This is a genomic window from Virgibacillus halodenitrificans JCM 12304 (assembly GCF_001310895.1).
GTDB lineage: Bacteria > Bacillota > Bacilli > Bacillales > Amphibacillaceae > Virgibacillus_Q > Virgibacillus_Q halodenitrificans.
Genome location: NZ_BAZS01000003.1, coordinates 115,343 through 173,013, shown reverse-complemented (window position 1 = coordinate 173,013; position 57,671 = coordinate 115,343). Strand labels below are relative to the sequence as shown.

Genomic DNA, 57,671 nt, shown 5'->3' with positions numbered 1-57,671 from the left:
CAAGGAATTCAAAGAATGTCTGTAATTTACCAGCATCTGGATCTTCATGAATACGGTGTATAAACGGTACGTCCATCCAATGGAAATGTTCAGCGACTGTTTCATTTGCCGCTAGCATGAATTCTTCAATTAGACGCTCACCAACAGATCTTTCACGTAAAACTACATCCTCTGGCTTCCCTTTATCGTCAACAAGTACTTTTGCTTCCTTAAAATCAAAGTCAATAGCCCCTCTCCCCATCCTTTTTTCGTTTAGAATGGTTGCAAGTTCTTCCATTGTTTCAAAGAAGGGCACAAGATCTTTATACTTTTCCCTTGTTTCCTCATCTTTTTCCACAAGAATTTTGTTAACATCCTTATATGTCATTCTTTCATTTGTCTTAATAACACTTTGGAAAATCTCATGATTAACAACCTCACCTGAAGAGGTGATTTCCATTTCACATCCTAATGTTAATCGATCAACCTGCGGATTTAATGAGCAAATTCCATTTGACAGACGGTGAGGTATCATTGGTATAACCCTGTCTACGAGATAAACACTTGTCCCTCTCTCAAATGCTTCTTTGTCAATAGGACTATCTTCTTCCACATAATAAGTAACATCGGCAATATACACACCAAGCTTATAATTACCGTTTTCTAGTTTTTTTACAGAGACAGCATCATCCAGGTCCTTTGCATCCGCTCCGTCTATGGTCACAATTACCTCGTCCCGCAGGTCTCTGCGTTCTTTGATTTCATTCTCTGAAATTTCTTCAGGAGTATTTGCTGCCTGCTCGAGTACTTCATCCGGAAAATCGACTTGAATACCGTTCTTATGAATAATAGAGATTATATCAATACCAGGATCGTTTTTGTGACCAAGGATATGAATGATTTCTCCCTCTGCACTCATCCGCCCTTCAGGGTATTTTGTAATACGTGCAATAACTTTATGACCACTAATAGCTCCATTCGTCATGTTTTTCGGAATGAAAATATCATTAGGAATCCGCTTGTCATCTGCAATAACAAAGCCAAAGGAGCGGTTATCTTCGAATGTCCCAACAACCTGAAGAGTTGCACGCTCCAAAATACGGATGACCGTCCCTTCTGGGCGATTGCCGTCTTGATCCTTTTTCTCCAGACGAACTAATACTTTATCATTGTTCATTGCGGAGGCCAAATCAGAATGGTGGATATATACGTCAGTCTGATCTGGATCCTCAGGGATTAAAAACGCAAACCCTTTTGCATGCATTTGGATTCTTCCGCGAATAAGGTTCATTTTTTCTGGTAAACCAAAGCGGTTTTTCCTTGTACGTACAAGCTCACCATTCTCTTCCAACTCATTTAGAGCCTTAATGAGTTCCTTAAATTCCACAGCATCCTCAATATTCAATACTTCTTCTAGTTCATCTACAGCTAACGGTTTTGTTCCATTTTCTTTAAAATAATCACGAATTTTTTCTAACATTTCGTTCACCTTCTTTCTATATAGTGTGTACCCAAAATAAAAATTAATTATTCCTTCCAATCAAGAGTTTCTAAAAATTGATAGATATCTTCAAAAACTTGCTCTTTTTCTTTCCCCATTGTTATCACATGTCCTGATTCTTCATACCATTTAATCGTCTTGTGTTCGGATTCAATATGGTCATAAATATAGTTTGCACTATCTGTATTGATCATCTCATCATTTCTTGCTTGGATGATCATTGCTGGCGTATATACCGTATCTACGTCATTTTTAACTTCTGTGATAAGTGAACCTAATTGTTGAAACATTTCTTCTGAATTATCCATAAGATGTTCAACTTCACTTTTTATATCATCTTCCTCTTTGCCATCCAATTCTTTATATTCTTTAGCAAATGCCTGAAAACCTTTCGTTAGTTGTGTTTCATTGTCAAAAAACATTGGTGAACACATCGTAATAACGGCTTTCGTTTGCGTTGAATATGCAAGCTTAAGACCTAAAACTCCACCAAGAGATAACCCTGCAACGGCAATTTCTTTATATCCCAGCTCTTTTAAGTGGTTAAATCCTGCTTGGACGTCCTCCCACCATTCCTCGGGTTTGGCCTCAATTAACTTTTCAGGAGGCAACCCATGGCCACGGTATATTGGCGCATGACTTGTATATCCCTTCTTCTCTAAATATCGACCAAGCATTCGTACATCAGCAGAATGCCCAGTGAATCCGTGTAATAATAATACGGCACGAGGACCTGCTTCAAACGTAAATGGTTGTGGTGCTTTTACTTTCATTTCTTTCTCCAACTCCTTCTACATTCCCTATTTCTATTCTACCCTTTTTCAACAAAAATAAAGGTCAATTTTATTCTGCGACATACTTATCTGGTAATTTGGTAATTGCATAAAGCTTATCAATATAATTTTATAGAAAATGAAAAACCCTTAACACTTTTGTGATAAGGGTTGGTATTTATTGTAGAATATATGCACTTAAAAAAGCGAGAATAAAGAACAATGCACCAGTAACAATTGTGCCTCGATGCAGGAATAGATCCAATCCCCTTGCTTTCTGCTTACCGAATAATTGCTCAGCACCTCCGGATATCGCTCCGGAAAGCCCTTCACTTTTACCTGATTGTAATAACACAAATACAATCATAACAATTGCATCAATTACTAATAGAACATGTACTAAAGCTTCCATTAAAGCAAAACCTCCCCTATAACGACAAATAGCTATTATAACTTTAGCATAATTACGTTTCATATAGCAAGACTTTTCTTAAATATATAACGTGAACCTATCTGGATAAAGTTGGACAGTTATATTATATCAATTTACTATTATAGTATAACCTATTAAAAGGATGAGAAAAATATGGAACAAACATTTTGGGTTACTATGAAGGATGGAGTCGAAGTTTTTGTGAGAAAGTGGTATAAATCAAACACTCAACCAAGAGCTGCAATTCAACTTTCTCATGGAATGGTAGAGCATATTGGACGGTACCATGACTTTGCTGAATACCTCGTCAATCAAGGCTATGTTGTTTATGGTAATGATCATCGGGGGCATGGATATACAGGAGAAAAACAAGGTAGGATGGGGTATTTTGCAGAAAAAAACGGTTTTGCTAAAACTGCTGATGATCTCTATCAAATAACAGAAATGATTAAAGATGAATTTCCGTCTATACCAGTATTTTTATTCGGTCATAGTATGGGATCCTTTTTAGTAAGATATTATTTGCAAAAGTATAGTGAAATTATTAGTGGTGTCATATTATCAGGGACAGGATATTTCCCTACAGCACAATCAATTGCAGGTAAGCAGTTAGCAAATTTGTTACCACCTAAACAAGAATCTAAATTAATGAATTCACTCGCTTTCGGAACATATAACAAGAAAATCAAGGATCAAAACACCAGCTTTGACTGGCTTTCTGGAGATGAGACTGCAATCCAAAATTATATAGATGATCCCTATACTGGTTTCATTCCTACTGCACGATTTTTTTATGATTTAATGGATGGTTTAATTCATATACATGACCGGAAATTCAATAAATCAATTCGAGCGGATATTCCTATGCTAATTTTAAGTGGTGATGCTGATCCCGTTGGTAATTACTCAAAAGGCATTTGGAAAACAGCGCATTTGTATGAAGCGGCAGGTTTGAAAAATATTGTCACAATGTTATTCACAGATGGGCGACACGAGTTATTAAATGAAAGAAATAAAGAAGTAGTCTATGGCGCAATTTCGAATTGGATAAATCAATGTATGAAATAGTTAATGTAACTTGATTCATACATACTAAAGATATAAACTTAAAAGGTAAGCTAAGAAAGAAAGGTTGGGCTATAATTGGCAAATATACAAGGAATCGCAGCATCTTCTGGTATTGCTATAGCTAAAGCATATCATTTAGAAGTACCAGAATTAACATTTGAGAAAGTAACTATAGACAATCCCAATGAAGAAATAGACCGTCTGGATAAAGCATTGGAGATTTCAAAACAAGAGCTTGAAAAAATAAAAGAGCATGCCCGAAAAGAAATAGGGGAAGAACATGCTGAAATCTTTTCAGCCCATTTGCTGGTACTAGGGGATCCAGAGTTAATTAATCCCATTAAGGATAAAATAACTTCAGATAATGTTATGGCAGAAACAGCTTTAGAGGAAACTGCCAATATGTTTATAGATATGTTTAAAAATATGGATAATGAATACATGCGTGAGCGTGCTGCTGACATACAGGATGTAACAAAGCGTGTGATGGCACATTTACTTGGTGTTACCTTTCCAAATCCAGCTTTGATTGACGAGGAAGTCATTATTATCGCCAATGATCTCACTCCTTCTGATACAGCACAGTTAAATCGTCAATTTGTGAAGGGTTTTGCTACTGACATTGGGGGACGTACCTCCCACTCAGCAATAATGGCCCGTTCATTGGAAATTCCTGCAATTGTAGGAACTAAAGCGATAACCACCTCTGTAAAAAAAGGAGATATGGTGATTGTAGACGGAAATGAAGGGGTTATCCTTGTCAATCCATCAAATGAAGAATTAAGTTACTACCGTAAAAAACAAGAAGAATTTGAACAACAAAAAGAAGAATGGGCAAAATTAAAAGATGAGCCTACCTTCTCCCAGGATTTAGTACAGGTTGAACTAGTAGCAAATATAGGTACTCCTGATGACATTACAGGCGTAATTAATAATGGTGGCGAAGGTGTCGGCTTATACCGCACTGAATTTTTATACATGGGAAAAAATGAATTACCAACAGAAGATGAACAATATGATGCCTACAAATCTGTTTTGGAACAAATGAAAGACAAGCCAGTAGTTGTTCGAACACTCGATGTTGGTGGAGACAAAGAACTTAACTATCTGGATCTTCCAAAGGAACTAAATCCATTCCTTGGCTACCGGGCAATTCGTTTTTGTCTAGAAAATGAACATGTTTTCAGACCTCAATTACGTGCTCTCTTACGTGCAAGTATTTATGGCAACCTGAAAATTATGTTTCCAATGATAGCTACCCTGGAAGAATTCCGTCAGGCAAAAAGTATTTTACTGGAAGAAAAAGATAACCTTAGAAGTGAAGGTGTTGAAGTATCGGATTCTATTGAAGTAGGTATTATGGTGGAAATACCTTCTACCGCTGTGACTGCAAAGCAATTCGCTAAAGAGGTAGACTTCTTCAGTATTGGTACAAATGATTTGATTCAATATACAATGGCTGCAGACAGAATGAATGAGCGTGTATCCTATCTTTATCAGCCATACCACCCAGCAATTCTTAATTTGGTTAACAATGTCATTGAAGCAGCTCATAGTGAAAATAAATGGGCAGGAATGTGTGGAGAAATGGCAGGAGACTCTATAGCAATTCCAATTTTACTTGGTCTTGGTTTAGACGAATTTAGTATGAGTGCTACGTCTATTTTACCTGCGCGTACTCAAATCCGCAGCTTATCCAAAGAAAAGCTAGCTGCTGCGAAAGACAAGATATTGTCTATGAGCACTGCAGATGAAGTTGTTGAATATATTAACTCAATGGAATAAATAAAAGAGCTAAAGAGTGCTCAGCCATGTTGCTGAGCACTCTTTTTCAGTTGATCCGCAAAATGATAAAATACGAGCTAACTTGTGGTGTTTGTAAATGGCTGTTTCAGAAAAACAAAGTACCCTATATCGTCTGTCCGTGAAGAAGCACAGCGTATACTATGCCCTACTGCTGTTTTATCTATTTTGCAGCCGATCGTTTTTCTATAGTTTGCATTTCCCTCCTACTATCAAATTACGCGTGAATGTTTGTCCTTCAATATTTACAATTAAATCTTATTTTACTCTGTAATAAATTTTATTTTCTGTTCAATCGGTGTTCTTCCTTTATTTCTAGGAATGGATTTTGGATAACCTACTTGCAGAACAGCAGCTATTTTCACATTCTCCCCAAGCCCTATATCCCTAGCAAATAATGGGTCATGCATATATGGAGTAATTGTCCAAAGCATTCCCACCTCATATTCCCAAGCAGCTAATTGCGCATTTTGAATAAATGCACAAAACTGCAGCGTACTCTTCTTCATATCGAATCTGGTCTTGCTTTCTATCAAAGTAAATAAGGACATGATGTGGGATATCCATAAGAAAATCCCTCATAGATTCCTTCATTTTTACTGCCTTAGGTTCATTATTAGGTTTTATCATACCGATACGCTCATAGCTTGAAAGAATCGATTGAATAAAGCTGCTTTTCCCTTCATCCTGATATACAATTAATTCCCATGGTTCTGTCATGTAGTGTGTGGGTGCGTAAGATGCATAGGTAAAGATATCTTTTAATATGTCAGAAGGAATGTTTATCTTCTTGAATGTATGGATACTTCTACGATTTTTAAGGGTATGTAAGATAGTCATTGCACTCACCTCTTTTTAGCTAAGCATTATTTCAAGAATATCATAAAATTGCTTTAATATTATAATTAAAAATATCTTCCTGACATGACAGTCATGAAATCACTATAGAACCTTTGGTAATTCAGAACAAATGCAATACGATGCTTTTTAGCTTCGCTCTCTGTATATGGTCTAATATCAGCAATACTCTGGCCACGCTCAACCCCTTTGTAAGAGACTACGATAGTGACTGGGAGTTCCTGATAAGACAGTAAATCATCATGCGCAACAGCCATTAGTGTAAGCACATCATGTAAGGGACTACCCTGAATAGAAGGATCTCTCTTTTTATAAAAATTATAATAATAGTCCAACATTGGTTTCAGTATGGATATTTTTCCTGTTTGATCAATATATTTTATCATTTGAGGAGTAGCAATTGCATGTTGAGTTACATTAAGAGGTATTATTGTTACATTACGAGCATAATTCAGCACAATTGCAGCAGCTACAGGATCACCATGGAAGTTCGCTTCTGAAACAGCAGTAATATTTCCTGGCACCCAAAATGCACCACCCATAATATAATAAGCCTTTACTGTCTTCATCAGTGATTGATATAGAATAAACATCGTCGCAAGAGAGGTGAGCCGACCTATATTTACGATGATTAGCTCTTTTTGATATTTCTCGATGATTTCTACTACGTGATGAAAATTTTCAGTAGTTCCATTATTCATTCCTAATGGAGGTATAATAGGCCCCAGGCCAAATTCTCCATGTATTTCAGTAACAAAAGTTGGTAACTCTCCTGTCATGGGAACAGAAGCACCTGCAATAAATTTAACTCTTTCCAATTCAGATGTATGTGGTAAAAGTTTTCGAACATAGTTTATATTTGCTATAGCGTTTTCCCTGGAGATGTTTCCATAATCCGCCACAACGGCTACAATTTCGATTTCTTCTTTAAAATATCCATATAAGAGAGCAACAGTATCATCAATTCCTATATCGCCAAATACAAGTACTTTTTTTTTCATACATTCCCCCACTTTACAGATTTTAGTATATTATATCGAGTTGACCGCTCGTCTTATACATATTGGCTTATTTTCCCTTTCTACTCCTCTTGCCGATAAAGGGGGACACTGGGTTTTTAGCTTTTTTGATCTTTGGTCAAAATGAAAAGAGGCAGACCGTTGTCTGCCTCTTTTCAATATATACTTATTTATTTAAATTGTAAAAAGCACTTAGACCAGCATATTCTCCCATACCAGCCAATTCATCTTCAATACGAAGTAACTGATTGTATTTAGCTACGCGGTCTGTACGAGATGGTGCTCCAGTTTTAATTTGCCCAGCATTCGTAGCTACAGCGATATCAGCAATAGTTGCATCCTCCGTTTCACCAGAACGGTGAGAAATGATAGCAGTATAACCAGCACGTTTTGCCATTTCAATTGCTTCGAAGGTTTCTGTAAGTGTGCCAATTTGATTTACTTTAACCAGAATAGAATTCCCAACACCTTGCTCGATACCTTGAGCTAGTTTAGCTGTATTTGTTACAAACAAGTCGTCACCTACGAGCTGCACGCGGTCTCCGAGGCGCTCTGTTAATAACTTATGACCTTCCCAGTCATTTTCATCCAATCCATCTTCAATAGAGATAATTGGATATTTGTTAACCATTTCTTCATACCAATCAACCATATCAGATGAAGTCCGAGTAACACCTTCCCCTTTGAGATTATACTTTCCATCCTCATAAATTTCCGAAGCAGCAACATCCATTGCTAATTTAATTTCTTCTCCTGGTTTGTAGCCAGCAGCTTCAATTGCTTCTACGATTGTTTGTAGTGCTTCTTCGTTGGATCCAAGATTTGGAGCGAAGCCACCTTCGTCTCCCACAGCCGTATTATAGCCTTTTTTCTTCAATACATTTTTTAAGGAGTGGAAAATTTCAGCTCCAGTACGTAAAGCTTCCTGGAAGGTTGACGCTGCTACAGGCATAATCATAAACTCCTGAATATCCACATTATTATCTGCATGTTCCCCACCATTCACAATATTCATCATTGGGGTTGGTAATGTTTTCGCATTAAAACCACCTAAATAATTATATAAAGGAATTTCAAGGAAGCTAGCTGCTGCATGTGCTGCAGCCATGGAAACACCTAGAATAGCATTTGCACCAAGCTTTCCTTTATTTTCTGTGCCATCCAATTCAATCATTAGCGCATCAATAATATTTTGACGCGTTACGTCAATTCCAATCAATTCAGGTGCAATTACTTCGTTTACATTCTGAACAGCTTTTAAAACGCCTTTACCTAAATAACGATCCTTATCCCCATCACGTAATTCAACTGCTTCGTATTCCCCAGTAGACGCTCCACTAGGAACAAGAGCTGCTCCAAATGCACCTGACTCGGTAAATACTTCAACTTCAACTGTTGGATTTCCGCGTGAATCTAAAACTTCTCTAGCGTAAACATCGGTAATATATGGCATGAAAATCTCTCCTTTTGTCTTATATGATCAATTTATTTTTTAATTAATGATGTTCCTGTCATTTCATCCGGTTTCTCAATACCTAAAAGATCAAGTAATGTTGGCGATAGATCTGCAAGAATTCCACCATCACGTAACTCAACATCTTCTCTTGTTACAATAACCGGTACTGGATTAACTGTATGAGCTGTCATAGGATCTCCTTCAAGTGTTACAACTTCATCTGAGTTTCCATGGTCAGCAGTAATAATAGCACTACCTCCAAGTGAGTTAATTTTGTCTATGATTTTGCCCAGACATTCATCTACTGATTCGATAGCCTTAATTGTGGGTTCAAGTTTACCTGAATGTCCAACCATATCCGGATTGGCAAAATTTAAAATGATCGCATTTTGTTTACCACCATCCAACTCTTTCAGCAATGCATCAGTTACTTCATATGCACTCATTTCAGGCTTTAGATCGTAAGTAGCTACCTTTGGTGAATTTATAAGAATCCTTTTTTCACCAGGGAACTCTGCTTCTCTTCCACCACTCATAAAGAAAGTGACGTGTGGATATTTTTCTGTTTCAGCAATCCGTAATTGGTTAAGGTTGTTTTGGGATAAAACCTCTCCAACTGTATTATCCAAGTTAACAGGCTCATATGCTACATAGCCATCGACTGTCTCACTGAAATTAGTTAACATAACAAAGTCTAAATTCTTTGGTACATGTTCTCCCCGATCAAAATCATGGAAATCCTCATTCGCAAAGGTGCGAGAAATCTGAATCGCACGATCAGGTCGGAAATTATAAAAGATGATAGAGTCTTCATCTTGAACTTTGCCTACAGGCTCACCATCCTCATCAGTGATAACTGAAGGAATTACGAATTCATCATAAATGCCGTTTTTATATGAGTCGTTGATCACTTCATATGGATCGGAATAGGAAGGTCCTTCACCATAAACCATTGCATCATACGCCTTCTTCACCCGATCCCAACGTTTGTCACGGTCCATGGAATAATATCGACCTGAAATGGTGGCTAATTTGCCAACACCCAATTCTTTCATTTTATCTTCTGTTTGCTTAATATATTTCTCTGCTGTTTGTGGCCCGACGTCTCGTCCATCCAAGAAAGCATGTACATATACTTTTTCTAATTCGCATTCTTTAGCCAATTTCAATAGTGCAAATAAATGATTGATGTGACTGTGAACCCCACCGTCCGATAATAATCCAAATATATGCAAGGCTTTATCATTATCTTTAGCATGATTAATTGATTTTAAAAACGCTTCTTTTTCAAAGAAGTCGCCTTCTTTAATCGATAAGTTGACACGGGTTAAGCTCTGATAAACGATTCTACCAGCACCAATATTCAAGTGACCCACTTCTGAGTTTCCCATCTGACCTTCGGGTAGTCCAACAGCTTCACCACTTGCTGTCAGTTGATTGTGTGGATACTGTTCCCAAAGGCGATCAAGATTAGGCGTATTGGCTTGTTTTACAGCATTTCCACTTACTTCGTCTCGCAAGCCTAGCCCGTCAAGAATAATTAAAGCCGCCAATTTATTTTGCGTCATTTCTTACCAGCCTCCACAAGCTGTAGAAAGGAATCAGCTTCTAAACTAGCTCCACCGACCAAAGCTCCATCAATATCAGATTGGCTAAGTAACTCATCGATATTTGCTGGTTTTACGCTGCCTCCATATTGAATAATAACTTTTTCTGCAATTTCTTCAGATGTAACTTTCTTAATCACATTTCGAATATGTGTACATACTTCATTCGCTTCTTCACTGGAAGCTGTTTTACCAGTACCTATTGCCCAAATAGGCTCATAAGCAATAATTGTCTCAGCAATTTGCTGTTCAGATAAACCTTTTAACGCTTCCTTTACTTGTCCTTCTACGTGATTCATCGTCTCATTAGCTTCACGCTGTTCTAATGTTTCTCCAACACACACGATAGGAATGAGACCATGGTTAAAAGCAGCATGTGTCTTTTTGTTCACTGTTTCGTCGGTTTCAGCGAAATACTCTCGACGCTCTGAATGACCAAGAATAACATGAGTTACTCCCAGGTCCTTTAACATTAGCGGACTAACTTCTCCTGTAAAGGCTCCATTTTCCTCGAAATGCATATTTTGTGCAGCTACCTTAACATTTGACCCTTCAGTTTGTTTAATTAATGTAGACAAAAAAGGGTATGGTGGACAAACAATCATTTCGACTTTATTACTATTTGGCGCTTTTTTTACTACTTCATCCATAAAACCTTTTGCTTCTGACATTACTTTATTCATCTTCCAATTACCTGCGATAACTGTTTTTCTCATTTTCACCTCTCCTTTACATCATTTATTTATTATCAAGTGCTTCTACTCCTGGCAGGGCTCTTCCTTCCATAAATTCTAAAGAAGCCCCTCCCCCTGTAGAAACATGATCCATTGCTTTTGCAAAACCAAATTGCTCCACAGCAGCTGCAGAATCTCCGCCTCCAATTACTGTATAACCTTCAGTTTTTGCAAGGGCCTCAGCCACTTCTCTAGTTCCACCGGCGAAGGCTTCCATTTCAAATACACCCATTGGACCGTTCCAGATAACCAGCTTGGACTCTGCAATTATTTTTCTGTATAATTCTCTCGTTTTTGGTCCAATATCCAGTGCTTCCCAATCAGAAGGGATTTTGTCAATGTCCACTGTTTGGGTGTTTGCACTCTCAGAAAAATCATCAGCCACTATTGCATCCTCGGGTAAAACCAGATTGACACCTTTGTCGCTAGCTTTAGCAATAAAGTCTTTTGCCAAATCTATTTTGTCTTCCTCTAGCAAAGATTTACCAATTTCGAATCCTTTTGCTTTAATAAATGTATAGGCGAGGCCTCCACCAATAATTAAATTATCAACCTTATCAAGTAAATTATTAATTACATTAATTTTGTCTTTTACTTTTGCTCCGCCAATAATTGCTGTAAATGGTCTAGCGGGATTTTCCAGCGCTTTGCCAAGTACTTCAATTTCTTTTTGCATTAAATAGCCTGCTGCTGAAGGCAATTTCTCCGCAACACCTGTTGTAGATGCATGAGCACGGTGGGCAGCTCCAAACGCATCATTAACATATACATCAGCCATATCAGCAAATGCTTGAGACAAACTTGGGTCGTTTTTTTCCTCACCTGGCTCAAAACGAACATTTTCAATTAACACAATATCTCCATCACTTACCTGAGAAATTGCTTCATTAACCTCTTTGCCATAAACGGCATCTGTTTTCACTATTTCTTTACCAATCAAATCGCTTAATCGTTTTGCTACAGGATCAAGTCTTAACCCTTCTACAACTTCACCTTTTGGTCTACCAAGATGACTTGCGAGGATTACAATAGCTCCTTGTTCGGAAAGGTAATTAATTGTAGGTAATGCAGCCTTAATTCTAGTATCATCAGTAACTTCTCCATTTTTCATTGGAACATTAAAATCTACACGACAGAAAACTTTTTTACCCTTTACATTAAATTCCTCTAATGTTTTTTTGTTCATTATTACACCCTCCTAGATCATCTCTATGTATTCGTATTTCATTATAGGTTTTCCCCTAAAATACGTTCATTAACCATTATAATCGATTAAGAGTGTGAACGCTCGTATTGTGTAAATCGGTTCACAGGAAAGCAAAAATGGAAGAGGATCAGCTCCTCCTCCATTATTTTTCACTTATAGTCCTTGCTTTTTTAAGAATGCAGCTAAATCAACACAACGTGAAGAATAGCCCATTTCGTTATCATACCAAGAGATAACTTTCACCATATTGTCTTCAAGAACCATTGTTGATAGACCATCTACAATAGAAGAATGCGTGTTACCAACAATATCTGTTGATACAAGTGGCTCTTCGCTATATTGCATAATTCCTTTTAAATCTCCATTTGCTGCTTCTTTTAATGCTTCGTTAACGTCTTCTGCTGTAACATTTTTATCTAGTTCAGCAACAAGATCCACAAGTGAACCATCTGGTGTTGGAACACGTACAGCCATACCATTTAACTTACCGTTAAGCTCTGGTAAAACTTTTCCAACCGCTTTAGCAGCACCTGTTGTTGTTGGAATAATGTTCTGTGCTGCAGCACGTGCACGGCGATAATCCTTATGTGGTAAATCAAGAATTTGCTGATCATTTGTATAGGAATGGATAGTAGTCATTAAACCACGTTTGATTCCAAATTTATCATGCAAAACCTTTGCATAAGGAGCTAAACAGTTTGTAGTACATGATGCGTTTGAAATGATGTTATGCTTCGCAGGGTCATATTCACTATCATTCACACCCATTACTAGAGTTAAATCTTCATTTTTACCAGGAGCCGAGATAACTACTTTTTTCGCTCCAGCATCGATATGCTTATGGGCATCTTCTCCATTAGTGAATCGGCCTGTGGATTCAATTACTACTTCTACTCCAAGATCACCCCACCCAAGATTTGCAGGGTCACGTTCTGATAAAACTGTTATTTCTTTTCCACCTACAACTAGGTTAGAACCATTTACAGTAATTTCTTCTTCCAATTGCCCGTGAACTGAATCATATTTTAAAAGGTGTGCCAGCATATTAGCATCTGTAAGGTCATTTACTGCCACTACTTCCACTTCATCATTTTTAAGAGACTGACGAAAAACGTTACGTCCAATTCTTCCAAAACCATTAATTCCTACTTTTACTGCCATGATAATTCCTCCTAAGAAATAAATTTTATATAAAAAGGGAAGCTCCCCCTAAATATCTAGAATTTCTTTTGCTGCTGCTTCATCTGTAATTAATAAATTACTTTTTCCTTGTTTAAAATACGACGCGATGGCTTTGCCTTTAGACTTTCCTCCGGCTATCGTAATTACATTTTCCACCGTTTGTAAATCATCCAACTGTATGCCCGCTGTACGTACTTTGTGTACGACATTTCCTTCAGCATCAAAGTAATATCCAAACGCTTCACTGATTGCCTTATTTTTAATGAGCACTGCGGAAACAGCTTCGGTTGTTTTACGGCGATCAGCCATTGTCATTGCATCACCTATCCCATGCAACACAATGTTAGCTCCCTTAATCTGGGCTAATATATCACTTACAGATGGTTCATTAATAATTGAATTATAAGCTGATTCACTTAATGGATCTGGAACATATAGCAGGCGATACTCCCCTTTTGACTTTCCAGCCATTTCTGCAACAATTGTGTTTGCCTGATTTTCTACTTTTTCCCCAATGCCTCCGCGTGCAGGAACGAAGATATAATCTGGATCTTTACGTAAAGGATGCATAACTTGAGCAACTGCAGCCATTGTTGTGCCTCCTGTTACAGCGATCGTACTTTGATTCTTTAAAATCTCTTTTAGATAAGAGACACAAGCTTTACCCATTTCTTGTTTTACCCAGTCATATTGATCACTATTTCCGGGAAGAATAAGGATATTACCTACATTTAATTTATCCTTCAATTGGCTTTCCAAAACATGTAGACCTTTTAACTCACTAATAAAGCCAGCCATGCGCTCTAAAAGTAATTTACCCTCTTTTGAAATAAACATTCCCCTTGAGGTAATCTGGACAAGGCCTTGTTTTTGCAGGAAATCTATTTCACTACGTACACCACGCTCAGTGAGACCTGTGTTCTCGGCTAGGGTACGTCTTCCAACTGGTTGGAATAAATCTACACTGTTTAGGACGGAGTACCTTTGTTCCATAACATCCAGAAGATCAGGCAAAAGTAACTTTTGTAATTCAATAAGTTCTCTCATTAAAAGTCTCCTTCTCTCTGGTCTATTTTTGTCCCGGATGGTTATATTATGTCCCAAAGTGAGTAAAAAAAACAAAATCTTTGATTACAATGTTAATTATAGCATAGATAGATATAGTTACAAATAATATGCAGGGGAAAATCTTATTCCCTTGCATATTTCTTTATTGCTTCTTCAAGAGAATCAATATTAACTTCTTCACAATCCAACGTGATATCATTTATTTTAACAAAAGGGATTAATAATTGATATCGTTCCAGCCACTCATCATTTGTATAAATATCCCGTTCTTCTATTTCAAAAGGGTAATCATGTTGAAGCATATGCAATAATGCCATAGCATCATCACAAAGGGAGCAAACTTCTTTGGTGTAAAAAATGACTTTTAACATTGACATTATACTCCTTCTGTACTTTAATCAGCAAAGTTTTCTTTTCAGTTTATTTTGCCACATTTAAACCTTTCTGTCACTAGAATTGAAATTTTTAGTTAAAGTAGTTTTCTTCGACTTATTTTTTTTAAAACAACATGATTCTTTACTACTAAGATCTTTCTTTTTAATATAATAAAAGTAAAGGTAATGGAAGGGTGAGCGGATAATGATACTAGTTTATACAGATGGAGCTGCAAAAGGAGATCCTGGTACTAGTGGGGCCGGAATATTTATTAAAGCTGGGGACAACCATTTTACGTATTCGATTCCTTTAGGTATATTATCAAACCATGAGGCTGAATTCCATGCAGTGCTTCAAGCTTTAAAGATATGCAGGAAGGAGTTCCCTGCAGCTATTTTATCTTTTCGATCGGATTCCAAACTTGTCGTTGACACAATTGAAAAAGATTATACTAAAAATACTATCTATCGTTCTCTTCTCGAACAAATTAAGGAGGAAGCAAAACACTTTCCCCACTTTTTCATTAAATGGATACCGGAGAAACAAAACGCAAATGCTGACAAATTGGCTAGAAAAGCCCTTTATCTAGAATAAGCTATATTTAATCAATGTTAACTATCCATCAACATTCTTTAAAAGTAATATAAGAGGTTTGAAGATAACTAAATAGCACTATTCTAAAGACGAACATTCTAGAGTCTGGGAGCCCCTTTCCGGAAATACGCTTCGCTAATTTTTTCAAAAAGAAATCCGAACCACGATTCATTAGTAGTACGAATCGGTTCGGATTTTCAATGTATAATTTTTTGTCCTACCCTCTTCTATTTTCTATTCTCTGAAGCCTGTATTTGCTTTCACCTTTACTTCTGCATACCTTTTCATATCTGTTGTTTTTGACAATACTGTTCCAACATATCCTCCAATAAAGCCCAGAGGAACAGATATAATAGCTGGATTAGTTAATGGGAATAGTGGTTCACCGACAAAAATTGCGGCACCTTCCACAGGCGAAAATACGTTTGGACTCATGGAAACAAGAATAAGAGCTGAAATTAACCCGAATGCCATGGCACTAAGTGCTCCCGTTGTATTAAATCGCTTCCAATATATAGTGTAGAGAATAACAGGCAGATTCGCACTTGCTGCCACACAAAATGCCAGTGATACAAGGAAAGCTACGTTCATTGTTTGCGCAAATAATGCAAGCAAAATAGAAAAAACCGAAACCCCTAACGATGCATAACGGGCTGCAAGCATTTGCTGTCTGTCTGAAACCTGTCCCTTTTTAATAATTTGGCCATAAATGTCATGAGCAAATGCTGAAGCTCCCGATAGGACAAGCCCTGCCACTACCGCCAGTATTGTAGCAAATGCTACAGCAGAAACAAAAGACATGAGAAAATCTCCACCGAGAGCCTTTGCCAATAATGGGGCAGCCATATTTCCAGCCGGGTTCGCTTCTGTAATAATTTCGTTCCCCACGAAAGCTGCTGCACCAAAGCCTAAGAATATTGTAAGCACATAGAAGATACCAACAATCCATGTTGCAGTTACTACAGAGCTTCTTGCAGTCTTGGCGTCCTTTACTGTAAAAAAGCGCATGAGAATATGTGGCAGGCCAGCAGTACCTAAAACTAAAGCAAGCATTAAAGATATAGTATCCATTGGATCTGTATATTTTAAACCTGGATTGAGATAATCTCCACCATGGCTTGTAACTGTTTTCATTTCACTAAACATATACAATAAATTAAAGTTAAATTTAGCTAATACCAGAACTGCTATAATCAATGTACCAATCATAAGGAGGACAGCCTTTATAATTTGTACCCAGCTTGTAGCAGTCATACCTCCAAACAGGACATAAATAGTCATCATCACACCAACTATAAGAACAGCAATCCAATAGTCTATTCCGAATAATAATTGTATAAGTGCACCTGCTCCAACTAACTGAGCAATCATATAAAATATAACAATAGTATGGTACTTAAAGCTGCCATCCCTCGTACTTTCTTTGCATCAAATCGAGCATTTATCATATCAGCAAGCGTATATTTACCTAGATTCCTCAATGGTTCTGCAACTAAAAACATAACGACCAGGTAAGCAATTAAAAAACCAATACTATAGAAAAAACCATCGAATCCATAAAGAGCGATAGCACCGGCTATTCCAAGAAAAGAAGCTGCTGACAAATAATCTCCGGAGATTGCCAAGCCATTCTGCTAGCCTGTGAGACCTCCACCTGCTGTATAAAAATCTCCTGTTGTTTGTGTCCGCTTAGCTGCAAAATATGTAATTACTAATGTTGCGATTACAATAATTAAAAAGAGAGTAATAACAGTCAAGTTCACTTCGTATTTCCTCCTTCATTAAGTTGCTCATCAATAATTCTCTCTGACTGCTTATCGAAAGAAGCGGACTTTTTCACATATACAATGCAAAGTACCCAAGTCATGACAAACTGCGCAAAGGCAAATATCCATGCCCAAGAAATCTCTCCTACTGCAAGTGAATTAAGTATGGTTGAATAGGAAGTTAAAACCGGAAGAGCAAAATAAAACACAAGAAAAAAGACTGTTAAAGGAATAATAAATTTTTTCCTTTCCCGAATAAGTTTCTTAAAAGACCTACTTGCAGCAACACGCTCATATACTGTTGAGCTTTGTACATTGTCCTCATTTTTGATACCGCTTTCAAAACTCATTTACATCCTCCTTCATTTGTGAACTAAATCTACTTTATTGCATAATTTTCAATAGTTTAATAATATACAAATAGTATTGAAAATTCAATATAATTTAATTGAAGTTTAAAAATTGAGACGAAAGTCACGTATAAATAAAAAGGCCTGGAACATAATTAAATAGTTAATTGTAAAGACCAACATTTAAAAAGGTGGGTCCTGCTCGTAAAAAAAGAAATCCGAACCAAGATTCAATAGTATTACGAATTGGTTCGGATTTTCATTGTATAAAAGATTAGTGTCACAGCCTCTTTTAATTTAAGCTATAACACAGACAATTGTTAGTTTAATATATTCCAAGAGAAGCAAATAAAATGGCAATTACAACCGCAATAACCGGAATTAGCACGGCAACTACAAATATATCTTTATAGCTGTCTTTGTGAGACATACCCGTTATTGTAAGCAAAGTTAATACAGCACCATTATGTGGAAGCGCATCCAATCCACCGGAAGAAAGAGAAGCTATTCTGTGAAATGCTTCAGGTGAAATCCCACTATTCATAGCTATCTCGTAATATTTTGAACCAAGTGCTTCCAATGCGATACCCATACCGCCGGATGCTGAACCTGTTGCTCCCGCTAGTATATTAACTGCAACCGCCTCTGATATAAGAGGGTTTCCTTTTATCCCCATTAAGATTTCTGTTAATTTTTCAAACCCGGGGACCACTTTTACTACTGTACCAAAGCCTACTGCTGCACTTGTATTAACAATTGCAGTCACAGATCCGATCGCCCCGCCATTAATTGCTGTAACAAACTTTTTAAATTTGTTTATATTTAATATCATGATTAATAGAATACCTGTTATTAAAGCAGTAATTATATCAAACTTAAACACATTTAATGTCACCAATACAGCTACTAACGGTAATATAGATAGCAAAAAAGCTGGAGCCCCAGTCTCTTTTTCCAGTACATTTTTATCTTCTGGTTCCGTGAAGGTTTCTCCATTTCTTGTTAATGTATTCTCCCTCCAGCGAAGATAAAAGTATCCACCACCAGCCATAATAACAGCGCCAATGATACCCATAACAGGAGCCGCCATGGGACCCGTTTTGAAATAATCCATAGGTATTAAGTTTTGAATTTGCGGAGTTCCAGGTATTGCTGTCATTGTAAAGGTAAAGGCGCCTAAAGCTACAGTAGGAGGGATTAGCCTTCTGCTAATGTTAGCTTCACGGAATAAAGATAGTGCTAATGGGTATACCGCAAAAACGACTACGAATAGACTAACTCCTCCATAGGTGAGTACAGCTGCAGAAGCCAGAACACCAAGAATAGCTCGTTTTGTGCCGATAATCTTGGTTAATGCAACTGCAACTGATCTGGCCATACCTGTATCCTCCATTAATTTACCAAATATAGCCCCTAGCATAAAAACAGGAAACCATGCCTTTGCAAAGGACACAAATCCTCCCATATATGTGTCTTTATATGCTTCAAGTATATCTAGCCCCCCAGTTAATGCTACGACACCAGCAGCTATCGGCGCTACCCAAATGATAGACCACCCTAAGTATGCTAATACCATTAAAACAAGTAAACCAAGTAAAATACCAAACATATATAAACCCCTCCCCTGAATCCTGTTTTAATTTACTTGAACAACCATCGCTATCCCTTGCCCTCCGCCAATACAGAGCGAAGCTACCCCATAGGTCAGATCTCGTCTTTTAAGTTCCTTACATAGCGAATAAAGCACTCTCGTACCACTAGCCCCAATAGGATGCCCCAAAGCAATAGCTCCTCCATTAACATTCACTTTACTTCGATCAAGCTCCAACTCTTTTTCCACTGCAAGATATTGAGAAGCAAATGCCTCATTAACCTCTATAAGATCCATATCCTCTATGGTCAAGTTTGCTCTTTTCAACGCTTGCTGTATTGCTGGAACTGGCCCTATCCCCATAATGGATGGATCAACACCAGCTATTCCCCAGGAAATAATTTTAGCCAAGGGTTTATGGTTTTTATTGGAAACATAATCCCCAGTAGCTATGATAAGCGCTCCTGCTCCATCATTAATTCCACTGGCATTTCCGCCTGTAACCGTTCCTTCTTTTTTAAAAGCTGATTTAAGCTTGGCAAGTTTCTCTGTTGTAGTGTCGTCACGAATATGCTCATCCGTATCAAGCTTTGTAGTTCCTTTTCTGGAAGTTATTTCAACTGGTACAATTTCCTCCATAAACTTCCCATCATCACGGGCTTTTGCAGCACGTTGATGACTAAGAGCTGCATATTCATCCTGTTCTTCCCTGCTAATCTTGTACTTGTCAGCAAGATTTTCAGCAGTAACACCCATGCCTGATCCGATATATTCGTCTGTCAATGAAGCCCAAAGCATATCATCAACTTGCGGAGCACTTAGTTTTGTACCAAATCTGGTCCCTCTAAGTGCATATGGAGCTAAACTCATACTTTCAACGCCACCAGCTAACGCTACGTTAGCTTCACCGAGCATTAGTGATTGTGCTGCTGACACGACAGATTGCAGACCTGACCCACATAATCGATTTACCGTTAATGCAGGCTTTTCTACAGGTATACCGCTTTTTAAGGCTACATGCCTCGTTAGATATGGCGCATTTTTAGCAGAATGAATGACATTACCCATTACTGTTAAATCTACTTCCTCTGGATTTACGTTACTCCTTTTAAATGCTTCCATGCTTGCTGTTACAGCCAAATCTGTTGGATCTACATCTTTGAGTATTCCACCGAATGTACCAAAAGGAGTTCGCGCACCTTCTAAAATATATATTTCGTTCATTTTATCCCTCTTTTCTTACTTATTGAGCTGTATAACCACCATCGATTACCACTGCTTGGCCTGTCACACCTTTTGCTTTATCACTAGCTAAGAACATAACATAGTCAGATATTTCTTTTACCTCCAACAGGCGCTTTTGGGGAACTAGTGGATAAATGACCTCTTCTAGTACTTTTTCTAATGAAATATTCCTATTCTCAGCCAACCTTCCAACTGGTTGCGCACCAACGGGGTGTCTACATAGCCAGGACAGATAGCATTCACCGTAACTCCATCTGCAGCACCTTCAAGCGCCGCTACTTTTGTTAATCCAATCAATCCATGTTTTGCACTATTGTAAGCAGCTTTTCCTGCAAAACCGATAAGACCATTAATAGAGGCCATATTAATAATCCGACCATACCCTTGTTTTTTCATAATGGGAAATGCATGTTTAATTGCTGTAAATGGAGCGACCAGCATTATCTTAGTCATTAATTCAAATTTCTCTGTTGGAAAATCTTCAATAGAATCAACATGCTGCAAACCTGCATTATTAACAAGTACATCCAACCTTCCATACTTCTTTGTGGTTTGCTCAATCGCTGACTGAATTTCTTTTTCATTAGTTACATCACATGCTATACCAATACAAGAGTAACCTTCACTCTTTAGCCTATCAGCCACTTCCTCCACTTTTTCTTTATTAATGTCAGAAAATACAACTTTAGCGCCTTCCTTTGCAAAACCAACACCGATTTCATAGCCGATCCCACTAGCAGCACCTGTAATGAAAACAACTTTATTTTCCACCATTCTTCAGTACCTCCTTTTAATATGAAGCCAGTATGACATGTTCACCGATTTGCAGTTTTGCCTCTGTTGAAGCAACTATATCCTCAACAGTCCAACCATCAGCCACTTCCACAAGATGCAGGCCATCTTCTTTTACATCTATCACTGCACGATCAGTTATGATTCGATCCACCACCTGTTTACCAGTTAGTGGTAACTTACATTGATTAAGAATTTTTGGCTCTCCGTGTTTATTTACATGATCCATAATAACAACTATTTTCTTAGCACCATGAACAATATCCATGGCCCCGCCCATTCCTTTAATCATCTTTCCAGGGATCATCCAATTTGCCAAATCACCTGTTTCAGATACTTCCATTCCTCCAAGGATAGCCAAGTCTAAATGTTCGCCGCGTATCATGGCAAAAGATTCAGCATTGCTAAAATAAGAAGCTCCGGTAGCGGCTGTTACAGTTTCCTTTCCCGCATTGATTAAGTCAGGATCAACCTCATCTTGCAATGGAGATTTCCCGATTCCCAGCAGTCCATTTTCAGATTGAAGGACCATTTCCTTATTAGGCTGGATATAATTTGCTACCATTGTCGGCATACCAATACCCAAGTTGACGTAAAAACCATTCTTAATTTCCCTTTCAGCCCTACGTGCAATTCTTTCTCGAGTTGCTGCTTTATCGATTTGTTTTAACATTATCGTTACCCTCCTATTCGTTTTATGCTTCTTGCCTTAATGTCAAACGTTCTATTTTCTTTTCTTGTTTACCTTCGATTAGTCCTTGGACATAGATCCCCGGGGTATGAACATGATCCGGATCAATACTTCCTGCTTCAACTAGCTCTTCAACTTCAGCTATTGTTACTTTAGCTGCAGCTGCCATCATTGGATTGAAGTTACGTGCTGTTTTATTAAAAACAAGGTTTCCATGTGTATCTCCCTTAGTTGCTCTAACTAAGCTAAAATCGGCCTTTAAAGCAGTTTCCATCACATACTCTTTTCCATCAAATATGCGTACTTCCTTGCCATCTGCAATTGGTGTTCCTACTCCCGCCGGTGTATAAAAAGCAGGTATGCCAGCTCCACCAGCTCGTATTCTTTCTGCAAGCGTCCCTTGTGGATTTAGTTCCACTTCTAATTCTCCTGCTAATACTTGGCGTTCAAACTCTTTATTCTCCCCAACATAAGACCCAATCATTTTGTCTATTTGCTTATTTTTTAAGAGTAATCCAAGTCCCCAATCATCTACACCACAATTGTTAGAGATGACCGTGAGGTGTTTTACATTACTTTCCACAAGAGCGAGGATTAAGTTTTCAGGTATACCAACAAGCCCGAATCCTCCTACCATAATTGTGGATCCGTCATTAATATTTTGTATTGCTTCACTAAATGATGTATAAATTGTTTTCATTTTCTTCCACTCCTCTCACAATTAAATATGCAATAATCATGCCAACTTTTTCAAAGGAAAAAGCGCTTAGCAATGAGTATAGTACAATAATTAAAATAAGCTCTTTTCCGGAAATTCGGAAAAAGAGCTTTGCGTTACTCTTATTTTTATTCTCAGAAGCATTGACAGACTATTCTAATTATCAAGAAATCATATTCCATTATCTCGGAAATGTATTCCGGAATCTCGGAATGTTATAAGTTATATTTTTTAAGTTTATCATAAAAACTAGACTTACCTATCTTTAAACGTTTTGCAGCTTCTATTTTATCACCATTTGATTGATGTAATGCTGTTGTTAATGCTTGTTTTTCTGCCTGATCCAATGTTTCTTTCAAGCTTCCTGTTGGGATTCCTAACGCTATATCTTTTTTTAAATGATCCGGTAAATCTTCCATCGTAATTGTTTCACTCGTTGACAAATGTACAGCTGACTCAATTACATTTTCCAATTCACGAATATTACCAGGCCAAGAATAATTAGTGAGAAATTCAAGTACCTGTGGGTCAAAATACAGTACTCGCTTTCCAGAACGATTTGTCACTTTAGTTAAAATATATTTTGCTAAAACTCGTATATCATCCGCCCGTTCATTTAATGAAGGAATATGGAGCTGTATTACATTAATTCGATAGAACAAATCTTCACGGAAACGCCCTTCTTGAATTAATTTTTCCAATGATTGATTTGTTGCAGCTACAACTCTTACATCGATCTTCTGTGTTTGTACTGACCCAATCGCCTCTACTTCTCCCTCTTGCAATACACGTAAAATTTTCACTTGAGCATTCAATGGCATATCTCCAATTTCATCTAAGAAGATCGTGCCTCCATCAGCAAGTTGGAATTTACCCAATTTGCCACCTTTTTTTGCACCTGTGAAAGCACCTTCTGTATAACCAAACAACTCTGATTCCAGTAAATGCTCGGGAATGGCAGCACAATTGACTTTAATAAAAGGTTTCTGATTCCGCTCACTCAGATGGTGAATACTGTGAGCAAATAATTCCTTACCTGTTCCACTTTCTCCCCTCAGTAAAATAGTAACATCACCCGGAGCCACCTTTTTAACCTGATTTTTAATTTTACTTAATTGTGGAGAACTCCCTACAATATCATGCAATGAATAGGTAACTCCATATCTGTCATTTAATTGACTTCTATAATGTTCCACTTCAAGCATAAGGTCCTTAATATGGCTATTCATCTTCATCCATTCTTTTGTATCACGAAAAAGGACCGTTCCAACAGCCCCAACAATTTCTCCATTAGCATAAACAGGAATTCTGTTTGCTATCATGTGATTTCCGCGTATATATTGAAGATCTGCTATTTCCTCAATCCCGGTTCCTGCCACAATATGCATACGTGTGTTCTCGATAACTTCTTCCACATGTTTGCCAATAATCTCATCTCGGTTTACCTCAATAAAATCACAATACGTTTTATTCATATATGTAATAAGTCCTTTAGCATCGACAATTACAAAACAATGGTAAGCATTTTCTAAAACTGTTTCGAAAATCTCATCCTTATATTTACTGTTAAAGTGTAGCATACAGTTGATTCTCCCTTTAGACCATCCGTCCACTTTTATTTCTTATCTCTTTAGCCTTCAAATGTCCACTTTTAAAACTCGAACTATTTATTCTGATTGCCAGCTCAATAGATTTAAACCTTTTCTTAATGAATGAATGTCAACCTGTCCAGGTGCCGAAGCCTGGTTACCTGCTGCAAAAGTGGCAGCTGAACTAAATAGTTCCCCAGAAAACCTGCTGATCATTCCTAATTGACCCATAGCCATAGTGATCATTGGCTGTTGAACTCCATTTTCTCTTGCAGACAAAGTGATATGCATCAAATTCAACACATCTCTACTACTCTGTGGCATAACAGCAATCTTTAATATATCTGCTCCTAATTTTTCCATTTGATAAAGTCGAAAGCTGAGTTCTTCGTTAGAAGGGGTTTTTGTAAAATCGTGATTTGATATAACCACCTTTGTATTGTGTCTTTGTGCTTTTTCTATGAATTCCTTTATTATGTCTTTTTTATCATAAAATAATTCCACATCAATTAGTTCAATCTGCCCTGTTTTAGCTATTGCTTCCAGCAAAGTCCAATAAAAGGAGTGGTTTATTTTGCAGTCTCCCCCCTCTTTTATGGTTCGAAAGGTAAATAAGATAGGAATGTCTATTAAAACTTTTTTCAAACTCTCTAAGAGGGATATTACAGCATCGATTTGTTCAACTCCTTCATACTTGTCTACTCTCCATTCAACTATATCTGGTTGCAATCCAACTATACTTTCTGCCTCATCTAGCAGTACTTTATCCGTTTTCCCTACCATTGGCACTATAATCTTTGGCTGGCCTTCTCCTATTTTTACGTTTCCTATTTGTACTAATTTCATAATCGCCCTCTCCATTTCTATCAGGAAATCAATTTACTGATAGTTTACCATTTTCCATACGCTTTTTTACAAAAAAATTAATTTGCCTTATACTTATTTTAATTAATCAGACAGTAAAGGAGAAACTATGGAGAAGAATACTAGTATTATTTTAATTGGATTTATGGGCAGTGGAAAAACAACTATCGGGCAAGAACTTGCAAATCTTATGAACCGCGAATTCATTGATCTAGATAAGGAAATTGAAAGAAAATATAACTTGAAAACGACAGAGATTTTTGAAAAGTATGGAGAAGTGGTATTTCGTCAAGAAGAAAAAAGAATGGTCATTCACTTTGTGGAACAGAAAAATAAAGTTATTTCTTTAGGAGGAGGAGCCTTTCTGCAAAATGAAGTTAGGGATGCTTGCCTTGAGAACGGAATCGTTATTTATTTAGAAATTGGATGGGAAGCATGGTTGCAAAGGTTGGATGAACTAACTTCTGACAGGCCTTTACTACAAGGGAAAAGTATAGATGAAATTAAACAGTTATTTGATACCCGTCAAGAAATTTATGAAAGAAATCACATTAGAATTAAAACGGATCACCAGACAGTAACCGAGACTGCGATCCAAATTAAAAAGGAAACAGAGGAGATAGCTTTACAATAATAGCTGAAGACGATGATAGACATTAAGTGCCGGTTTCCTTGTCACAATGTCCGTCATAGAGGCGTTGATAGACATTAAGCTCCAGTTTCTTTGCCGCAATGTCCGTCATAGAGGCGTTGATAGACATTGAGCTACCTTTTCATCCCCCTAATGTCTGTCAACATATTGATAGCCTACAATAAGCGACTCTTTTATAAGTAATGATACACAAAAGTACGTAAACAAAAAAATCAGGCTTCACCTTAATCTTAAGGGGCCTGATTTTATTTAGCGCGCCCAGAGGGATTCGAACCCCCGACACTTGGTACCGGAAACCAAAGCTCTATCCAACTGAGCTATGGGCGCATAGGACTATATTTATTTGACACAATGGATATTATAACGCTTCCTGGATTGTTATACAAGTGTTTTAACAAAAAAGATGTTTATTTTATATTTATCTGGGAAAGCTTGAAAGTAGTTTTAAGGAGAAAAATGTAGAGCGTTTTTGTTTGACCTTCACTGACCTATTGGTTATGATAAACATAGAACGTATTGATAAAGGAGGAAATAAATTTATGAACCTAATTCCTACAGTTATTGAACAAACAAACCGCGGGGAACGCGCATATGACATTTATTCACGTTTATTGAAAGATCGTATTATCATGCTTGGAAGTGCCATTGATGATAACGTGGCTAACTCCATTGTTGCCCAATTACTTTTCTTGGAAGCAGAAGATCCAGATAAGGACATCTCCTTATATATCAACTCTCCAGGTGGTTCTATCACAGCTGGTATGGCAATTTTTGATACAATGCAATTTATTAAACCAAATGTTTCTACCATCTGTACAGGTATGGCTGCATCCATGGGTGCCTTTTTACTTGCTGCTGGCGAGAAGGGTAAACGCTATGCATTACCAAATAGTGAAGTTATGATTCACCAGCCTTTAGGTGGAACTCAAGGACAAGCAACAGATATCGAGATCCATGCTAAACGCATTATTCAGATGCGCGAAAAAATTAATGAGATTTTATCAGAACGCACTGGCCAGCCAATTGAAGTAATTGAACGGGACACAGATCGCGATAACTTCATGACAGCTGAAAAATCAGTTGATTATGGTCTGATTGACAAAATTTTAACAAGAAATACCGATAAATAAAAAATTACTGCCACCGGGAGGCCAAACCCTGGTGGCAGTTTTTTATATATTTGAAACAAATGAGCTTAAATGATGTATTGCCTCTTCTTCATCAATACCGTCTGCAATCAATGTAATGTTCTCCCCATTTGTAATCGCCAGACTCATTAAACCCATAATACTTTTTGCATTCACTTTTTTCCCATCTTTCTCAAGAAACAGATTCGCCGAATAACGGTTTGCTTCTTGTACAAACTGTGCTGCTGGTCTTGCTTGTAAACCTGTTTCCAATTCAACATTGACGGATTTTTCCACCAAAATACTCATCCTCCCCATTTTTCACGTAAGCGCTATCACAGTATATTATTAGATAATCGGCAGTAGAGCTATATCTTCTGCGACCTAATCGCCAAATATCATTCTTCTATAAATTATCCGTATTATATCATGAATGGTAAACAAAATAAACACAATTTCACTTTTACATTATTGCTTCCCCGCGCTTAATCTTTTCCGCAAATTCATCTATTTTTTTTAGTCTATGGTTTACACCTGATTTTGAAATTTTACCACTTGAGACTAACTCTCCCAGCTCTTTCAGAGATACATCTTGATGCTGGACACGTAGAACAGCAATTTCCCGGAGTTTTTCTGGTAATTGATCAAGCCCAACCGTTTTATCAATTAGGTTGATATTCTCAATTTGTCGAAACGCTGCACCAATTGTTTTATTTAAATTTGCAGTTTCACAATTCACTAATCTATTCACTGAATTTCTCATGTCACGAACAATCCGAACATCCTCAAATTTAAACAATGCATTATGTGCACCAATAATACTTAAAAACTCGGTGATTTTTTCGGCTTCTTTCATATACACAATAAACCCATTCTTTCTCTCCAGCTTACGTGCATGTAACCCAAAACCGTTTAGCAAATCACATAATGCGTCATTATGTTCTTGGTAGTAATTTGCTATTTCTAAGTGATAGGAAGAGGTTTCAGGGTTATTAATCGAGCCACCTGCAAGAAACACTCCTCGTAAATATGCACGTCTGCAACATGGCTCTTTCAAATACTTTGGTGATATGGTACGGATAAATGTGTGAGTGCCTTGCAAAATGTCTAAATCAGCTAATAAACTACTTACATCTTCCTTTAATCTCACAATATATACATTATTTTTTTTTAGCTTCATTTTTTTTCGAACAAGTAACTCTACTGGAATCGTATAAATCGACTTAATCAAAGAATATATTCTTCTCGCAATTGCGGCATTTTCTGTTTGTATGTCCAGAACGTAACGTTGTTTGGATAAAGAAATTGCTCCGTTCATGCGGATTAAAGCTGAGAGCTCTGCATGCCTGCAGCATTCCTCCACTTCAATTGCTGTTAACTCTTTTTTTATTTCTGATGCAAAAGACATAAGATCCCCCCTTAACAAATCCCTGTATATTATTTATCTATAATGGAATACAGGAGTTTAGCGACTTTATCATTATCATGCCGCAAAGTTGATTGGGAATGATCAATAATATCCCCTTCAATAATTTGCAAACCCATTTCCAATAATCGTTCTATATCATATACAACCGGTTCTGCATTTTCCTCCGCATATACTGCCCGGACCGCTTTCTTTATCGGCTCATTATGTACCACAATAGAATCGATAGTGCCTTTGCCAATATGGTCAAAAATTGCCTGTACATGATCAGATGCCGTATATCCGGTAGTCTCTCCAGCTTGGGTCATAACATTACATACATACACTACTTTTGCTTTTGCATGTTGTATAGCATCAGCCACACCCGGCATAATAATTGTAGGCATAATACTTGTATACAAGCTCCCGGGCGCTATTACAATTAAATCAGCCCTTTCCAACGCACGAATAGCATTAGGTAAAGGTTCTACAGGTTGAGGGCTAAGAAACACCCTTTCAATATATTTATTAGACAATGGTATATTTGATTCACCCGAAATGACAGTCCCGTCTGTCATCCTTGCATGTAAAGACATATTGTCATTAGATATTGGGTATATTTTACCTTTTACATTTAATACTCTGGAGATTTCTTTAATCCCTTTATTAAAATTTCCAGTTATTGTTGCCATAGCCGCAAGCAATAAATTACCAAGCGAATGACCTGATAAGCCATTCCCTACATTAAAACGGTGTTGGAATAATTCCAGTAACATCGGTTCAGCGTCAGACAAGGCAGCAATGACATTACGAATATCACCTGGAGCCGGGATTGCCATCTCATTTCTTATTCTCCCTGTACTTCCACCATCATCAGCAACAGTAACAAGTGAGGTCAGTTGAATGGGCAGATTTTTCAAACCTCTGAGTAGTACAGGCATGCCTGTACCTCCCCCAACTACGACTACTTGAGGCTGCTTATTTTCTGTCATATTAACGTCCCTTTCTTTTGTCAATGTCACGGTGGCTGACATGCGTAATATAATTTGATGAGAGTTCCTTAGCAAAAAATTCAGTAAGCGCTACAGAACGATGTTGTCCACCAGTACATCCTATTGCTACAACTAGTTGGGATTTACCCTCTTTTTTATATTGTGGGAGCATGAATTGTAACAGATCTAAAACCTTCTCTTTGAATTTCTGTGTATCCGACCATTTAAATACATAAGATGATACATCTTTATCCAACCCAGTTAGTGGTCGCATTTGCTCAACATAATGTGGGTTCGGGAGGAATCGAACATCAAAAACTAAATCAGCATCAATAGGCAATCCATATTTAAAACCAAATGAAACGCAATGGACTGAGAAGGTTTCTTGCTTTTCCTCCGTATAATTTTCTAAGATTATTTCTCTTAATTCTTTTGGCTTCAAATTTGTTGTATCTATAATACGTTGTGCTCTCCCTCTTAGCTCATCAAGCATTTTCCGTTCCTGTTTAATTCCATTTAAAGGAAGGCCCTCTACTGCCAAAGGGTGAGCCCTTCGTGTTTCCTTGTATCTACTTACCAGTTTCTCATTTTTTGCATCAAGAAATAGAATTTGCTCCTCTAACCAATCTTCCTTCGCAAGGCCATCCAATGCTTCAAAGAGAGAGTCAAAAAACTCACGGCCCCGTAAATCCATTACCAGAGCAACTTTTCTTATATTATTAGTTGAGTCCTTCATTAACTCCAAAAATTTAGGTAAAAGCGTTGGAGGCAAATTGTCCACGCAATAATAACCCAAATCCTCAAAACTTTGAACAGCAACTGTCTTTCCCGCACCGGACATTCCAGTAATAATAACTAATTTAGTTTCTTGTTCTCCGTTTCTCATCTATATCTCCCCTTTAGATATGTTGCAATTAATTAACTATGGGATCCAACCGTAAATTAATCAGTTCATAATCCTCTGTATAGGAAAACGAACCATATAACATGGAGGACGAATTTAAAACATGTTGAAAGATTTTACGATCTCCTTCTGCCATAGGCAGATATTTTACTTTTTCTGTAGGAACCCATTCCAATTCACCTTCTCTACAGAATTCTATTAAGTTTCCTTCATATTTCTCACATACAAAAGTAAACATCATCCATTCCTGAACCACTTTTTCAACTGTATGAATAGTAAATGTGAAACTTCCCATTAATTCAGGATCTATAAGAGTAAGTGCAGTCTCTTCTTGATATTCACGGACTACAGATTCTTTGATTGACTCACCAAGCTCCATTTTCCCACCAGGTATGGCGTACCAGCCGCGTCTCGGCTTTTTCATTAATAATATATGGTTATTTTTTATTAATATACAGTTCGTTACACGTTGCATTTCATTCACCTCAAACCTTCTGGAGGACTTTAATACGCTACTACCATTATACTAGGAAAAATAAAATCAACAAGAACTAGTTACTTCCCAACATATAACAACACATACCTTTCCGCATATAAGTGGAAAAAATCATCTAAAGTTGTTCATAAAGTTATACGATTTGAGCTTAGTTATTTACGGTAAAGTCGACCAAAACGACATGTTCAGACAAGTCTTCTGCACAAAAAAAGACACAGGTGACTAACACCTGTGCAAGAAACTAATTTATCTATTAAAAGGGGGTCAATTAGTTATTTATATTGTACCCCATAAATATTGCGAGCGTATTACAGCAGCGTTAAAAACCAATTACGATTACGTAAAGCCTTTATTTAGCGCTTGCCTTTAATTCTTCTGAAAGGTCCTCAACATATTTTATAGCACTCTCAGCTGCAATACTACCATCGCCAGTTGCTGTCACAATTTGTCGAAGCGTTTTTTCACGAATATCTCCTGCTGCAAATATTCCTGGAATCGATGTAGACATATGTTCATCTGTAGGAATATATCCTTCATCGTTTGTGATATTTAAAGATTTAAACGGTTCGCTTAATGGGACCATACCGATATAGATAAATGTTCCATCAATAGCGTGATCATACACTTCACCGGTCTTATTATTTTTTAGGGTAGCACTACCAACTTTTCCGTCTTTCTCGTTGATTTGCTCAACCACAGTATCCCAGATGAAATCCATTTTATCGTTATCAAAGGCACGATCTTGCAGGATTTTTTGTGCGCGTAATTCGTCACGGCGGTGAACTACTGTTACCTTTTCAGCAAACCTTGTCAAATAAATACCTTCTTCTACGGCAGAGTCACCTCCACCAATTACGATTAAATTTTTATTTTTAAAGAAGGCTCCGTCACATACAGCACAATAGGAAACCCCTCTACCACTTAACTCCTCTTCACCAGGTATTCCTAATTTTTTATATTGGGCTCCTGTTGTTATGATAAGTGATCTGGTTTTATATTCTTTTTTCCCTGCTATGAGCGTTTTATAATCACCATGATCAATTACTTCTTTAATATCTCCATATGCATATTCGGCACCAAACTTCTTCGCATGCTCAAACATTTTATTAGAGAGATCCGGGCCTAGGATATGCTCATATCCTGGATAGTTCTCCACATCTTCCGTATTGGCCATTTGACCACCTGGTATTCCTCGCTCGATCATTAATGTGTCCAAGTTTGCTCTGGAAGCATAGACTGCCGCAGTCATTCCGGCAGGACCTGCGCCCGCAATGATTACATCATAAATACGTTCTTCGGACATTTTAAATCGCCCCTTTTTCTTCTAGTAATTATAGCCATATTCAGCTTATAAGAATTAGTTCTTCTCGTCTAATATTATGCTCATTGATCCAGCCAAGGCTGTTTTTCTTTGGATAATGAAGGATGCCTTTTACAGCCCTCTTCCCATAAGGCAATGGCTTTATCAGTCTCTCCTACATGATAAGCTGTATAACTAAACCAGCGGAAATAAGAAGGGTGGCCTTTCACAAGACGCTTTGTTAACTGATGAAAACGTTCATAAGCCTCCTGCAAATTATCTGTTCTCGCCATAGTAACAGCAATTCTTAACTTTTGTTGAGCATGAATCGGATAGACATTTCTCAATGTCTCAACACAGGTTCTATATTCTTTTACCTTGCCCAGTTGATAATAAAATAATGCAAGATTTGTATGTGAATATAGAGCGTTTGGTTCTTCTTTTAGAATATCAAGTTCTTTTTGAATGGCCTCATCTTCTTGCCCTGAAAAGAATAATGCATGTGTATAATCATGTTTAGCCATTTTGTGCTCAGGAAATAATGTCATCATTTCTTCAATTAACGGGAGGGCTTTTTCCCACTCCATATACTCCATGTGGTGAAAAACTGTTTCCTGATAAATCAGAATCTCATCTTCATCTTCCAATTCCCACTCATCATCATCTTCATCGAAATCAATTAATTCCAGCAAGCTATGCGCTTCTTCGTGAAAGTCGCCATCTGGTTCTTTTTCCAGATAGTAATTAACATACTTTTTCGCATCATTAAGCAGGCCTAAATGGGCATAATTATTTGCAATTAAATAATAACAATCCACATAGTCCGTCGTTTGTAACACCTGTGTTAAAAGCTGATTAGCAGCATGGTATGCTCCAATTTCTGTATATATAATTGACATTTGGCAAGCGTATAACGGATCCTCAGGCTTTTCTTCCATTGCCTTTCGCAACCACTTTATCGCAATATCAAATTTTCTTTTTTGAAATGCTTCTACACCTTTTGTGAAATAAAAATCACCTTCCGGAATAAAAGGGATAACATTATTAGATTTATCTTGGCTTTTTTCTTTTGCTTGTTGCATGTGGATACCCCTAACCTTAACTATCCTTAACTTCTTATCACGGAACAAAGTATATCATATTTACTAAGGAATAGATATACACCTCAATGTAAAAAGAGGCTGGGCCAAATGAAATTTTATAAAGTTAAAATCCGAACCGATTCATACTAATAATGAATTATGGTTCGGATTTATTTTTTGTAACGAATTAGCGGAGGAAAAACACGCAGACTCCTGGGACTGCGGTTACTCGTCCCACCGAAAACCATTGTGGGAGAAAAAGCCTAGCTAAGACCCCGGAGTGCATAGCAGGAGGAGGCTTAGCAGCGCCCACGGAAAGCGAAGTGTTTTTCCGGAGCGGGGTTCCCACATTTTAAATAGTTCGTCTTTAGAATAGCGTTGTTTAGTTATGTCCCAGCCCCTTTTTGATTTATTTTACAGGGACGACTGCATCTCTTAGCAGTTGTTCAAGTTCATCAATATACTCTTGCTTTTCTTCTCCAGACCACTTAAGCTGTTTTTCCATAAATTTAATAACATTCTCTTTATGCTCTCTAACCCAATTAATATCAAAGAAGAGTGCTCCCGTACGTCGGACAAAGAAATCAACAGGCTTATACGTGGATTCAAATTCCATTGCATATTTAAGTTCTGCAAAAACTTCAGGAGCAATACCCTCTTTTTCTGCTCTATCGCTTTCGTTTTGGTAAAAATCCAAAATGACATCAAAATTCGCACCATATTTCTGAATTAATTCCAATGCTAAGCTTTCTTCCATTCCAGCAGCTACTGCTAATTCAGCTTTCTTCTTTTTAAAATTTTGGAATCCTTTTGATCCACCGACTTCACCACCAGAAATAGGTAAATGCTCTGTCTCTGATTTGGAATAAAGAATGCCTTCTTCATTTTTAAATTGCTCTACTACTTTATCCACAGCTTCCTGAGCCATTTTCCGATATCCAGTTAACTTTCCTCCAGCCATGGATATTAATCCTGAATCAGAAACAAATATTTCATCTTTTCTTGATATCTCACTTGGATTATCAGTGCCCTCTTCGGCAATAAGTGGGCGTAAACCTGCCCAGCTGGACTCAACATGCTCTGCGGTAATTTCCAATGTAGGGAACATATAATTAATCGCATTAATTATATAATCTCGATCTTCTTCCGTCATCGTTGGATGGGCAATGTCCCCTTTGTAAGTTGTATCTGTTGTACCCACATATGTGACTCGATTTCTTGGAATAGCAAAAATCATTCGACCATCTGGGGCATCAAAATAAATTGCCTGTTGCAACGGAAAGATTTCTTTCGGAAAAACCAAGTGAACCCCTTTTGTTAAATGTAAAGCTTTCCCTTTCTTGGAACCGTCTTTTTCTCTTAGTTCATCTACCCACGGCCCTCCAGCATTAATAACTTTCTTAGCATATATACGGTGTGTTTCTTTAGTAATTTGATCCTCAACCACCACTCCAGTAACCTTGGATTGGTCATTATAAATAAAATCAATCACCTTAGCATAATTAATTGCGTGTACTCCTTTTTGAACTGCTTTCTTTAACACTTCTATTGTTAATCGAGCATCATCTGTTTTGTATTCTACATAATATCCTGCTCCTCTTAAACCATCTTGTTTAATAAGGGGTTCTCTGTTAATCGCTTCTTCAGGCTTAAACATCGTTCGTCTTTCACCTTTTTTCACACCAGCTAAAAAGTCATACACTCGTAAACCAACATTTGTAGTAAAAGGTCCAAAAGTACCTCCTTTATGGAATGGCAGCATCATCCATTCTGGTGTAGTTACATGTGGTCCATTTTCATAAACAATCGCTCTTTCTTTGCCTACTTCGGCAACCATCTTTACCTCAAATTGTTTAAGGTAACGTAGTCCGCCATGAACTAATTTAGTCGACCTGCTTGAGGTTCCTGCTGCAAAATCTTGCATTTCAACAAGCCCGGTTTTTAGGCCACGCGTTACAGCATCTAATGAAATTCCTGCTCCAGTAATACCTCCTCCCACTACAAGCAAATCCAATTTGTTATCTTGTAGTTGCTTATATGTTTCATCACGTTCATAGCTTGAAAAGTTTTTCATTACAATAACCTCCCTGATAATTGAAATCATCTATACATATCCATACCCTTTCTTAAGGACAAACATGTAAGATTTACCGACACTATTACAAAAAAAGAAAAAACCGCAAAATACACTAATAACATATTAGTGATTTGCGGTTTCTCCAATTCTCCGGCCGTATATTAACTTATTTTTATTATATCATATAGATGTTTAAACGTATACTCTTTTATTTAAATGTCTGAGCTGCCTTAACAGCAGTTTGCCATCCCGTATACAAATTTTCTCTCGTATCATCTGACAGATGTGGAGTAAATGTCTTATCTACTTTCCACTGCTTGGCAATTTCCTCTTTGCTTTTCCAAAATCCAACAGCTAATCCTGCTAAATATGCAGCTCCTAGCGCAGTAGTCTCATTTACAACCGGCCTCTCAACCTCTACATCCAACATATCGCTCTGAAATTGCATGAGGAAGTCATTCTTTACGGCTCCACCATCAACCCTGAATTTTTTAACATCAATTCCCGAATCTTTTATCATAATGTCAACTACATCTCGCGTTTGGTATGCCAATGATTCCAATGTCGCCCGTACAAAATGTTCCTTTTTTGTACCACGTGTTAAACCAAATACAGCACCTCTCACTTCACTATCCCAGTAAGGAGTACCAAGCCCAACAAAAGCAGGTACAACATAAACCCCTTCTGTCGAAGATACCGATTTTGCCAATGGTTCACTTTCAGGAGAGCTATTAATAATTTTCAAACCATCTCGCAACCATTGAATTGCTGAACCTGCTACGAATATACTCCCTTCAAGGGCATATTCTACCTTTCCATCAACACCCCATGCAAGTGTTGTCAGTAAACCATTTTCTGACTGGACACCTTCTTCACCTGTATTCATTAGCATAAAACAACCAGTACCATACGTATTCTTTGCCATTCCTTTTTCAAAACAAGCTTGGCCGAAGAGTGCCGCCTGCTGATCTCCAGCCATACCAGCAATAGGGACTTCCTGGCCAAAGAAATGATAATTTACCGTGTTTCCATATACTTCTGATGAAGCTTTAACTTCCGGAAGCATACTAGAAGGAATTTCTAATACATCCAGTAGTTCTTCATCCCACTTTAAATCGTAAATATTATACATTAACGTTCTCGACGCGTTTGAATAATCAGTAACATGCACTTTACCACCTGTCAGTTTATAGACAAGCCATGTATCCATTGTTCCGAATAAAAGCTCACCGTTCTCTGCCTTTTCTCTTGCACCTTCCACGTGATCAAGTATCCATTTCACTTTTGTACCAGAGAAATAGGGATCAAGTAACAATCCTGTTTTATTACGAAAGATATCATTATAACCTGATTCACGTAGTTGATTACATATTTCTTGTGTTTGTCTTGATTGCCAAACAATTGCTTTATGGATTGGCTTTCCTGTCTGTTTATCCCAAACTACGGTTGTTTCTCGTTGGTTTGTAATACCAATTCCTGCAATTTGTTCAGGATTTACATCACTTTTACGTAATGCTTCTGAAATACAAGATAATATAGAAGTCCAAATTTCATTCGCATCATGCTCTACCCAACCTGGTTTAGGAAAAAATTGTTCAAATTCTTTCTGGCCTGTTTCTACTATTTCTCCTTTATGGTTAAAGATAATTGCACGAGAACTCGTTGTTCCCTGATCCAATGCCAACATATATTTTTCCATTATTTTACTCCTCCTTATTATTACTAACAAAGATTTATTTGCTTACAAATTTACATCGTAGCAGTTTTTAGCTCTTTCGATAAAGCTATTCCAAATAAAACAATAATAAAACAACTAAATATCCAAAAAGTTAAAGTAGGTGTAGCTTCAAATAATGCTTAATAAAACAGCCCTCCATATATACCTCCTATTGCAGGCCCTATAACCGGAACCCAGGAATATCGCCAATTTGAATCCCTTTTTCCTGGTATCGGTAAAAACCAATGTGCAATCCGCGGCCCCAAATCTCTGGCAGGATTTATACGGAGCTACTAGTTAGTTATTCCACATTATCTTTCCTACTTAACCTGTATATCCAAAAATTTCTTTTTTTAACTTTCTGTGTTGTTAACGAACGCTCTTAAAAAAAGATAAAATACTACCAAGTTACTTCGTAGTTTATCTTTTTTGAGAATCATTGGGTAGTTACCACATATTAGGACAAAAAAACTGACAGAAAGGGTCATAAAGGCCCCCCTCCTGTCAGTTCTTTGTATATCTACCATAATTCACGATTTGAAGTAGATACTGCATGAGCCCCTGCCTTCAATGCTGCTGAAACATCTTCCTCTGTTTTTATCAGCCCACCGGCTATTACAGGAACTTTAGTTTGTTCATAAATTTCTTTAATAATAGATGGCATCCTTCCTGGTAATACCTCTACACTATCAGGCTGAATACGTTTAATTAGTTCCAGACTATGGTCCAATGCAAGACTATCTAATAAAAAAATCCGTTGAATCGATAGAAGGTTATGTTTCTTTGCTAGCTTTATAATATTAGCCCTGGTTGATAAAATCCCATCTGGTTTAACTTCTCTTACTAGATATTCCATACCAAATTCATCCGCTTTTAACCCTTGGATTAAATCAAAATGCACCAATGCTTTTTTATTTGCACGTTTTGTGTAAGTAACAAGACTCTTCAACTGGGCAAGTCTTGTTTCCAAGAAAACAAGTGAATCATAAGAGGTGTCGAGCGCCTTATCAAAATCTTTCATTTTACGAATTGCCGGAATAATCCCAGAAGGTATATCCATTATTATCACCTATTCAGAGAAGTTATTTTCTTCACGTTTTTCCATTTCCTTTTTCGTATAAATCACTTGCATCGGGTTCCCCCCAACAAAAGTTCCCGGGGCGACATCCTTGTGAACAAGTGTGCCTGCTGAAACAACAGCTCTATCACCTATCGTAACACCAGGTAATATAGTTGTATTTGCACCAATCAGTACATTATCACCAATTATGACATTGCCAATACGATATTCTTTAATAAGATATTCGTGCGCAAGAATAGTGGTGTTATAACCAATTATACTATTATTTCCCACACTTATTTTTTCAGGAAACATAACATCTGGTACCACCATCAATGCAAATGCTGTTTGTTTGCCCACCTTCATTCGTAAAAAAATACGGTACAAGCTATTTTTCAAGCTTAGAAAAGGTGTATACCGAGCCAATTGAATGATAATAAAATTTTTAACAACCTTCCAAAAGGACACGGTTTTATATATTTGCCACAAGGAGTTGGCATGTTCTACCGGAAAACGCTCTGTTTTACGCATGTACTACACTCCTGTTATTTTCAGTAAATCCCGCATGTCCTCCAGCATATAAGTCGGTTTATATGCTAAGAGACTATCTCTACCTTTATGCGCCCAGGAAACACCTGCAGTTTGCACTCCTGCATTTTTACCAGCCACTATATCATGATAGTTATCTCCAACCATTAATGTAGAGGCGCCATCTGCATCCAATTCCTTCATTGCCTTTATTACTGGCTCTGGATGAGGTTTTGCATGTTGGACATCGTCATAAGTAATAATGGTATTAAATAAAGGTTCCAGACCTGTCAGAGTGAGACCCATATGCACACTCTTAGCCATTTTTGTAGAAACAATGCCAACCTTTTTCCCACTATTTTTCAACTTCTGTATGGTTTCTACTGCGTACGGAAAAGCCTTTACATAACGATCGTGCTCAGCTAGATTATGTTCACGATAGGTCTTAACCAGTACATCAGCCCTTTCTGGATCTATGTTATGAAATGTATCGAGTAATGGGGGGCCGTTAAATCCCATGATTTCCTCTTTGGTAAAGGATAAATTATGTTTTTTGAACGTGTGTTCAAAAGAGGCGGTTATAAGTTCATTTGTATCAATTAAGGTGCCGTCAAGGTCAAAGAGTATTATATCTATGTTCATTAGTTGCTTCCTTCCTGTTCTTTGAATAATCTACGCGTTTCCATATATAAGCAATAGCCAATGTTAAAAGAATAGCTGTGGTTAGGCGTATGAGCAATAATGGCCAAACGGGAATCCCTAAAGGTATAAAAATTAGAGTATCCTCCACTACCGCATGACAGGAGACTAAAAAGATCAGTGCCAGTAGCATATCTTTTTTGGATACATTGTCCTCTTCCACGGCCTGAATCATTAACCCTGCTCCATAGGCTAGACCAATTGTTAATCCCGCAACCATTGTCATAGAAGTGTTCTTTTCCATTCCAAGCAATCTTGTAAACGGTGCGAATTTATTTGAAAGAATGCTCAGCCATCCTTTTTCCCTTAAAAATTGCATAATAACCATTAATGGTATAACAATACAAGCCAACTGAACAATAGCTATAATAGCTGTTTGAAGACCTTGCAGTATAATAGCTCCCCAGCCAATCGGGTCGGCAATGTCAGAGGAAATAAGTCCATATTGTGCCATCTCTGTTCCGCCATTCCATACTATATTAATAACAATCGCCGCTATTAAAGCCAACGTAACACGGATACCGACAATTAACCACCAGCTCACTCCAACCCTGGAAGCGACTGCTGATTCAATAAATAAATTATGAGAAAATGACAACATGACTGCCATGATAAAAACTTCTTTCACGGAAAAATCGAAAGAAACAATTGCAGCTATTCCAGCATATAAATTCAGGGCATTTCCTAACACCAAGGGAACGGCTGCCTCACCTGACAGCCCAATTAGTCGCATCAACGGGGACAATTTTTCCATAACCCAAGGTAAAACAGGAGTATACTGTAAAATAGTCACTAACAAAGTGATAGGAAAAATTACTTTTCCTAATGTCCATGAAGTTTTCATTCCTTCTTTTAATCCACGTGACATAATCCCAGTCATCCGCATTTCCCTCTTCTCTTCCTATTTTTTCTTTTTATTCTTCTTTTTATTATCAATTTTCTTCTTTGCAGATACTTTTTCTTCTGCATATCTGATTTTAGGCCCTTTAACATGGCGATATACAAGAATAATTATTGCTGTAACAATACCAATAACAGATATAAGCTGCGCCTGCCTTAAGTCGCCAACAGCGTATAAACTATCAGTTCGCATTCCCTCGATAAAATAACGACCTACAGAGTATGCAATCACATAGCTTAAGAATACGTCTCCGCGTAACGGGTTATACCTGCGTAAGATAAGTAAGAAGGCAAATACAAGTAAATTCCAAATAGATTCATATAAAAAAGTAGGATGGTACATAACTCCTTCAATACACATTTGGTTCATTATAAAATCAGGTAAATATTGATGAAAACTATTATACGTTTCCTCTGAAATAGCACCACCATGTGCTTCCTGATTCATAAAGTTTCCCCAACGTCCAATTGCCTGCCCTAAGATCAAACTTGGCGCAATGATATCTGCTAATTGCCAAAAGGAAATTTTCTTTATTCTTGTAAATACAATTGCCGTCAAAACACCACCAATAACAGCACCATGTATTGCAATGCCACCTTCCCATATGGCAAAAATGTCTGTCCATGGTCCATCCGCGTAATTTTCCCATTCAAATATTACATAATAAATTCTGGCAAGCAAAATAGCGATCGGAATGGCGAAAACAACAAAATCCACAATGAGATCTTTTTTCATTCCCAAGCGATCTGATTCTTTTGTTGCCAGATACAATCCCAGAAAAGCGCCTGTGGCAATAATCACCCCATACCAATAAATTGGTAAGGCCCAATTTCTAAAAATACCCGGTCTAACGCCGGTGCTTGACAACTCATATGACTCCTCCTATTCTGCTCCTTCTGACTCCTGTTCAATCATCATGGTTAGTCGCTCTGAAAACTCCTCAGCTGCATTTACTCCCATTCTTTTCAAACGGAAGTTCATTGCTGCAACCTCTATAATTACTGCAAGGTTCCTACCTGGTCGAACAGGTATGGTTGCTTTCGGTAACTCAACATCCATTATCTTCATTTTATCTTCATCTAATCCAAGTCTGTCATATTGCTTTTTCTGATCCCATATTTCCAGATTGATAATGAAGGAAATTTTTTTATGACTTCTAACAGAACCTGCTCCGAATAATGTCATTACATTAATAATTCCTAGTCCGCGAATTTCTAGAAGATGCTCAATTAATGGTGGAGGATTTCCAATCAAACTATCATAATCCTCCTGCCTGATTTCTACGCTATCATCCGCTACCAGGCGGTGTCCTCGCTTCACTAATTCCAAAGCAGTTTCACTTTTCCCTACGCCACTTTGACCTGTAATCAGGACACCAACCCCATATATATCAACAAGCACCCCATGGATCGCTGTCGATGGAGCAAATTTAGCTTCCAGATAATTAGTTAAACGGCTAATGACCCTTGTCGTTTTCCGTGGTGAATGTAAAATAGGTACTCCAGATTCATTTGCTGCATTTATCAATATTTCTGGTATTTCCATTCCTCTGGAGACAACGATTCCAGGAGTGATATCTGTACATAAACGGCTGGCGCGATCTCTTTTTTCCTCATCTGTCAGATCTAGAAAATAAGCCATTTCTGTTCTGCCGATTAATTGTAAACGTTCTTGGGGGTAATATTTAAAATAACCGGTCATTTCAATTCCCGGACGTGAAATGTCACTTGTTATAATTTCTCTATGTATTCCATCTTCCCCTGCTACAAGAGTTAAAGTAAAATTTTTAAGTAAATCCTTGGTACGAACTATCGACATGTACTGCATCCTCCTCGAATTGGTGTAAGAAGTTTCACTTTATTGTAGCATATACGAAAAAAAAATCGTAGGCGAATAGCTACGAAGCATTTTCTGTTAACGGATGGAGTCTTTCACCAAATTATTTAGCACTAAGTTAATAATGGAAATGATAATAGAAGCAAGTATAGCTATACCAAATCCATCAATTACGAAGGATGAATCCATTAATGCTTGTGTAATCATTAGCGTAACTGCATTGATAACAAATAAAAATAAACCAAGTGTTAATATTGTAATAGGTAATGTAAATAAAATGAGCAACGGCTTAATTAAGATATTTAAAATAGCTAGAATGAAACTGGCCAAAAGCGCTGTTCCGAATCCTTCCAGCTGAAAAGAATCAAATAGTTGAGCTACAACTAATAAAGCTACTGCATTCAAAATAAGTGATATCAGCCAACGAAGCACCATTTAATGTATCTCCCTTTCATTTGGTATTATAAAGATAGCAATCAAGTACACAAATGCAAAGGTGAAGGCACTAAAAAATAGTAAAATAATAAAAATTAATCGTAGGATAGTTACATCAACATTGAAGTATTCTGCAATACCGCCTAGAATACCTGCGACCATACGTTGATTAGATGAACGATATAATTTTTTCATAAAATGCTCCCTCCTTCTATATATTCAGGTTTCCTCATGTAAATATAATTTAAACATTATAATTGTATTTACAATCTACACTGAAATAGTCTTTTAAATGCTTTTTTCTAAATAAAGTTAAATATTAAAGCAGAAGAAGAGAGCGATTCTTCACTTATATCTTCATTTTAGAAGTCTATTACTTTTCAAAGTCCCAAATATAAAATTGTTCATACCCAAGCCTTTTTTCAGCTTTTTCTTTTAAATCCTTATCTAAGTTTTCATAATCTGTTAGTTGACCAAGTATTCCACTAGCCTGTGAGGTATGGCACAATATGGCTTCCATTTTCTTGTCCAGGTATGGGCGAATATCATTAATTACATGAGGTTTTCCTAAATCCTCCACGTACGTATTCGTTATAGCTTGCGCCCACACTGTCGGTCGAACTTCAGGCTCCATTAAACTTACTGCCTCGATAGCTGCCGCGCCCATGGCATTATGATCAGGGTGAACAGCGTGTGGAGGATAATGCGTAATTACAAGCGAAGGCTTGATTTCTTCAAGTCTTGCTTTTAAATCATCTGCTATCTGGCTACGATTCTCATATTCAATTGTCTTATCACGATAGCCAAGCATTTGTACTTGAATGTCCAGCGCCTTGCAGGCATTAAGTAATTCTTGTTTTCTGATCTCTGGTAATGTCTCACGATTTGCAAATGTGGGGGAGCCCATATTTCTACCCATTTCACCTAATGTGCCACATAAGTAGGTAACTGGTACCCCCTGCTCTCTAAATTTTGCAATTGTTCCAGCGGCGCCAAACGATTCATCATCAGGATGTGGGTATATAACTACAACATGTTTTTCCATTCTTATCACCTTTATTCTAAAAATTTACCATAATAATTAAATGTTTTTCCATTTTTTAATAGCTAAATGGAGTTTCACTAATTTGAAGTGCTACCATTAAACGGCCTTCGCGATCATGACCGGCCATTAGCATCTTACTCTCTTCCTGCATCACCCAATCAGTTAGCCCTTCAGCATAAATCCACCCTTTTTCCATTTTCAAGCCAACCCGATAGGCATTTCCGCTTCCAACGATCTTTGCTTGATGAAATGTTACTTCTGCATTTCTAACATATGCTCCTACATTGTATGCTTTATCGTCAAAATGACTTGCATATGCCCCATTTGTCGTTTCCACATGTACATATACTGCTTTATTAGTAAAACGATCTAATTGTTCTTGTACTTTTTCCATTTCAATTGATTTCATTATTCTGTTCCTCCCAAAAACACTTCTTTGTTTAGCTTATCCAAATGATAGGAATGCGTCAAAACATACGTTTGAAAATATCGCAAAAGAAAGTTCAATAGTAGTATACTTGCTGGAGTATATTCCTAATCTAATACATTAAAGGAATGAGACGAGCGTGAGAGCAATCGGCAGTAGAACAAGCTAATCCGCTGAAAACAGTCCTACATAGTTAATTCGTAGTTTACCAATTTTGTGTACTATCGAACCCCAATAAAAAATTCTTAAAGATACGGTAACAAAAAATAGGTAATAAGCTTTGTCCAGCTTATTACCTTTACAGTTTACTTTGCACTTATTTTTTCTTTGTTTGAAATCAGATTATTCATTCGCTGCTGGTCTCTTTCTAACACCGGTTTTAAATATCGGCCAGTATAAGATATTTCTTTTTTAGCAATCTCTTCCGGTGTACCTGTTGCAATAATCTGTCCTCCACGTGCTCCGCCTTCTGGTCCTAAGTCAATAATATGATCTGCAGTTTTGATAACATCAAGATTATGTTCAATAATCAACACTGTATCACCATTATCCACTAAACGCTGAAGGACTGCTAACAACCGTTTAATATCATCAACATGTAAACCAGTTGTCGGTTCGTCTAAAATATAAAAGGATTTTCCATTGGAACGGCGGTGTAATTCACTTGCGAGTTTCACCCGTTGCGCTTCTCCACCTGACAATGTTGTTGCCGGCTGTCCTAGTTTGATATACCCTAAACCAACATCATAAATAGTTTGCAATTTACGTTTAATTTTAGGGATATTAGCAAAAAACTCCAAAGCTTCTTCAATGGTCAGTCCTAATACATCAGAGATATTCTTTCCTTTATATTTAACCTCCAAGGTTTCCCGGTTGTAACGTTTTCCATGACAAACCTCACAAGGGACATATACATCTGGTAAGAAGTGCATTTCAATTTTAATTATTCCATCGCCACGACAGGCTTCACATCTTCCACCTTTAACATTGAAGCTGAAACGACCTTTTTTATAGCCTCGTACCTTTGCTTCATTAGTTTGAGCAAAAACATCACGGATATCATCAAAAACACCTGTATAAGTTGCTGGATTGGAACGAGGAGTCCTTCCAATCGGTGATTGGTCAATATCGATAACCTTCTCGATATGCTCGATCCCTTTTACCGTTTTATGCTTTCCTGGCTTATGTTTGCACGATACAATTCCTTGGCTAATGATTTGTATAAAATTTCATTTACTAAAGTACTTTTCCCCGAACCAGAAACGCCGGTAACTACGGTCATTAGACCAATTGGAAATTTAGCATTAACCTTCTTTAAATTATTCTCTTCAGCTCTAACTACTTCAATATGACGTTTATCACTTTTTCTTCTTTGAGATGGTAATTGAATAAATTTGTCTCCAGATAAATATTGTCCTGTTAGAGAACGCTCATCTTTCATTACTTCTGTTGGTGTGCCGCTCGCTACTATTTGGCCTCCATGCTCCCCAGCACCTGGACCAATATCTATTAACCAATCGGCAGCCAGCATGGTATCTTCATCGTGCTCCACAACAATTAACGTGTTATCCAGATCCCTCATGCGCTTTAATGTTTCGATAAGCCGATCGTTATCCCGTTGATGCAGTCCGATGGATGGTTCATCCAATACGTAAAGAACCCCTGTCAGAGCAGACCCAATCTGAGTAGCCAGGCGTATACGCTGAGCTTCTCCGCCCGAGAGTGTACCAGCTGCACGAGATAAAGTGAGATAATCCAAGCCGACATTATTTAAAAATTCCAGCCGGTTACATATTTCCTTGAGGATCATTTGAGCAATTTTTTCTTCCTTTTCACTTAGCTCTAAATGCTCAAAAAAGTCCTGTGCCTCTACTATGGAGAAATCAGTGACTTTGCTAATATGCAGCCCATTTACCAGTACCGCTAAAGCTTCTTCCTTTAAACGGTATCCCTTACATGCAGGACAATGTTTTTGGGCCATATACTTTTCTAAGGTTTCACGAATGAAATCAGATGATGTTTCACGATACCGTCTAGCTACATTTGCTAGCACACCTTCAAAAGCGACACGATTATCTCTAACTTTACCGAAATCATTTACGTAATGGAAATGGATTTTTTCATTCCCACTTCCATACAGAATTTTATCCATTTCTTCTTTCGGAAGATCCTTTACTGGTGTATCCATATTTATATTAAAATGATTGCAAACACTTTGCAGTAACTGAGGATAATACTGAGAACTAATTGGTTCCCAAGGTGCAATTGCATGCTCGTTCAACGTCTTATCCCAATCAGGAATGACGAGATCCAGATCTACTTCCAGGTTTGTCCCCAATCCGTCACATGTAGGGCATGCTCCAAATGGACTGTTGAATGAAAATAACCTTGGTTCCAACTCATCAATCGAGAATCCACATATGGGACAGGCATGATTTTCACTAAACATTAATTCCTCTTCACCAATTACGTCAACAATGATCTTGCCTTCTCCCAAAGTAAGTGCTGTCTCAATAGAGTCACTCAATCGCCCAGTAATTCCCTCTTTTACTACAATACGGTCCACTACAACTTCAATAGAGTGCTTTTTGTTTTTCTCTAATTTAATTTCTTCTGATACTTCTCGCATTTCTTTGTCTACTCTTATTCTCACGTAGCCTTCCTGACGCAACTTCTCAAATACTTTTACATGCTCACCTTTTCGGCCGGAAACAACTGGAGCAAGTATTTGCAGCTTAGTTCTTTCAGGGTATTCCAAAATGCGATCAACCATTTGCTGGACCGTTTGAGAAGAAATTTCAATTCCATGCTTTGGACAAGTGGGATGGCCTACCCTGGCATATAGAAGTCTTAAATAATCATAGATTTCTGTGACTGTTCCTACTGTTGACCTTGGATTCTTACTCGTTGTCTTCTGGTCGATAGAAATAGCAGGAGATAGTCCCTCTATGGCATCTACATCCGGCTTATCCATCTGGCCTAAAAATTGCCGTGCATAAGCAGAAAGAGACTCGACATAGCGCCGCTGCCCTTCTGCATAAATTGTATCAAAAGCGAGTGAAGATTTTCCAGATCCTGACAAGCCTGTAAGTACGACCAGATTATTTTTAGGAATGGTGACATCAACATTCTTTAAATTATGTGCCCTTGCGCCTTGAATTTGTATACTTTTACTAGGCATTTATAAATCAACCTCCCACTTTAAGCTCTAGAATAATATCACGAAGTTCAGCTGCTTTTTCGAAGTCAAGACCTTTGGCAGCCTCCTTCATTTCTTTTTCCATTTGTTCAATTGCTTTTGTTTTTTCTTTTCCGGAGAGGTTAGCAAGACTCTTCTTATTATCTCCGTATTCTTCCTGCTCTTCTGCAGCTACAGTTGCACGTATGACATCACGCACATCTTTTTTAATTGTCGTTGGGGTTATTCCGTGTTGTTCATTATAAGCCATTTGCTTTTCACGCGTCGGTTGGTTTCATCCATCGCCACTTGCATGGAATTTGTAATGCGGTCTGCATACATAATTACTTCCCCATTTTCATTACGTGCAGCGCGTCCCATTGTTTGGATAAGGGATCTTTCTGAACGAAGAAAGCCCTCTTTATCTGCATCTAGAATTGCCACTAGCGAAACCTCCGGTATATCCAACCCTTCCCTTAGAAGGTTAATACCAATTAATACGTCATATTTTCCAACTCGCAAATCTCTAATTATCTCAATCCGCTCAAGCGTTTTTATTTCCGAATGCAGATATGCAACCTTCATTCCTATTTCTTTTAAGTAATCAGTTAAATCCTCTGACATCTTTTTAGTCAGTGTAGTAACAAGTACTCTTTCTTTCCGTTCCACGCGTTTATTTATTTCACCAATGAGGTCGTCGATTTGCCCATTAATCGGACGCACTTCGATTTTAGGATCAAGTAATCCTGTAGGTCTTATAATTTGTTCTGTCATTTCAGGTGAATGTTCCATTTCATAGGGCCCGGGAGTTGCTGAGACGTAAACGAGCTGATTCGTTGCTTTCTCAAACTCCTCGAATTTTAACGGTCGATTATCTAATGCTGAGGGCAAACGAAATCCATGGTCTACAAGAACTTGTTTTCTAGCCCTGTCCCCATTATACATTCCACGGATTTGGGGAAGAGTAACATGAGATTCATCCACCACTACAAGAAAATCATCCGGGAAGAAGTCTAAAAGGGTATATGGTGTATCCCCTTCATTACGGAATGTTAAATGACGGGAATAGTTTTCAATACCTGAACAAAAACCCATTTCATTCATCATTTCAATATCATAATTTGTACGTTGTTCCAGACGCTGTGCTTCAAGTAATTTATTTTCCGAACGGAGTTCTTTCAGTCGTTCTTCCAACTCTTTTTCGATATTTATAATAGCTTTCTTAAGCTTTTCTTCACGTGTAACAAAGTGGGAAGCAGGAAAAATTGCAATATGCTCCCTGTCACCAATAATTTCGCCTGTCAATGCATCTACTTCACGAATACGGTCGATCTCGTCGCCGAAAAATTCAATTCGAATACAATGTTCTTCCCGTGAGGCTGGGATGACTTCTACTGAATCTCCACGCACACGAAAAGTACCACGTTGAAAGTTAATATCATTCCTTGCATATTGTATATCTACAAGATCACGTAAGAGTGCATCTCGATCCTTTTCCATCCCCATCCGGAGTGAAAGCACCTGGCTTTTATATTCTTCAGGGGAACCCAAACCGTATATGCAAGAAACACTTGCTACAATTAAAACATCATTTCTTTCAAATAATGAAGATGTAGCAGAATGTCGGAGTTTATCAATCTCGTCGTTTATACTCGCGTCTTTTTCTATAAAAGTATCAGTAGATGGTACGTAAGCTTCCGGTTGATAATAGTCATAATAGCTGACAAAATATTCAACCGCGTTATTTGGAAAAAACTCTTTAAATTCACTATATAACTGTCCAGCTAAAGTTTTATTATGCGCAATGACCAATGTTGGCCGATTTATTTCTTTTACCACGTTAGACATCGTGAACGTCTTCCCTGTTCCAGTTGCTCCAAGTAACGTCTGATGACGCTGACCAGCCAGAATTTTATCAACGATTTCCTGAATTGCTTTAGGCTGGTCGCCACGCGGTTCGTAGTTCGCTATTAATTCAAACGTATTATTCACTAGTCTTGCCCCCGATCTGAATCATCTATAAATAGTTTATCATACGTACAAATAATTTTAACATATTAACGAACAAATATTCGATAAAAAATGCTTTAACCCTTCTCTTCTAAAGACATTATACCCTTATAAGCCTACTTAAAATCATACCAGTAATATTTCACCATAAAAAAACACCAGCCTTTTCGCCGATGTTTTCCTTGATAATATTAAATAAACTAGAGCCTATTATTCACCTTTAGTTACTTTTATTAACCCAACTGCCCCCTTAGTAGCATGATTAAATTGATGTGTTACAAATGGATATTCTCCTTCTTCTTTTACAGTAAATTCTACAACTGCGCCTCCGCTTGCAGGTAGCATAACTGTCTGCATCCCCTTATAATGGTTGGCCGGGTTACCATCAATATAAACATCATCAAACATCGTCCCAACTACGTGAAAGCTACTAACTTCGTTTGGTCCAACGTTATTTATATAGATACGTACTTTATCTCCAGCATTTGCTAATAATGGTTCATCCTTCACCGCACTAACGGTTCCATTCGTATTTGGTTGCCCTTCATGTAATGCTTTTGTGGAAAATACAACTTGGGAAGGGACATCGTTTGTCATATCCTCAAGGTCGTTGTATTTATACCATTCGTTCTGAATAACAACATACTCTTTATCCACTTCGTTGTCAGTTGGATAACCGTCATTTGGTTTTACAATAATCACACCATGCATTCCATTTGCAATATGTTGGAGAACAGGTGCAGTACCACAATGATACATAAACACACCTGGATTAGATGCTTTGTAAGAAAACGTACCATCTTCATTTGGAGCTACATCAGCAAAGTTTTTATCCGGAGCAGTATGAACAGCGTGAAAATCCATACTATGAGGAATTGCTGGATCCTTATTTTCTAATGTAAAGTGAATGGTATCCCCTTCATTTACTACAACTAGCGGTCCAGGTGCCTCTCCGTTAAACGTCCAGGCCTTGTAATTATAATTTTTATCAATTTCAATATCAGTAATTTGCGCTGTCATCGTAACAAATACATCTTTTCCATCTCGTTCAAATTCCACAGGTACAGGTTCTTGATTTAATTCTTTGTGTGGAGCTATGATGTCCTGTAGATTTTCCGTAGCACTCGTTTGTTTCACAGAGCTCTTAAGCTCCTTAGACACTTCATGTTGAACTTCGTTTGTTCCATTACCACAAGCAGATAACATTAAAGCACTCACCATTAATACAGCAGTTAACGTATACTTAGCTTTTTTCAACATATTAATCACCTCTAGTTAAGATTGAAGATAACCTTAGGCCATCCAACATATATGTGTTAGTTATCTGCTCTGCGTGAATAACCCTATCTTCACTCTTAGTTTATGATTTATATACCTGCCCACCTGTGATTTGCATCACTTTTCATTTGTGTGTATATGAACAATATATGTCTGACATAAAGACAGTAAATACTGTATAAATAGGAAAAATACTATAAGTACGCGGAATCATTGTGAATATTTCACAAAAGAAGAGAGTAAACAGGCTAAGTTGAAAATTAAAAAGGTAATTCCATGATCAATCATGGAATTACCTTTAGTAAGTAATAAGTTAATTACTTAGTAGCCTCTTCTTTCTGTAAGGGTCTGCGGCAAATACCACACCTAATTCATGGTGGTCCCCTTCGTATAACGCGCCTTGTACAAAACGATTTTCTCCATTAAAATCTATGATTTCCAATTTAAAAAAGGCACCACTCTTTTGGAGTGAATAATAAAACTCTTCAATGCCACTGACTCTGAATCCATTCACTTTGGTTATAACTTCACCAGGTAAAATTTCAAGACGTTCCGCTGGAGTTTCAGGTATAATTGCTAATACTTTTAGCCCTGCCTTACTGCGTTGGAAGAAAGATGGAGATAACCGATCAGCAGTTCTGAATCTATAGTTGATTAACTCTCTTCCAAGGATTGATAAAACTACTGCTGCCAGAGTGAACCAAGATTGAAATACACTTCCAACAGCCAAGACAAGGATAAAAACTCCCAATAGGATAACTTGTTTAGCCAGACGGCGTGCTGCATTTGCAGGAGCATTACCTAAAACAGCTTGTTCAAATCCGATTAGTAAAGGAAAAAGCACTAGGCTATAAGTGGTTTCACCAATAGAAAAATATGGCCAATACGGTGCAAAAGGTGTAATTAATCCCGAGGAACTAATGTAAAAAAAGGAATTATGCTTAACTTTTTTAAACGGTGGAGACCAATCCAACCACCTCTGGAACCTTTTATTAGCTCAGGATAGGATTCCTGCTTCCTCGTTTTCCATATCAAAGCCCCTTCTGCAATTAATCCTATTCCCAACAAAATAACGATAACACTAAAACTTATATCTGAAAATGGTTGAGTTCCCTTCCTAGAAATGGGAGAAACAATAAAATCACATAGGTTAACCCAATGGTGTAACTAGGTGAAAGTAACGTAAATTTGCCAGTGATACTTAAAAGTATAATTACAATACTAATGATAAACATTACTTCGTAAGACAATACCATTCCTGTTCCTAAAAAGATCACAGAAAAAATTACACCAAGTAATAAAGAGAAAAACAATGTATTCTTCCATTCAGAAAAAACATCAAAGATTTTAATACCAAAATTTTTTCTTTCTTGTTTAATTCGCCTGTAACCTGCCAGTACCACTAGGAACAGACTCCAATACAGTAATGGTTGGAGAAACAGTTTAGCTAAACCTTTCCCTAGTTCAATTGCCCACAAGTTCATTGCTTCATCACCTTCTCTGTTAAACTATCTACTAGTATTATTCGATAGTTATCGACTTTTTTCCTGCAATTTTTGAGTTAAAAAGCCGCGGTTTCAGCCGCGGCTTTATGCTTATTTATATAAAGCTTTCAGTGCAGTATCTAACTGAACGTCGTCTTCTCCATTACGTATTTTCTCTACAATCTTTGTCTCCAGTAATCCAGCTGTTTTTTTATCAACTTCCCCAGTCACTTTTATATCGTTCTTCTGTTGGAATTCCTTCACAGCTTTAACTGTCTCTTTACTGAAATAGCCATCTTCTCTCCCCGGCTCGTAATCTAAACCAGAAAGCATTTTTTGGATATTCCCGATTTTCTCATCAGATTGATCAAATCCAAATGGGTCATCAATTTGAATAGGATTAGAATAATAATAATCAGGTTGTTTCTTCTCAATCGTTGGTTCTACTCCCTTTTCATTAATCCAATTACCTTTTGGAGAAAGCCATTTGTAGAAAGTAAGCTTAATCGTACTTCCATCTCCTAATGGAACTGCTTGTTGTACTGTCCCTTTACCAAAACTTGTTTGCCCTACTACGTCATAACCTGCTTCCTTCATTGCAACAGCCAATATTTCTGAAGCAGATGCACTTCCTTCATCTACAAGTACAGTTATTGGATACTCTTTCTTTTCTTTTAGCTGGGAATAATAAGGTGTTTTATCACCATTTTGATCTTCAATCTGCAAGTATGGCATATCTTCAGGTATAAATAGTTTTAGCATATCTTCGACAACATTAAGTAAGCCTCCTGGATTTCCTCTTACATCGATAACCAAGCCTTCAATTCCCTTTTTTTCAAGGCTATCCAGTTGTTTTGTAAACTCCTCAGCAGTGTGTTCAGAGAAGTTAGTAACTTCCAGAATTCCAGTTTTTTTGCCATTAATTGTTTTTAAGTCATTATAGACTGTTTCAACTGGAATGGTATCACGTACAATAGTAACGTCAAACGGTTCTGAAGCTGCAGCGCGTTTAACTTCTAAGACAACCTCTGAACCTTTTTCTCCTCTTATTTTTGCGACAGCCTCATTTAAATCCAAACCTTCCAAGCTTTTCCCATCTACAGATAGTACTTGGTCATTTGGCCGGAGCCCCGCCTTTTCAGCAGGAGAATCCTTAATCGGGGCAACGATGGTCACTTTACCTTCAACCATGCTTACTTCTGCTCCAATTCCTTCAAACTCTGCTTCGATTTGTTCATTGAAATCCTTCATGGACTCTGCATCCATGTAAGAACTAAAAGGATCCTCAAGGGTTGTTAACATTCCTTGAATAGCACCTTCAATCAACTGTTTATCATCAACATCCTTCAAATAATTCTGTTTGATTAAGGTATATGCTTGTACAACTTTCTGCATATCTTTCGGAGTTGTTGCTGCTTGTTCATCTGCTTTTTCTGTGGCTCCTTTATTCGCACTTTGCTCAATGGTTGACTCACCTTGATTTGCAAGCTTAACGCCAGTATAGGCTCCGGCGAACCCTAGAAACAATGCTGCAAGCAGCAAGAGAACTATTTTCATTTTTCCATATTTCATATTTCCACCTCAATCATTATGTTGAATGCACATGCACAATAAAAAGCATATCACTTTCCCTTACCTATGACTATGTTTATTACTAAGTTTATGTAATTATATCATAATCTTTCCTAAGAAAAAGAGACACCACAATATTGTGATGTCCTTTTTAATAAGCAACTTAATTTAAGTAGTTTAATGGATTGACAGAATTGCTCTTAGAAGCATTCCAACCACCTTTATGAACTTCAAAATGAAGGTGTGGACCTGTAGAACCACCTGTATTACCAGTAGCGCCAATAGTTTGTCCTTGGCTTACTACAGCACCTGCAGAAGTTGAGATTCTGCTAAGGTGTGCATATAACGTAGTGTAGTTCGTTCCATTAATACTATGTGAAATCATAATTGTATTTCCATATCCATTCATCCATCCTGCGCGGATAACTACACCTGAAGCAGCTGCTTTTAAGGTAGTTCCAGTACCAGCACCTATATCCATACCAGCGTGGAGCTTTTTCGTTCCGTAAATTGGGTGAATACGATATCCATAATCAGAAGTTTTGGGACCAGCAGCCGGCCAGATGAAAATACCTCCGCCACTGTTAGAGCTTGAACTAGCACTTGCACTGCTTCCTGAATTGGAATTAGAGCTTGAGCTCGAACTGGATTGTGAGCTGTTTGATTTACTTTTAGCTTCAGCAGCAGCCTTTCTTTCTCTCTCTTTTCTAGCTGCTTCTTCTTTAGCAAGCTGTTCCAATTTTCCTTTTTCTGATTCTGCCAGACGTTTCGCCTTTTCAACAGCAGATGCTTGAGCAGCAAGGATTTCCTGCTCATCTTCAATACTTACTTTATACTCTTCCAAATCAGAATGTTCTTCTTCCAACTTAGCCATCAATGATTCTCTTTCTTTCATTTGGCTATTTAAGTCACCTTTTAAAGCTACAAGCTCTTTCTTTTGATCAACAAGAGATGCTTTTTTAGCTTCTACTTCTTTTTTGCTGTTTTCTACCTCAGCTTTATTCTTTTCTAAGGAAAGCTTATCTGCTTCTTGTTCTTCCATAATAGATTTATCCTGATCCATTATGGCATTAACCGCAGAAGATCTGCTAATGAAATCGCCAAAACTTTGTGAACCTAAAATAACTTCTATGTATTTCATGTTCCCACCATTTTGTTGGATGGCACGCAGGCGATCCTTAAGTAGTTCATTACGCTTTTTAATTCGCTCTTTTAATACTTTTATTTCTTCTTTTAATTCTACTATTCTATTTTTTAATTCATCAATTCTATTATTGGTTTCAGTTATTTCGTTTTCCTTTGTAGAAATTTTATTCTTTGTGTTATTTAATTTCTCGTCAATGTTTTGTATTTCTTTCTCAACAGAACTCTGTTCATTCAAATTTTCATTTATTTTAGATTGCGTATTTTCTTTATCACTGGAAAGGCTACCTTGTTTATCATTCAGCTCCTGTTTTTCTTTTTCCAAGTCATTAATCTTATCATTTAATCCATTTATGGACTCAGCCGATACTGAAGTTACCGTTCCAATACTTAGAGATAATACTAAAACCGTGGTCATTCCGAACGAAAAGATCTTCTTCATTACCCGTGTTCCCCTTCCCTATGTTTAAAAATATTTTATCTTTGATGCTAGCAACAACTGTTGTTATTAAACTTTTAAAAACTTGCGGACACTCATTACGCTCCCCCATACACCGATCAATGCACCAATACCTAATATGATAAGGGATAACTGCCATGCAAATGGGTTAAATGGCAATAATTCAACAAAACTATAATTAATTCGTTCACTAATATTATTTTCTAAATAATAATAGCCACCTAAAATAGCAGCAATCGGAACTACAGATCCTAGAATTCCAAGTAAGAGACCTTCAATAAAAAATGGCCATCTGATAAAGCCGTTTGTTGCTCCTACCAATTTCATAATGCCAATTTCTCTGCTTCGTGCCATAATAGTAATTTTAATTGTATTGGATATCAGGAATATTGCTGTAAAAACTAATCCAACAATAAGAACAACACCTATCGTTCTTGCGTATTTATTGAATTCAAAGAGTCGTTCAACTACCCCTTGTCCATAATTCACTTCCTGAACCCCTTGCAAATCAGAAATTTTATCAGCTACTTTTATTGTGTCTTGTGGATCTTTTGTTTTGATAATGTAAACATGATTTAAAGGATTGTCCTGTTCAAATAACTGCCATGACTTTCCTTCTTCCCCCATGCTGTCAACTAATTCTGACAACTGCTCATCTTTAGAAGAAAAAACAACTGAATCCACACCATTTATCTGTTTTATTTCATCCCCGATAGTTGTTATTTGATCCTCTTCAAGAGTCAGCTCTAATAAAGCATTTATTTCCACATCTTCTTCTATGTTATCTGCCATCTGGTTTAAGTTAAGCATAAGAGCTAGAAAGGCACCGACCAAAATAAGTGTGGTGGTTACTGCACCTACGGAAGCTACCGTCATCCATCCATTTCTTGCTATATTTTTAAACCCTTCCCGAAGATGTCGTCTCACTGTTCTAAATTTCATAGCCGTATTCACCTCGGTGCTCATCTCTCACAATAAGTCCATCCTCTATTGCAATGACTCGTTTTTTAATCGTATTAACAATTTCTTTACTATGTGTTGCCATTATTATGGTTGTTCCACTGGAGTTAATCTCTTCCAGTATTTTCATGATTTCCCATGAAGTTTCAGGATCAAGGTTTCCAGTCGGTTCATCTGCAATAACAATTTTAGGTTTGTTGACGATGGCACGGGCAATGGACACGCGCTGTTGCTCACCTCCGGACAGTTCATCTGGGATAAACCGTGCCTTGTTTTTCAAACCGACGAGCTCTAGTACATCCATTACTAGTTTGCGGATATTTCGCGGAGATTCTTCAATTACTTCCAATGCAAAAGCAATATTTTCATATACTGATAGTTTAGGTAAAAGCTTAAAATCTTGAAAGACAACACCAATATCTCTTCTAAGAAAAGGCACTTTCTTTTCCTTTAAGCTACTCATATCTAAATCGTTAATCATAATTGTTCCATTTGTTGCTTTAGCTTCACGATACATTAATCTAATAAATGTTGATTTACCCGCACCACTCGGGCCGACTATGTAAACAAATTCACCTTGCTCTATTTCAACATTAATACCATTTAATGCTGTAACCCCATTTGGGTATGTTTTATGAACATCTTTCATTAATATCATATAAAATCACCTTTATGTTTATTGTCATTCCATTCTATTCACTGAAAAAAATTGCTCCACTTTTTGGAAGCAATCAAAAGATTTCTTATTCATTATAACATCTTTCGCCAGTTTTTTTAGACATAAAATTATTACATTTGTGTTTCAAAGGTTGGCTAATTTGAAATATAATAGGTTTTTTTGTAAGAAAAAAGGGGTAATTGTTACTGGTAATATAAACTTGTAAAATTATTAAGCGGAGAATAGGAACTAACTTGAAGTGTGATGATTTGCTACCAAAAATAAAAGTCCGGCTTTCCATAAGCCAGACTTTTGTTTGTTAAAATTATTTCTTTTCAGCTAACCAGCTAGACAAAAGGTCAACGTCATCACCAGATACTAATCCAGCTGGCATACTACCTTTACCATTTTTAATAATATCAGCAATTTCATCTGCAGAATATTTAGAACCAACCTGAGTTAGATCAGGGCCTGCTCCACCGGAAAGATCTGCACCATGACATGAAGCACAATTGCTTTCAAATACTTCCTCAGCCGCTGCTGAATCTACAGAACCACCCTCGGAAGATTCCTCTGTTGCATTGTCACCAGAGTCTTGTTGCTCGTCTGTACCACCTTCGTCACCGCCGCCACATGCAGCCAGTACGATAGCAGTACCAAATAGAACTGTTAGTAACCATTTTTTCATAACTTAAATCCCCCTAACGCAAATTTTAGATTAATGACTATCATAATTTATTATAACCATTTTCCAGGGAATTAAAACCCCTTTCATAACGCATCGATAACGTTATCATCACTGTAATATAGGCAAATCAATGACATTGCCAGTTTGTGTCAATTCAGTGAAATAATTCTTCACAGTAATAAGTGTGATATATTTCATAGTTTGTGCACAAGAAATTTTATTATGCATTAATTTTAGAGCGCAAAAATGCATCGATAAATGGATCGATATCTCCATCCATAACACCTTGAGTAT

At 37.4% G+C, this 57,671-nt stretch carries 51 protein-coding genes, 1 tRNA gene and 7 pseudogenes (2 of these 59 running past the window's edge); 5 read left to right on the top strand and 54 right to left on the bottom strand.

All coding sequences use genetic code 11. The annotated features are described in order from the left end of the window. The 3 genes and pseudogenes from rnr to secG all read right to left on the bottom strand — a co-directional run. Window positions 1-1,459 (bottom strand): annotated as a pseudogene (gene rnr, locus JCM12304_RS03340) (ribonuclease R) (it extends 703 nt beyond the left edge of the window). Between the two features lie 47 nt (window positions 1,460-1,506). Beyond that, the gene (locus tag JCM12304_RS03335) at window positions 1,507-2,253 is read right to left on the bottom strand and encodes an alpha/beta hydrolase (RefSeq protein WP_060678539.1); all 747 of its coding nucleotides are present in this window, start codon (window positions 2,251-2,253) and stop codon (window positions 1,507-1,509) included. A gap of 178 nt (window positions 2,254-2,431) precedes the next feature. Beyond that, window positions 2,432-2,665: a preprotein translocase subunit SecG gene (gene secG / locus JCM12304_RS03330; RefSeq protein ID WP_019377623.1), complete on the bottom strand. Its 234-nt coding sequence runs from the start codon at window positions 2,663-2,665 to the stop codon at window positions 2,432-2,434. Window positions 2,666-2,839: 174 nt separating this feature from the next. Between secG and JCM12304_RS03325 the strand changes: the two genes are divergently transcribed. Together JCM12304_RS03325 and ptsP are read left to right on the top strand one after the other, a co-directional pair. After that, window positions 2,840-3,754, top strand: coding sequence for an alpha/beta hydrolase (locus JCM12304_RS03325; RefSeq protein WP_060678538.1), 915 nt, complete (start codon window positions 2,840-2,842; stop codon window positions 3,752-3,754). Between the two features lie 75 nt (window positions 3,755-3,829). Next, the gene (ptsP, locus tag JCM12304_RS03320) at window positions 3,830-5,539 is read left to right on the top strand and encodes a phosphoenolpyruvate--protein phosphotransferase (protein ID WP_060678537.1); all 1,710 of its coding nucleotides are present in this window, start codon (window positions 3,830-3,832) and stop codon (window positions 5,537-5,539) included. Between the two features lie 281 nt (window positions 5,540-5,820). Here the strand turns inward: ptsP and JCM12304_RS19885 are convergent, their stop codons facing one another. The 10 genes from JCM12304_RS19885 to JCM12304_RS03275 form a co-directional block, all read right to left on the bottom strand. Then, complete coding sequence (locus tag JCM12304_RS19885; protein WP_256200751.1) at window positions 5,821-5,991, bottom strand: hypothetical protein; 171 nt, start codon at window positions 5,989-5,991, stop codon at window positions 5,821-5,823. 7 nt (window positions 5,992-5,998) lie between these two features. Continuing rightward, the gene (locus JCM12304_RS03315) at window positions 5,999-6,397 is read right to left on the bottom strand and encodes a nitroreductase family protein (protein WP_256200750.1); all 399 of its coding nucleotides are present in this window, start codon (window positions 6,395-6,397) and stop codon (window positions 5,999-6,001) included. 65 nt (window positions 6,398-6,462) lie between these two features. Further along, the gene (locus JCM12304_RS03310) at window positions 6,463-7,416 is read right to left on the bottom strand and encodes a nucleoside hydrolase (RefSeq protein ID WP_060678536.1); all 954 of its coding nucleotides are present in this window, start codon (window positions 7,414-7,416) and stop codon (window positions 6,463-6,465) included. Between the two features lie 184 nt (window positions 7,417-7,600). After that, window positions 7,601-8,887: a phosphopyruvate hydratase gene (gene eno, locus JCM12304_RS03305; RefSeq protein ID WP_060678535.1), complete on the bottom strand. Its 1,287-nt coding sequence runs from the start codon at window positions 8,885-8,887 to the stop codon at window positions 7,601-7,603. Between the two features lie 32 nt (window positions 8,888-8,919). Beyond that, window positions 8,920-10,458 (bottom strand): 2,3-bisphosphoglycerate-independent phosphoglycerate mutase, encoded by a 1,539-nt coding sequence (gpmI, locus tag JCM12304_RS03300; RefSeq protein ID WP_060678534.1) that lies wholly within the window; start codon window positions 10,456-10,458, stop codon window positions 8,920-8,922. After that, window positions 10,455-11,213 carry a triose-phosphate isomerase gene (gene tpiA / locus JCM12304_RS03295; protein ID WP_060678533.1) on the bottom strand — a complete coding sequence of 253 codons (759 nt, stop codon included), beginning with the start codon at window positions 11,211-11,213 and terminating at the stop codon, window positions 10,455-10,457. The genes gpmI and tpiA overlap by 4 nt, the downstream gene beginning before the upstream one ends. A 22-nt stretch (window positions 11,214-11,235) precedes the next feature. Beyond that, complete coding sequence (locus JCM12304_RS03290; protein WP_060678532.1) at window positions 11,236-12,417, bottom strand: phosphoglycerate kinase; 1,182 nt, start codon at window positions 12,415-12,417, stop codon at window positions 11,236-11,238. 174 nt (window positions 12,418-12,591) lie between these two features. Beyond that, window positions 12,592-13,599, bottom strand: a complete 1,008-nt coding sequence (gap, locus tag JCM12304_RS03285) for a type I glyceraldehyde-3-phosphate dehydrogenase (RefSeq protein ID WP_060678531.1) — start codon at window positions 13,597-13,599, stop codon at window positions 12,592-12,594. A 48-nt stretch (window positions 13,600-13,647) separates the two neighbouring features. Next, on the bottom strand, window positions 13,648-14,667 hold the full coding sequence (locus tag JCM12304_RS03280; protein WP_060678530.1) for a sugar-binding transcriptional regulator: 1,020 nt from the start codon (window positions 14,665-14,667) through the stop codon (window positions 13,648-13,650). A gap of 143 nt (window positions 14,668-14,810) precedes the next feature. Then, window positions 14,811-15,059, bottom strand: a complete 249-nt coding sequence (locus tag JCM12304_RS03275; protein WP_019377634.1) for a glutaredoxin family protein — start codon at window positions 15,057-15,059, stop codon at window positions 14,811-14,813. A 208-nt stretch (window positions 15,060-15,267) separates the two neighbouring features. On the opposite strand from JCM12304_RS03275, the gene JCM12304_RS03270 reads away from it, so the two are divergent. After that, window positions 15,268-15,657, top strand: coding sequence for a reverse transcriptase-like protein (locus tag JCM12304_RS03270; protein WP_060678529.1), 390 nt, complete (start codon window positions 15,268-15,270; stop codon window positions 15,655-15,657). 234 nt (window positions 15,658-15,891) lie between these two features. On the opposite strand, the pseudogene JCM12304_RS03265 reads toward JCM12304_RS03270, so the two are convergent. The 9 genes and pseudogenes from JCM12304_RS03265 to aroD all read right to left on the bottom strand — a co-directional run bounded on the left by JCM12304_RS03265 (window position 15,892) and on the right by aroD (window position 25,245). Further along, a pseudogene (locus JCM12304_RS03265) lies at window positions 15,892-17,420 on the bottom strand (solute symporter family protein). Then, window positions 17,417-17,773 (bottom strand): DUF485 domain-containing protein, encoded by a 357-nt coding sequence (locus JCM12304_RS03260; protein ID WP_060678528.1) that lies wholly within the window; start codon window positions 17,771-17,773, stop codon window positions 17,417-17,419. Before JCM12304_RS03260 ends, JCM12304_RS03265 begins: the two are co-directional and overlap by 4 nt. Window positions 17,774-18,098: 325 nt before the next feature. Then, window positions 18,099-19,382, bottom strand: a complete 1,284-nt coding sequence (locus JCM12304_RS03255; RefSeq protein WP_019377638.1) for a GntP family permease — start codon at window positions 19,380-19,382, stop codon at window positions 18,099-18,101. A 27-nt stretch (window positions 19,383-19,409) separates the two neighbouring features. Next, window positions 19,410-20,588 (bottom strand): thiolase family protein, encoded by a 1,179-nt coding sequence (locus JCM12304_RS03250; RefSeq protein ID WP_060678527.1) that lies wholly within the window; start codon window positions 20,586-20,588, stop codon window positions 19,410-19,412. A 19-nt stretch (window positions 20,589-20,607) separates the two neighbouring features. After that, window positions 20,608-21,383, bottom strand: a pseudogene (locus JCM12304_RS03245) (3-hydroxybutyrate dehydrogenase). Between the two features lie 16 nt (window positions 21,384-21,399). Further along, window positions 21,400-22,074: a 3-oxoacid CoA-transferase subunit B gene (locus tag JCM12304_RS03240; protein ID WP_060678526.1), complete on the bottom strand. Its 675-nt coding sequence runs from the start codon at window positions 22,072-22,074 to the stop codon at window positions 21,400-21,402. A gap of 22 nt (window positions 22,075-22,096) precedes the next feature. Continuing rightward, window positions 22,097-22,792, bottom strand: coding sequence for a CoA transferase subunit A (locus JCM12304_RS03235; protein WP_019377642.1), 696 nt, complete (start codon window positions 22,790-22,792; stop codon window positions 22,097-22,099). Between the two features lie 233 nt (window positions 22,793-23,025). After that, on the bottom strand, window positions 23,026-24,390 hold the full coding sequence (locus JCM12304_RS03230) for a sigma-54 interaction domain-containing protein (protein WP_060678525.1): 1,365 nt from the start codon (window positions 24,388-24,390) through the stop codon (window positions 23,026-23,028). A gap of 87 nt (window positions 24,391-24,477) precedes the next feature. Beyond that, a complete protein-coding gene (aroD, locus tag JCM12304_RS03225; protein WP_060678524.1) occupies window positions 24,478-25,245 on the bottom strand; it encodes a type I 3-dehydroquinate dehydratase in 768 nt (255 codons plus the stop codon). A 127-nt stretch (window positions 25,246-25,372) separates the two neighbouring features. On the opposite strand from aroD, the gene JCM12304_RS03220 reads away from it, so the two are divergent. Beyond that, window positions 25,373-25,897, top strand: coding sequence for a shikimate kinase (locus tag JCM12304_RS03220; protein WP_060678523.1), 525 nt, complete (start codon window positions 25,373-25,375; stop codon window positions 25,895-25,897). Between the two features lie 271 nt (window positions 25,898-26,168). Here JCM12304_RS03220 and JCM12304_RS03215 read toward each other — a convergent pair. Further along, window positions 26,169-26,242 (bottom strand) — tRNA-Arg (locus JCM12304_RS03215). Window positions 26,243-26,454: 212 nt separating this feature from the next. Here JCM12304_RS03215 and clpP point away from each other — a divergent pair. Further along, the gene (clpP, locus tag JCM12304_RS03210) at window positions 26,455-27,045 is read left to right on the top strand and encodes an ATP-dependent Clp endopeptidase proteolytic subunit ClpP (RefSeq protein WP_019377714.1); all 591 of its coding nucleotides are present in this window, start codon (window positions 26,455-26,457) and stop codon (window positions 27,043-27,045) included. Window positions 27,046-27,087: 42 nt separating this feature from the next. Here clpP and JCM12304_RS03205 read toward each other — a convergent pair whose 3' ends face one another. From JCM12304_RS03205 to prfB, 31 genes and pseudogenes are all read right to left on the bottom strand, one after another. After that, window positions 27,088-27,342, bottom strand: coding sequence for an HPr family phosphocarrier protein (locus JCM12304_RS03205; protein WP_019377715.1), 255 nt, complete (start codon window positions 27,340-27,342; stop codon window positions 27,088-27,090). 163 nt (window positions 27,343-27,505) lie between these two features. After that, window positions 27,506-28,450, bottom strand: a complete 945-nt coding sequence (gene whiA / locus JCM12304_RS03200) for a DNA-binding protein WhiA (protein WP_060678522.1) — start codon at window positions 28,448-28,450, stop codon at window positions 27,506-27,508. A gap of 29 nt (window positions 28,451-28,479) precedes the next feature. Further along, window positions 28,480-29,439, bottom strand: a complete 960-nt coding sequence (gene mgfK / locus JCM12304_RS03195; RefSeq protein WP_060678521.1) for a gluconeogenesis morphogenetic factor MgfK — start codon at window positions 29,437-29,439, stop codon at window positions 28,480-28,482. Between the two features lies 1 nt (window position 29,440). After that, on the bottom strand, window positions 29,441-30,325 hold the full coding sequence (gene rapZ, locus JCM12304_RS03190) for an RNase adapter RapZ (RefSeq protein ID WP_019377718.1): 885 nt from the start codon (window positions 30,323-30,325) through the stop codon (window positions 29,441-29,443). A 28-nt stretch (window positions 30,326-30,353) separates the two neighbouring features. Beyond that, a complete protein-coding gene (locus tag JCM12304_RS03185) occupies window positions 30,354-30,818 on the bottom strand; it encodes an NUDIX hydrolase (protein ID WP_026041425.1) in 465 nt (154 codons plus the stop codon). Window positions 30,819-31,188: 370 nt separating this feature from the next. Next, window positions 31,189-32,142: a thioredoxin-disulfide reductase gene (gene trxB, locus JCM12304_RS03180; RefSeq protein WP_019377720.1), complete on the bottom strand. Its 954-nt coding sequence runs from the start codon at window positions 32,140-32,142 to the stop codon at window positions 31,189-31,191. 80 nt (window positions 32,143-32,222) lie between these two features. Then, window positions 32,223-33,221 (bottom strand): tetratricopeptide repeat protein, encoded by a 999-nt coding sequence (locus JCM12304_RS03175; protein ID WP_060678520.1) that lies wholly within the window; start codon window positions 33,219-33,221, stop codon window positions 32,223-32,225. Window positions 33,222-33,630: 409 nt separating this feature from the next. Then, entirely contained in the window at window positions 33,631-35,295 is a 1,665-nt protein-coding gene (locus tag JCM12304_RS03170) for a glycerol-3-phosphate dehydrogenase/oxidase (protein ID WP_060678519.1), read from the bottom strand. Window positions 35,296-35,506: 211 nt separating this feature from the next. Beyond that, entirely contained in the window at window positions 35,507-36,997 is a 1,491-nt protein-coding gene (gene glpK / locus JCM12304_RS03165; protein ID WP_060678518.1) for a glycerol kinase GlpK, read from the bottom strand. Window positions 36,998-37,047: 50 nt separating this feature from the next. After that, window positions 37,048-37,299 (bottom strand): annotated as a pseudogene (locus JCM12304_RS19880) (aquaporin); the annotation flags it as partial. A gap of 236 nt (window positions 37,300-37,535) precedes the next feature. Further along, on the bottom strand, window positions 37,536-38,075 hold the full coding sequence (locus JCM12304_RS03160) for a glycerol-3-phosphate responsive antiterminator (protein ID WP_019377725.1): 540 nt from the start codon (window positions 38,073-38,075) through the stop codon (window positions 37,536-37,538). Window positions 38,076-38,084: 9 nt separating this feature from the next. After that, a complete protein-coding gene (locus tag JCM12304_RS03155; RefSeq protein ID WP_019377726.1) occupies window positions 38,085-38,606 on the bottom strand; it encodes an acyltransferase in 522 nt (173 codons plus the stop codon). A 3-nt stretch (window positions 38,607-38,609) separates the two neighbouring features. Then, window positions 38,610-39,245: a pyrophosphatase PpaX gene (gene ppaX / locus JCM12304_RS03150; protein ID WP_060678517.1), complete on the bottom strand. Its 636-nt coding sequence runs from the start codon at window positions 39,243-39,245 to the stop codon at window positions 38,610-38,612. Beyond that, window positions 39,220-40,182, bottom strand: a complete 963-nt coding sequence (locus JCM12304_RS03145) for a nucleoside recognition domain-containing protein (protein WP_060678516.1) — start codon at window positions 40,180-40,182, stop codon at window positions 39,220-39,222. Before JCM12304_RS03145 ends, ppaX begins: the two co-directional genes overlap by 26 nt. Before the next feature lie 21 nt (window positions 40,183-40,203). Further along, window positions 40,204-41,075 (bottom strand): annotated as a pseudogene (lgt, locus tag JCM12304_RS03140) (prolipoprotein diacylglyceryl transferase). Between the two features lie 10 nt (window positions 41,076-41,085). Next, window positions 41,086-42,021 (bottom strand): HPr(Ser) kinase/phosphatase, encoded by a 936-nt coding sequence (gene hprK, locus JCM12304_RS03135; RefSeq protein WP_019377730.1) that lies wholly within the window; start codon window positions 42,019-42,021, stop codon window positions 41,086-41,088. Between the two features lie 96 nt (window positions 42,022-42,117). Then, window positions 42,118-42,474 carry a phage holin family protein gene (locus JCM12304_RS03130; protein ID WP_019377731.1) on the bottom strand — a complete coding sequence of 119 codons (357 nt, stop codon included), beginning with the start codon at window positions 42,472-42,474 and terminating at the stop codon, window positions 42,118-42,120. Beyond that, entirely contained in the window at window positions 42,475-42,669 is a 195-nt protein-coding gene (locus JCM12304_RS03125) for a PspC domain-containing protein (RefSeq protein ID WP_019377732.1), read from the bottom strand. 178 nt (window positions 42,670-42,847) lie between these two features. Continuing rightward, on the bottom strand, window positions 42,848-43,519 hold the full coding sequence (gene bshB2, locus JCM12304_RS03120; protein ID WP_019377733.1) for a bacillithiol biosynthesis deacetylase BshB2: 672 nt from the start codon (window positions 43,517-43,519) through the stop codon (window positions 42,848-42,850). Window positions 43,520-43,574: 55 nt separating this feature from the next. Then, on the bottom strand, window positions 43,575-43,928 hold the full coding sequence (locus JCM12304_RS03115; RefSeq protein WP_019377734.1) for a YojF family protein: 354 nt from the start codon (window positions 43,926-43,928) through the stop codon (window positions 43,575-43,577). Window positions 43,929-44,251: 323 nt separating this feature from the next. Next, a pseudogene (uvrA, locus tag JCM12304_RS03110) lies at window positions 44,252-47,127 on the bottom strand (excinuclease ABC subunit UvrA). A 7-nt stretch (window positions 47,128-47,134) separates the two neighbouring features. Then, window positions 47,135-49,116, bottom strand: a pseudogene (uvrB, locus tag JCM12304_RS03105) (excinuclease ABC subunit UvrB). 228 nt (window positions 49,117-49,344) lie between these two features. Beyond that, window positions 49,345-50,394, bottom strand: coding sequence for a multicopper oxidase domain-containing protein (locus JCM12304_RS03100; RefSeq protein ID WP_019377737.1), 1,050 nt, complete (start codon window positions 50,392-50,394; stop codon window positions 49,345-49,347). 331 nt (window positions 50,395-50,725) lie between these two features. Next, entirely contained in the window at window positions 50,726-51,256 is a 531-nt protein-coding gene (locus JCM12304_RS19875) for a PDZ domain-containing protein (RefSeq protein ID WP_256200749.1), read from the bottom strand. A gap of 244 nt (window positions 51,257-51,500) precedes the next feature. Then, a complete protein-coding gene (locus JCM12304_RS19870; protein WP_060678514.1) occupies window positions 51,501-51,896 on the bottom strand; it encodes a hypothetical protein in 396 nt (131 codons plus the stop codon). Between the two features lie 111 nt (window positions 51,897-52,007). Then, the gene (locus tag JCM12304_RS03085) at window positions 52,008-53,468 is read right to left on the bottom strand and encodes a S41 family peptidase (protein WP_019377739.1); all 1,461 of its coding nucleotides are present in this window, start codon (window positions 53,466-53,468) and stop codon (window positions 52,008-52,010) included. Window positions 53,469-53,631: 163 nt separating this feature from the next. Beyond that, window positions 53,632-55,053, bottom strand: a complete 1,422-nt coding sequence (locus tag JCM12304_RS03080) for a murein hydrolase activator EnvC family protein (protein ID WP_060678513.1) — start codon at window positions 55,051-55,053, stop codon at window positions 53,632-53,634. A 66-nt stretch (window positions 55,054-55,119) separates the two neighbouring features. Continuing rightward, window positions 55,120-56,013: a permease-like cell division protein FtsX gene (ftsX, locus tag JCM12304_RS03075; RefSeq protein WP_019377741.1), complete on the bottom strand. Its 894-nt coding sequence runs from the start codon at window positions 56,011-56,013 to the stop codon at window positions 55,120-55,122. Continuing rightward, entirely contained in the window at window positions 56,003-56,689 is a 687-nt protein-coding gene (ftsE, locus tag JCM12304_RS03070) for a cell division ATP-binding protein FtsE (protein WP_019377742.1), read from the bottom strand. The genes ftsX and ftsE overlap by 11 nt, the downstream gene beginning before the upstream one ends. Before the next feature lie 325 nt (window positions 56,690-57,014). Then, complete coding sequence (gene cccB, locus JCM12304_RS03065) at window positions 57,015-57,377, bottom strand: cytochrome c551 (RefSeq protein WP_019377743.1); 363 nt, start codon at window positions 57,375-57,377, stop codon at window positions 57,015-57,017. Between the two features lie 220 nt (window positions 57,378-57,597). Beyond that, window positions 57,598-57,671, bottom strand: a protein-coding gene (gene prfB, locus JCM12304_RS03060) for a peptide chain release factor 2 (RefSeq protein ID WP_100217636.1); it runs 1,031 nt beyond the window's last position. Within the gene, window positions 57,598-57,671 belong to an annotated coding region that runs on past the window's edge; the region does not span the whole gene.

Bases quoted from the DNA above. Each gene is read 5' to 3' on its own strand.
- secG (WP_019377623.1), bottom strand. From the start codon at position 2,665: ATGGAAGCTTTAGTACATGTTCTATTAGTAATTGATGCAATTGTTATG.
- JCM12304_RS03325 (WP_060678538.1), top strand. From the start codon at position 2,840: ATGGAACAAACATTTTGGGTTACTATGAAGGATGGAGTCGAAGTTTTT.
- gap (WP_060678531.1), bottom strand. From the start codon at position 13,599: ATGGCAGTAAAAGTAGGAATTAATGGTTTTGGAAGAATTGGACGTAAC.
- JCM12304_RS03170 (WP_060678519.1), bottom strand. From the start codon at position 35,295: ATGAAAAACTTTTCAAGCTATGAACGTGATGAAACATATAAGCAACTA.
- rapZ (WP_019377718.1), bottom strand. From the start codon at position 30,325: ATGAGAAACGGAGAACAAGAAACTAAATTAGTTATTATTACTGGAATG.
- gpmI (WP_060678534.1), bottom strand. From the start codon at position 10,458: ATGACGCAAAATAAATTGGCGGCTTTAATTATTCTTGACGGGCTAGGC.
- JCM12304_RS03100 (WP_019377737.1), bottom strand. From the start codon at position 50,394: ATGTTGAAAAAAGCTAAGTATACGTTAACTGCTGTATTAATGGTGAGT.
- JCM12304_RS03125 (WP_019377732.1), bottom strand. From the start codon at position 42,669: ATGAAAAAATTATATCGTTCATCTAATCAACGTATGGTCGCAGGTATT.
- JCM12304_RS03310 (WP_060678536.1), bottom strand. From the start codon at position 7,416: ATGAAAAAAAAAGTACTTGTATTTGGCGATATAGGAATTGATGATACT.
- trxB (WP_019377720.1), bottom strand. From the start codon at position 32,142: ATGTCCGAAGAACGTATTTATGATGTAATCATTGCGGGCGCAGGTCCT.
- JCM12304_RS03085 (WP_019377739.1), bottom strand. From the start codon at position 53,468: ATGAAATATGGAAAAATGAAAATAGTTCTCTTGCTGCTTGCAGCATTG.
- cccB (WP_019377743.1), bottom strand. From the start codon at position 57,377: ATGAAAAAATGGTTACTAACAGTTCTATTTGGTACTGCTATCGTACTG.
- ppaX (WP_060678517.1), bottom strand. From the start codon at position 39,245: ATGAACATAGATATAATACTCTTTGACCTTGACGGCACCTTAATTGAT.
- bshB2 (WP_019377733.1), bottom strand. From the start codon at position 43,519: ATGGAAAAACATGTTGTAGTTATATACCCACATCCTGATGATGAATCG.
- JCM12304_RS03250 (WP_060678527.1), bottom strand. From the start codon at position 20,588: ATGAACGAAATATATATTTTAGAAGGTGCGCGAACTCCTTTTGGTACA.
- JCM12304_RS03290 (WP_060678532.1), bottom strand. From the start codon at position 12,417: ATGAACAAAAAAACATTAGAGGAATTTAATGTAAAGGGTAAAAAAGTT.
- JCM12304_RS03255 (WP_019377638.1), bottom strand. From the start codon at position 19,382: ATGTTTGGTATTTTACTTGGTTTACTTGTTTTAATGGTATTAGCATAC.
- JCM12304_RS03220 (WP_060678523.1), top strand. From the start codon at position 25,373: ATGGAGAAGAATACTAGTATTATTTTAATTGGATTTATGGGCAGTGGA.
- JCM12304_RS03160 (WP_019377725.1), bottom strand. From the start codon at position 38,075: ATGGATATACCTTCTGGGATTATTCCGGCAATTCGTAAAATGAAAGAT.
- eno (WP_060678535.1), bottom strand. From the start codon at position 8,887: ATGCCATATATTACCGATGTTTACGCTAGAGAAGTTTTAGATTCACGC.
- JCM12304_RS03185 (WP_026041425.1), bottom strand. From the start codon at position 30,818: ATGCAACGTGTAACGAACTGTATATTAATAAAAAATAACCATATATTA.
- JCM12304_RS03260 (WP_060678528.1), bottom strand. From the start codon at position 17,773: ATGAGTTTTGAAAGCGGTATCAAAAATGAGGACAATGTACAAAGCTCA.
- JCM12304_RS03130 (WP_019377731.1), bottom strand. From the start codon at position 42,474: ATGGTGCTTCGTTGGCTGATATCACTTATTTTGAATGCAGTAGCTTTA.
- JCM12304_RS03145 (WP_060678516.1), bottom strand. From the start codon at position 40,182: ATGACTGGGATTATGTCACGTGGATTAAAAGAAGGAATGAAAACTTCA.
- JCM12304_RS03175 (WP_060678520.1), bottom strand. From the start codon at position 33,221: ATGCAACAAGCAAAAGAAAAAAGCCAAGATAAATCTAATAATGTTATC.
- mgfK (WP_060678521.1), bottom strand. From the start codon at position 29,439: ATGACAGAAAATAAGCAGCCTCAAGTAGTCGTAGTTGGGGGAGGTACA.
- JCM12304_RS03275 (WP_019377634.1), bottom strand. From the start codon at position 15,059: ATGTTAAAAGTCATTTTTTACACCAAAGAAGTTTGCTCCCTTTGTGAT.
- JCM12304_RS19870 (WP_060678514.1), bottom strand. From the start codon at position 51,896: ATGAACTTGTGGGCAATTGAACTAGGGAAAGGTTTAGCTAAACTGTTT.
- JCM12304_RS03315 (WP_256200750.1), bottom strand. From the start codon at position 6,397: ATGACTATCTTACATACCCTTAAAAATCGTAGAAGTATCCATACATTC.
- ftsE (WP_019377742.1), bottom strand. From the start codon at position 56,689: ATGATATTAATGAAAGATGTTCATAAAACATACCCAAATGGGGTTACA.
- ftsX (WP_019377741.1), bottom strand. From the start codon at position 56,013: ATGAAATTTAGAACAGTGAGACGACATCTTCGGGAAGGGTTTAAAAAT.
- clpP (WP_019377714.1), top strand. From the start codon at position 26,455: ATGAACCTAATTCCTACAGTTATTGAACAAACAAACCGCGGGGAACGC.
- JCM12304_RS03080 (WP_060678513.1), bottom strand. From the start codon at position 55,053: ATGAAGAAGATCTTTTCGTTCGGAATGACCACGGTTTTAGTATTATCT.
- JCM12304_RS19885 (WP_256200751.1), bottom strand. From the start codon at position 5,991: ATGCTTTGGACAATTACTCCATATATGCATGACCCATTATTTGCTAGG.
- JCM12304_RS03270 (WP_060678529.1), top strand. From the start codon at position 15,268: ATGATACTAGTTTATACAGATGGAGCTGCAAAAGGAGATCCTGGTACT.
- JCM12304_RS03335 (WP_060678539.1), bottom strand. From the start codon at position 2,253: ATGAAAGTAAAAGCACCACAACCATTTACGTTTGAAGCAGGTCCTCGT.
- JCM12304_RS03115 (WP_019377734.1), bottom strand. From the start codon at position 43,928: ATGAAATCAATTGAAATGGAAAAAGTACAAGAACAATTAGATCGTTTT.
- JCM12304_RS03230 (WP_060678525.1), bottom strand. From the start codon at position 24,390: ATGCTACACTTTAACAGTAAATATAAGGATGAGATTTTCGAAACAGTT.
- whiA (WP_060678522.1), bottom strand. From the start codon at position 28,450: ATGTCTTTTGCATCAGAAATAAAAAAAGAGTTAACAGCAATTGAAGTG.
- JCM12304_RS03240 (WP_060678526.1), bottom strand. From the start codon at position 22,074: ATGTTAAAACAAATCGATAAAGCAGCAACTCGAGAAAGAATTGCACGT.
- hprK (WP_019377730.1), bottom strand. From the start codon at position 42,021: ATGTCGATAGTTCGTACCAAGGATTTACTTAAAAATTTTACTTTAACT.
- glpK (WP_060678518.1), bottom strand. From the start codon at position 36,997: ATGGAAAAATATATGTTGGCATTGGATCAGGGAACAACGAGTTCTCGT.
- aroD (WP_060678524.1), bottom strand. From the start codon at position 25,245: ATGAAATTAGTACAAATAGGAAACGTAAAAATAGGAGAAGGCCAGCCA.
- JCM12304_RS03280 (WP_060678530.1), bottom strand. From the start codon at position 14,667: ATGAGAGAACTTATTGAATTACAAAAGTTACTTTTGCCTGATCTTCTG.
- JCM12304_RS03155 (WP_019377726.1), bottom strand. From the start codon at position 38,606: ATGCGTAAAACAGAGCGTTTTCCGGTAGAACATGCCAACTCCTTGTGG.
- JCM12304_RS03235 (WP_019377642.1), bottom strand. From the start codon at position 22,792: ATGAAAACAATTTATACATCATTTAGTGAAGCAATACAAAATATTAAT.
- tpiA (WP_060678533.1), bottom strand. From the start codon at position 11,213: ATGAGAAAAACAGTTATCGCAGGTAATTGGAAGATGAATAAAGTAATG.